Annotated in this window: 54 protein-coding genes and 1 other annotated feature (1 of these 55 cut by a window edge); of the genes, 33 read left to right on the plus strand and 21 right to left on the minus strand. The window is 50.0% G+C overall.

Translation table 11 applies throughout. From position 1 onward, the window contains the following. Both sltY and trpR read left to right on the plus strand, forming a co-directional pair. Positions 1-1,391, plus strand: the 3' portion of a protein-coding gene (sltY, locus tag ABVM99_RS09690; RefSeq protein ID WP_254170684.1) for a murein transglycosylase. The gene continues 580 nt to the left of window position 1, outside the view; only the last 1,391 of its 1,971 coding nucleotides appear in the window; its start codon lies beyond the left edge, outside the window; its stop codon occupies positions 1,389-1,391. A 57-nt stretch (positions 1,392-1,448) separates the two neighbouring features. After that, on the plus strand, positions 1,449-1,775 hold the full coding sequence (gene trpR / locus ABVM99_RS09695) for a trp operon repressor (RefSeq protein WP_000192005.1): 327 nt from the start codon (positions 1,449-1,451) through the stop codon (positions 1,773-1,775). Positions 1,776-1,876: 101 nt separating this feature from the next. Here the strand turns inward: trpR and yjjX are convergent, their stop codons facing one another. Continuing rightward, complete coding sequence (gene yjjX, locus ABVM99_RS09700) at positions 1,877-2,392, minus strand: inosine/xanthosine triphosphatase (protein WP_000554310.1); 516 nt, start codon at positions 2,390-2,392, stop codon at positions 1,877-1,879. A 48-nt stretch (positions 2,393-2,440) separates the two neighbouring features. Here yjjX and gpmB point away from each other — a divergent pair, with 48 nt between their 5' ends. Next, positions 2,441-3,088: a 2,3-diphosphoglycerate-dependent phosphoglycerate mutase GpmB gene (gpmB, locus tag ABVM99_RS09705; protein WP_000942363.1), complete on the plus strand. Its 648-nt coding sequence runs from the start codon at positions 2,441-2,443 to the stop codon at positions 3,086-3,088. Here the strand turns inward: gpmB and robA are convergent. Then, positions 3,085-3,954, minus strand: coding sequence for an MDR efflux pump AcrAB transcriptional activator RobA (gene robA / locus ABVM99_RS09710; protein ID WP_000371685.1), 870 nt, complete (start codon positions 3,952-3,954; stop codon positions 3,085-3,087). The genes gpmB and robA overlap by 4 nt on opposite strands. A gap of 211 nt (positions 3,955-4,165) precedes the next feature. On the opposite strand from robA, the gene creA reads away from it, so the two are divergent. Genes creA through creD form a run of 4 tightly spaced genes read left to right on the plus strand, consistent with a single transcriptional unit; the run spans position 4,166 to position 8,172 of the window. Beyond that, the gene (creA, locus tag ABVM99_RS09715; RefSeq protein ID WP_000875811.1) at positions 4,166-4,639 is read left to right on the plus strand and encodes a protein CreA; all 474 of its coding nucleotides are present in this window, start codon (positions 4,166-4,168) and stop codon (positions 4,637-4,639) included. A gap of 12 nt (positions 4,640-4,651) precedes the next feature. Then, complete coding sequence (gene creB / locus ABVM99_RS09720; protein ID WP_052938287.1) at positions 4,652-5,341, plus strand: two-component system response regulator CreB; 690 nt, start codon at positions 4,652-4,654, stop codon at positions 5,339-5,341. Further along, on the plus strand, positions 5,341-6,765 hold the full coding sequence (gene creC, locus ABVM99_RS09725; protein ID WP_023195066.1) for a two-component system sensor histidine kinase CreC: 1,425 nt from the start codon (positions 5,341-5,343) through the stop codon (positions 6,763-6,765). Before creB ends, creC begins: the two co-directional genes overlap by 1 nt. Positions 6,766-6,822: 57 nt before the next feature. Continuing rightward, positions 6,823-8,172, plus strand: coding sequence for a cell envelope integrity protein CreD (gene creD, locus ABVM99_RS09730; RefSeq protein ID WP_000920383.1), 1,350 nt, complete (start codon positions 6,823-6,825; stop codon positions 8,170-8,172). Between the two features lie 57 nt (positions 8,173-8,229). On the opposite strand, the gene sthE is transcribed toward creD, so the two are convergent. From sthE to arcA, 8 genes are all read right to left on the minus strand, one after another. Further along, positions 8,230-9,315 (minus strand): fimbrial major subunit SthE, encoded by a 1,086-nt coding sequence (gene sthE, locus ABVM99_RS09735; RefSeq protein ID WP_017441771.1) that lies wholly within the window; start codon positions 9,313-9,315, stop codon positions 8,230-8,232. Positions 9,316-9,355: 40 nt separating this feature from the next. Further along, a complete protein-coding gene (locus ABVM99_RS09740; RefSeq protein WP_023195067.1) occupies positions 9,356-9,913 on the minus strand; it encodes a fimbrial protein in 558 nt (185 codons plus the stop codon). A gap of 17 nt (positions 9,914-9,930) precedes the next feature. Beyond that, on the minus strand, positions 9,931-12,468 hold the full coding sequence (locus ABVM99_RS09745) for a fimbrial outer membrane usher protein (RefSeq protein WP_001160707.1): 2,538 nt from the start codon (positions 12,466-12,468) through the stop codon (positions 9,931-9,933). Between the two features lie 45 nt (positions 12,469-12,513). Continuing rightward, entirely contained in the window at positions 12,514-13,197 is a 684-nt protein-coding gene (gene sthA / locus ABVM99_RS09750; protein WP_000680522.1) for a fimbrial biogenesis chaperone SthA, read from the minus strand. Between the two features lie 70 nt (positions 13,198-13,267). Then, entirely contained in the window at positions 13,268-13,813 is a 546-nt protein-coding gene (locus ABVM99_RS09755; protein ID WP_000482235.1) for a fimbrial protein, read from the minus strand. Positions 13,814-14,151: 338 nt separating this feature from the next. After that, positions 14,152-14,823, minus strand: a complete 672-nt coding sequence (locus tag ABVM99_RS09760) for a winged helix-turn-helix transcriptional regulator (protein ID WP_000811635.1) — start codon at positions 14,821-14,823, stop codon at positions 14,152-14,154. 384 nt (positions 14,824-15,207) lie between these two features. Beyond that, positions 15,208-15,522 carry a hypothetical protein gene (locus tag ABVM99_RS09765; RefSeq protein ID WP_000749515.1) on the minus strand — a complete coding sequence of 105 codons (315 nt, stop codon included), beginning with the start codon at positions 15,520-15,522 and terminating at the stop codon, positions 15,208-15,210. A 267-nt stretch (positions 15,523-15,789) separates the two neighbouring features. After that, positions 15,790-16,506, minus strand: coding sequence for a two-component system response regulator ArcA (arcA, locus tag ABVM99_RS09770; RefSeq protein ID WP_001194359.1), 717 nt, complete (start codon positions 16,504-16,506; stop codon positions 15,790-15,792). 95 nt (positions 16,507-16,601) lie between these two features. On the opposite strand from arcA, the gene yjjY reads away from it, so the two are divergent. The 6 genes from yjjY (at position 16,602) to thrC (ending at position 22,872) form a co-directional block, all read left to right on the plus strand. Further along, the gene (yjjY, locus tag ABVM99_RS09775; RefSeq protein WP_001541509.1) at positions 16,602-16,742 is read left to right on the plus strand and encodes a protein YjjY; all 141 of its coding nucleotides are present in this window, start codon (positions 16,602-16,604) and stop codon (positions 16,740-16,742) included. A gap of 399 nt (positions 16,743-17,141) precedes the next feature. After that, positions 17,142-17,828, plus strand: a complete 687-nt coding sequence (locus ABVM99_RS09780; protein WP_023195068.1) for a tRNA/rRNA methyltransferase — start codon at positions 17,142-17,144, stop codon at positions 17,826-17,828. A 213-nt stretch (positions 17,829-18,041) separates the two neighbouring features. After that, positions 18,042-18,107 (plus strand): thr operon leader peptide, encoded by a 66-nt coding sequence (gene thrL / locus ABVM99_RS09785; RefSeq protein WP_001575544.1) that lies wholly within the window; start codon positions 18,042-18,044, stop codon positions 18,105-18,107. After that, positions 18,043-18,163: a sequence feature (Thr leader region), on the plus strand. Its footprint overlaps the gene before it by 65 nt. 25 nt (positions 18,164-18,188) lie before the next feature. Continuing rightward, positions 18,189-20,651 (plus strand): bifunctional aspartate kinase/homoserine dehydrogenase I, encoded by a 2,463-nt coding sequence (gene thrA / locus ABVM99_RS09790; RefSeq protein ID WP_001264679.1) that lies wholly within the window; start codon positions 18,189-18,191, stop codon positions 20,649-20,651. A 1-nt stretch (position 20,652) separates the two neighbouring features. Further along, positions 20,653-21,582: a homoserine kinase gene (gene thrB / locus ABVM99_RS09795; RefSeq protein ID WP_000241685.1), complete on the plus strand. Its 930-nt coding sequence runs from the start codon at positions 20,653-20,655 to the stop codon at positions 21,580-21,582. Positions 21,583-21,585: 3 nt separating this feature from the next. Next, positions 21,586-22,872 (plus strand): threonine synthase, encoded by a 1,287-nt coding sequence (thrC, locus tag ABVM99_RS09800; RefSeq protein ID WP_000781110.1) that lies wholly within the window; start codon positions 21,586-21,588, stop codon positions 22,870-22,872. Between the two features lie 93 nt (positions 22,873-22,965). Here the strand turns inward: thrC and yaaA are convergent, their stop codons facing one another. Continuing rightward, positions 22,966-23,739: a peroxide stress protein YaaA gene (yaaA, locus tag ABVM99_RS09805; protein ID WP_000906175.1), complete on the minus strand. Its 774-nt coding sequence runs from the start codon at positions 23,737-23,739 to the stop codon at positions 22,966-22,968. Positions 23,740-23,817: 78 nt separating this feature from the next. Beyond that, positions 23,818-25,248, minus strand: a complete 1,431-nt coding sequence (locus ABVM99_RS09810; RefSeq protein WP_023195069.1) for a sodium:alanine symporter family protein — start codon at positions 25,246-25,248, stop codon at positions 23,818-23,820. A gap of 268 nt (positions 25,249-25,516) precedes the next feature. Here ABVM99_RS09810 and tal point away from each other — a divergent pair, with 268 nt between their 5' ends. Next, complete coding sequence (tal, locus tag ABVM99_RS09815) at positions 25,517-26,470, plus strand: transaldolase (protein ID WP_000130175.1); 954 nt, start codon at positions 25,517-25,519, stop codon at positions 26,468-26,470. 110 nt (positions 26,471-26,580) lie between these two features. Further along, entirely contained in the window at positions 26,581-27,171 is a 591-nt protein-coding gene (gene mog, locus ABVM99_RS09820) for a molybdopterin adenylyltransferase (protein ID WP_000380373.1), read from the plus strand. Positions 27,172-27,227: 56 nt separating this feature from the next. Here the strand turns inward: mog and satP are convergent, their stop codons facing one another. The 3 genes from satP to ABVM99_RS09835 all read right to left on the minus strand — a co-directional run bounded on the left by satP (position 27,228) and on the right by ABVM99_RS09835 (position 29,097). Further along, a complete protein-coding gene (satP, locus tag ABVM99_RS09825) occupies positions 27,228-27,794 on the minus strand; it encodes an acetate uptake transporter (RefSeq protein ID WP_023195070.1) in 567 nt (188 codons plus the stop codon). Positions 27,795-27,943: 149 nt separating this feature from the next. Beyond that, positions 27,944-28,657, minus strand: a complete 714-nt coding sequence (gene msyB / locus ABVM99_RS09830; RefSeq protein ID WP_001103477.1) for an acidic protein MsyB — start codon at positions 28,655-28,657, stop codon at positions 27,944-27,946. Positions 28,658-28,692: 35 nt separating this feature from the next. Further along, positions 28,693-29,097 (minus strand): DUF2541 family protein, encoded by a 405-nt coding sequence (locus ABVM99_RS09835; protein ID WP_001258084.1) that lies wholly within the window; start codon positions 29,095-29,097, stop codon positions 28,693-28,695. Between the two features lie 348 nt (positions 29,098-29,445). Here ABVM99_RS09835 and dnaK point away from each other — a divergent pair, with 348 nt between their 5' ends. The 4 genes from dnaK to ABVM99_RS09855 all read left to right on the plus strand — a co-directional run bounded on the left by dnaK (position 29,446) and on the right by ABVM99_RS09855 (position 34,286). Then, on the plus strand, positions 29,446-31,362 hold the full coding sequence (gene dnaK, locus ABVM99_RS09840; protein WP_000516126.1) for a molecular chaperone DnaK: 1,917 nt from the start codon (positions 29,446-29,448) through the stop codon (positions 31,360-31,362). A gap of 85 nt (positions 31,363-31,447) precedes the next feature. Beyond that, the gene (gene dnaJ / locus ABVM99_RS09845; protein ID WP_001119009.1) at positions 31,448-32,587 is read left to right on the plus strand and encodes a molecular chaperone DnaJ; all 1,140 of its coding nucleotides are present in this window, start codon (positions 31,448-31,450) and stop codon (positions 32,585-32,587) included. 280 nt (positions 32,588-32,867) lie between these two features. Beyond that, entirely contained in the window at positions 32,868-33,815 is a 948-nt protein-coding gene (locus ABVM99_RS09850) for a LysR family transcriptional regulator (protein ID WP_000534911.1), read from the plus strand. A 126-nt stretch (positions 33,816-33,941) separates the two neighbouring features. Then, positions 33,942-34,286, plus strand: a complete 345-nt coding sequence (locus ABVM99_RS09855; RefSeq protein ID WP_000026889.1) for a phage holin family protein — start codon at positions 33,942-33,944, stop codon at positions 34,284-34,286. Between the two features lie 60 nt (positions 34,287-34,346). On the opposite strand, the gene ABVM99_RS09860 is transcribed toward ABVM99_RS09855, so the two are convergent. Further along, positions 34,347-34,880 carry a glycoside hydrolase family 108 protein gene (locus ABVM99_RS09860; protein WP_001068132.1) on the minus strand — a complete coding sequence of 178 codons (534 nt, stop codon included), beginning with the start codon at positions 34,878-34,880 and terminating at the stop codon, positions 34,347-34,349. Positions 34,881-34,896: 16 nt separating this feature from the next. Further along, positions 34,897-35,340: a transcriptional regulator gene (locus ABVM99_RS09865; RefSeq protein ID WP_000860681.1), complete on the minus strand. Its 444-nt coding sequence runs from the start codon at positions 35,338-35,340 to the stop codon at positions 34,897-34,899. Positions 35,341-35,720: 380 nt separating this feature from the next. On the opposite strand from ABVM99_RS09865, the gene ABVM99_RS09870 reads away from it, so the two are divergent. From ABVM99_RS09870 to ABVM99_RS09925, 12 genes are all read left to right on the plus strand, one after another. Next, entirely contained in the window at positions 35,721-37,826 is a 2,106-nt protein-coding gene (locus tag ABVM99_RS09870) for a glycosyl hydrolase family 18 protein (protein WP_023195071.1), read from the plus strand. 92 nt (positions 37,827-37,918) lie between these two features. Continuing rightward, complete coding sequence (locus ABVM99_RS09875; protein ID WP_023195072.1) at positions 37,919-40,915, plus strand: hypothetical protein; 2,997 nt, start codon at positions 37,919-37,921, stop codon at positions 40,913-40,915. Between the two features lie 280 nt (positions 40,916-41,195). Beyond that, positions 41,196-41,900, plus strand: coding sequence for a winged helix-turn-helix transcriptional regulator (locus ABVM99_RS09880; RefSeq protein ID WP_000738619.1), 705 nt, complete (start codon positions 41,196-41,198; stop codon positions 41,898-41,900). A gap of 429 nt (positions 41,901-42,329) precedes the next feature. Further along, the gene (locus ABVM99_RS09885; protein WP_000743357.1) at positions 42,330-42,872 is read left to right on the plus strand and encodes a fimbrial protein BcfA; all 543 of its coding nucleotides are present in this window, start codon (positions 42,330-42,332) and stop codon (positions 42,870-42,872) included. A gap of 100 nt (positions 42,873-42,972) precedes the next feature. Further along, entirely contained in the window at positions 42,973-43,659 is a 687-nt protein-coding gene (gene bcfB, locus ABVM99_RS09890) for a fimbrial biogenesis chaperone BcfB (RefSeq protein WP_000742551.1), read from the plus strand. Positions 43,660-43,663: 4 nt separating this feature from the next. Then, the gene (gene bcfC / locus ABVM99_RS09895) at positions 43,664-46,285 is read left to right on the plus strand and encodes a fimbrial usher BcfC (protein ID WP_023195073.1); all 2,622 of its coding nucleotides are present in this window, start codon (positions 43,664-43,666) and stop codon (positions 46,283-46,285) included. After that, positions 46,286-47,293 carry a fimbrial protein BcfD gene (locus tag ABVM99_RS09900; protein ID WP_000701245.1) on the plus strand — a complete coding sequence of 336 codons (1,008 nt, stop codon included), beginning with the start codon at positions 46,286-46,288 and terminating at the stop codon, positions 47,291-47,293. Continuing rightward, the gene (locus tag ABVM99_RS09905; protein WP_001082038.1) at positions 47,294-47,839 is read left to right on the plus strand and encodes a fimbrial protein BcfE; all 546 of its coding nucleotides are present in this window, start codon (positions 47,294-47,296) and stop codon (positions 47,837-47,839) included. Positions 47,840-47,854: 15 nt separating this feature from the next. Further along, the gene (locus tag ABVM99_RS09910; protein ID WP_001243232.1) at positions 47,855-48,373 is read left to right on the plus strand and encodes a fimbrial protein BcfF; all 519 of its coding nucleotides are present in this window, start codon (positions 47,855-47,857) and stop codon (positions 48,371-48,373) included. Beyond that, positions 48,339-49,070: a fimbrial chaperone BcfG gene (gene bcfG / locus ABVM99_RS09915; protein ID WP_001135045.1), complete on the plus strand. Its 732-nt coding sequence runs from the start codon at positions 48,339-48,341 to the stop codon at positions 49,068-49,070. The genes ABVM99_RS09910 and bcfG overlap by 35 nt, the downstream gene beginning before the upstream one ends. Positions 49,071-49,134: 64 nt before the next feature. Further along, positions 49,135-49,980 (plus strand): DsbA family protein, encoded by an 846-nt coding sequence (locus ABVM99_RS09920; protein ID WP_023195075.1) that lies wholly within the window; start codon positions 49,135-49,137, stop codon positions 49,978-49,980. Between the two features lie 38 nt (positions 49,981-50,018). Continuing rightward, a complete protein-coding gene (locus tag ABVM99_RS09925) occupies positions 50,019-50,306 on the plus strand; it encodes a hypothetical protein (protein ID WP_000839831.1) in 288 nt (95 codons plus the stop codon). Between the two features lie 99 nt (positions 50,307-50,405). Here the strand turns inward: ABVM99_RS09925 and ABVM99_RS09930 are convergent, their stop codons facing one another. Beyond that, positions 50,406-50,855: a transcriptional regulator gene (locus tag ABVM99_RS09930; RefSeq protein WP_058800516.1), complete on the minus strand. Its 450-nt coding sequence runs from the start codon at positions 50,853-50,855 to the stop codon at positions 50,406-50,408. A gap of 369 nt (positions 50,856-51,224) precedes the next feature. Here ABVM99_RS09930 and ABVM99_RS09935 point away from each other — a divergent pair, with 369 nt between their 5' ends. Next, positions 51,225-52,220 (plus strand): LysR family transcriptional regulator, encoded by a 996-nt coding sequence (locus tag ABVM99_RS09935; protein ID WP_001247397.1) that lies wholly within the window; start codon positions 51,225-51,227, stop codon positions 52,218-52,220. Positions 52,221-52,236: 16 nt separating this feature from the next. On the opposite strand, the gene ABVM99_RS09940 is transcribed toward ABVM99_RS09935, so the two are convergent. After that, a complete protein-coding gene (locus ABVM99_RS09940; protein WP_000158344.1) occupies positions 52,237-52,674 on the minus strand; it encodes a transcriptional regulator in 438 nt (145 codons plus the stop codon). A 522-nt stretch (positions 52,675-53,196) separates the two neighbouring features. Between ABVM99_RS09940 and ABVM99_RS09945 the strand changes: the two genes are divergently transcribed. Then, the gene (locus tag ABVM99_RS09945; protein ID WP_023224141.1) at positions 53,197-54,915 is read left to right on the plus strand and encodes an aryl-sulfate sulfotransferase; all 1,719 of its coding nucleotides are present in this window, start codon (positions 53,197-53,199) and stop codon (positions 54,913-54,915) included. Between the two features lie 45 nt (positions 54,916-54,960). Here ABVM99_RS09945 and ABVM99_RS09950 read toward each other — a convergent pair whose 3' ends face one another. Both ABVM99_RS09950 and ABVM99_RS09955 read right to left on the minus strand, forming a co-directional pair. Beyond that, positions 54,961-56,532, minus strand: a complete 1,572-nt coding sequence (locus ABVM99_RS09950; protein ID WP_000262866.1) for a bifunctional UDP-sugar hydrolase/5'-nucleotidase — start codon at positions 56,530-56,532, stop codon at positions 54,961-54,963. A 98-nt stretch (positions 56,533-56,630) separates the two neighbouring features. Then, a complete protein-coding gene (locus ABVM99_RS09955) occupies positions 56,631-57,392 on the minus strand; it encodes an outer membrane protein OmpK (protein WP_000791534.1) in 762 nt (253 codons plus the stop codon). Positions 57,393-57,671 lie beyond the last annotated feature (279 nt).

A 57,671-nucleotide genomic window follows, 5' to 3' on the forward strand; every position in this document is an offset into this window, starting at 1 on the left:
CGTACCTGGAACGTATTCGGCTGGCGATGAAAGCCGGGAATACGGGGTTGGTTACGGTGCTGGCCGGACAGATGCCGGCGGAATATCAAACGATCGCCTCAGCGATCATTACCCTGGCTAATGACCCTGATAACGTGTTGACCTTCGCACGCACCACCGGCGCCACCGATTTTACCCGCCAGATGGCGGAAGTCGCGTTTGCCAGCGTCGCCCGCCAGGACGCGGAAAATGCACGTCTGATGATCCCCTCGCTGGTACAGGCGCAGAAACTTAATGAGGAACAAACGCAGGCGCTGCGCGATATCGTTGCCTGGCGACTGATGGGCAACGATGTGACCGATGCGCAGGCGAAATGGCGCGATGACGCGATTATGCGCTCGCAATCGACGTCGCTTATTGAGCGGCGCGTGCGTATGGCGCTGGGGATGGGCGATCGTCGCGGTCTCAATACCTGGCTTGCCCGCCTGCCAATGGAGGCGAAAGAGAAAGACGAGTGGCGTTACTGGCAGGCGGATTTATTGCTGGAGCGCGGTCGTGACGCCGAAGCGAAAGAGATCCTTCATGCTTTAATGCAGAAGCGCGGTTTTTATCCGATGGTTGCGGCGCAGCGTTTAGGCGAAGAGTACACGCTTAAAATTGATAAAGCGCCCGCCAACGTAAACAGCGCGTTGACGCAGGGGCCGGAGATGGCGCGTGTACGGGAGCTGATGTACTGGAACCTGGATAACACGGCGCGCAGCGAATGGGCGAATCTGGTAAAAAGCCGTAGTAAATCTGAACAGGCGCAGCTGGCGCGCTATGCGTTTAACCAGCACTGGTGGGATCTGAGCGTACAGGCGACGATCGCTGGAAAACTGTGGGATCATCTGGAAGAGCGTTTCCCGCTGGCGTATAACGATCTTTTTACCCGCTATACCCGCGGAAAAGATATCTCACAAAGCTATGCCATGGCGATTGCCCGCCAGGAGAGCGCCTGGAACCCGAAAGTAAAATCGCCGGTAGGGGCCAGCGGCTTAATGCAGATTATGCCGGGAACGGCCACCCATACGGTGAAAATGTTTTCGATTCCGGACTACCGCGGCCCCGGCCAACTGCTGGAGCCGGAGACCAACATCAACATTGGCACCAGCTATTTGCAGTATGTCTATCAGCAGTTTGGTAATAACCGTATTTTCGCCTCGGCGGCGTATAACGCCGGGCCGGGGCGCGTGCGCACCTGGCTGGGCAATAGCGCCGGGCGTATCGATGCCGTAGCGTTTGTCGAAAGCATTCCCTTTTCGGAAACGCGCGGCTACGTGAAAAACGTTCTGGCCTATGACGCTTACTATCGCCACTTTATGGGGCAGAAAGCGGCCTTAATGAGCGACTCTGAGTGGCAGCGACGGTATTAATGCAGACGGGTTATGTTATCATTTGTACTCGTGTAACAGTACAAACGGCGGTATAACATGACCCAGCATTCCCCTTATTCATCGGCTATCGCCGAACAACGTAATCAGGAGTGGCTTCGTTTTGTGGAGTTACTCCGTCAGGCATATGCAGAGGATCTGCATCTGCCTTTATTACAACTGATGCTTACGCCGGACGAGCGTGAAGCGCTGGGAACGCGCGTGCGCATTATTGAGGAGTTGCTGCGTGGCGAAATGAGCCAGCGCGAGTTGAAAACCGAGCTGGGGGCGGGCATCGCCACCATCACGCGCGGGTCAAACAGCCTGAAATCCGCGCCGGTTGAACTGCGTCATTGGCTTGAGCAGATACTGCTGAAAAGCGCCTGATTTGCTCGTAGGCCGGATAAGGCGAAGCGGCCATCCGGCAACATCGCCGCGAAATGCCTGATGGCGCTGTGCTTATCAGGCCTACAACATAGCGCAAATAATTATCGATACACCGCGTTATGAAACGGGCTTAACGCCAGGATCACCGCCTGGTAGTAAACGCTGGAGCGCGTTAATTTTCCGGCGGTAAATACGCCAATGGCGCCCTCTTTGCGACCAATCTCGTCAATACCGGTATAGTGGGACATCACCGGGCCAAGCGCTTCTCCCTGGCGGACTCTGTCGAGAATGACGGCGGGCAGCGGCAGCGTGGCCGATCGCGCTTCACCGCGCTGAACGCCGTTATCAATCACCACCCAACTGAAGGTGGCGTCATCGTCAATTCCGGCTTCAATGGCTACCCAGAAATCAGCTTGTGGATGCAGGCGTCGCGCATTATCCACGCGATTTCGTGCGCCAGCACGCGTTTCCTCGCTTCCGAAGGGCTGCTCCGGTACGCCGCTCTCGACGGCGACGGGCGTAATATGGCACGATCCTTCGCCGAAAATCTCTTCAAATGCCTGTAGAATTGCCTGAATTTTGGCAGGATTGGTGGTCGCAGAGATAACCTGGTGCATAATTAAGCTCAGTTTTAAAAATTTATCGCAGTATAACGGAAAAAAAACATGTTACAGGTATACCTTGTTCGCCACGGTGAAACGCAGTGGAACGCCGAGCGACGTATTCAGGGCCAATCGGACAGTCCCCTGACAGCAAAAGGCGAGCAGCAGGCCATGCAGGTAGGAGAACGCGCCCGCAGCCTCGGCATCACCCATATCATCAGCAGCGATTTAGGCCGCACAAAACGCACGGCGGAGATTATCGCCCAGGCGTGCGGGTGTGATATCACCTTTGACTCCCGCCTGCGCGAGCTGGATATGGGCGTGCTGGAAAAGCGCCAGATCGATTCGCTGACGGAGGAAGAAGAGGGCTGGCGTCGTCAGCTGGTCAACGGCACGCAGGATGGCCGCATTCCTGGTGGGGAATCGATGCAGGAGTTGAGCGATCGCGTTCATGCCGCGCTGGCGTCCTGTCTGGAGCTACCGCAGGGCAGCCGACCTTTATTGGTCAGTCACGGTATCGCGTTGGGCTGTCTGGTCAGTACTATACTGGGACTACCCGCCTGGGCGGAACGCCGGTTACGTTTGCGCAACTGCTCTATTTCCCGCATCGATTACCAGGAAAGTCAGTGGCTGGCGTCTGGGTGGGTGGTAGAAACCGCAGGGGACGTTTCGCATCTGGACGCCCCTGCATTGGATGAGCTACAGCGTTAACGGCGAATCGGGATCAGAAATTCGCAGCGCAGGTTGATAGGGCGATCGCCGGTTTTGGTATCTTCTGACGGGTAGTATCGCTCTATATCCTGTCCTTTACGACGGGTCAGATTCAGCATTGGCATACAGGTGCCGTAAACGGTCAGGATAAAATCCTGCACGCCGGTTCCTAACCCTTCATAGGTGAACATGACGTATTCACCACCCTGCAACAGCACGGGATGCGCCGACTGAACATAGCCATCGGCCTGCTCTTGCGGCAGTGCGGTGGTATAGAATACTTCCTGCTCATCGTCTTTCTCCATGCTGGGGCGCGTTTCATTAAGCCCATAAAGCACTGGCGGAATAGTTGGCGAATGACCGAGGAAATCATGCCAGAATTGCACGCGCATTTCGTGGCGGAAGTCGGAAATCTGTTCCAGCGAGCAGGAATAGCTCTGCGTGACGCCAAGGAGCGGCGTATCTTCCAGCGTAACGAACTGATGTTCCGGCACGGTAAACTCGCCCAGCCGTAATGGCGGGCGAATGCCAAAGGCGCTCCATTCCGAGGAGCGACGATACAGCGCTGGCGTCTGGGAAAACTGTTTCTTAAAGGCGCGCGTAAAGGTTTGCTGAGAATCGAAGCGGTACTGAAGAGCAATATCCAGAATTGGACGCGCGGTCAAACGCAGCGCTACTGCTGATTTCGATAAACGACGGGCGCGGATGTAAGCGCCAATGGCGTGGCCCGTCACGTCCTTAAACATTCTCTGCAGGTGCCACTTGGAATAGCCTGCTTTTGCCGCCACATTGTCAAGTGACAGCGGCTGATCCAGATGACCTTCCAGCCAGATTAACAGGTCGCGAATTATGCCAGCCTGATCCATAAAATATCCCCATCCTTTCAACAACGAGCACCCGATATCAGGTAAGAGGATAATAGCATTTTTTGTTCTTTTAGCATTCAGTGTTTTTTTTGAGCTTAAATGCTTTTTTTAGGCAACGTGACAGGTAATTATTCTAATCCTGTGATCTATAACCATTTTATTTTAGAATGTCTAATAATTACGCAACGTAACTTTTATGAATGGTAACAATATGAAATACAAGAGCTTAGTACTTTTCTCAATTTTGTTGCTGCTGGGGCAGAGCGCCCGCGCGGAACAAATTGGTTCAGTCGATACGGTATTTAAAATGTTCGGTCCTGACCATAAAATCGTGGTGGAAGCTTTTGACGATCCTGATGTCAAAAACGTGACGTGCTATGTTAGCCGGGCGAAAACGGGCGGCATAAAAGGCGGATTGGGGCTGGCGGAAGATACGTCTGACGCCGCCATCTCTTGTCAGCAGGTCGGGCCTATTGAACTGAGCGACAAAATTAAGAACGGCAAGGCGCAGGGAGAGGTGGTTTTCAAAAAACGCACCTCATTGATATTTAAGTCATTGCAGGTCGTGCGTTTCTATGATGAGAAACGCAACACGCTGGCGTATCTGGCCTATTCCGACAAAGTAGTCGACGGGTCGCCGAAGAACGCCATCAGCGCGGTGCCGGTCATGCCGTGGCGACAATAACAGGGAAAGAGTATGCAGCAACCGCAGGTCTGGTTAGTCGAGGATGAACAGGGAATCGCCGATACGCTCATCTACACCCTGCAACTGGAAGGGTTTACCGTTGAGCTATTCGCTCGCGGGCTGCCCGCGCTGGAAAAAGCGCGTCAGCAACGGCCGGATGCGATGATTCTCGATGTGGGACTACCGGATATCAGCGGCTTTGAGCTGTGTCGGCAGTTGCTGGAACGCCATCCTGCGCTGCCGATTCTTTTCCTGACTGCCCGTAGCGATGAAGTGGATCGATTGCTTGGTCTGGAGATCGGCGCAGATGATTATGTCGCCAAGCCGTTCTCGCCGCGCGAAGTGAGCGCCCGCGTGCGCACGCTGCTGCGCCGGGTGAAAAAGTTTGCTGCGCCGTCGCCGGTGGTGCGTACCGGACATTTTGAACTCAATGAACCGGCGGCGCAGATCGCCTGGTTTGGTACGCCGCTCTCGCTGACGCGTTATGAATTTCTGCTCCTTAAAACCCTGCTACTGTCGCCGGAGCGCGTGTACTCGCGTCAGCAATTGATGGATATTGTCTGGTCTGATGCCCAGGAGACCTTCGATCGGACGGTCGATACACACATCAAAACCCTGCGCGCTAAGCTACGCGCGATCAATCCGGATCTCTCGCCAATTAACACGCATCGTGGAATGGGATACAGCCTGAGGAGCGTCTGATGCGCATCGGAATGCGTTTGCTACTGGGCTACTTTCTTATTGTCGCCGTCGCCGCCGTGTTTGTGCTGTCTATCTTCGTTCAGGAGATAAAGCCGGGCGTCCGCCGCGCGACGGAAGGGACGCTGATTGACACCGCGACGCTGCTGGCGGCGCTGGCCCGCGACGATCTCCTTTCCGGCAACCCGACTGACGGCCAGTTGGCGAAGGCATTCGCCCAGCTGCAACATCGCCCGTTTCGCGCCAATATCAGCGGGATCGTCAAAGTGCGCAATGAATACCATGTCTACATGACGGATGCGCAGGGGAAGGTGTTGTTTGATTCGGAAAACAAAGCGGTGGGGCAGGATTATTCTCGCTGGAATGACGTCTGGCTTACGCTGCGCGGACAGTATGGCGCCCGCAGCACGGCAAAAGATGCTGCCGATCCCAATAGCACCGTGATGTACGTAGCCGCGCCGATAATCAGCGATGGACGGATTATCGGCGTCCTGTCTGTCGGCAAACCGAATGCGGCAATGGCGCCGGTGATTAAGCGCAGCGAACGGCGCATTCTGTGGGCCAGCGCCGTTTTACTGGGAATTGCGCTGGCGATTGGCGCGGGGATGGTCTGGTGGATTAACCGCTCCATCGCCCGGTTGACGCGCTATGCGGATTCTGTCACCGAAAACCGCCCGCTTGCGTTACCTGCATTAGGCAGCAGCGAGCTGCGTAAACTGGCGCAGGCGCTGGAGAGTATGCGCATTAAGCTGGAAGGCAAGAATGAGATTGAGCAGTACGTGTATGCGTTGACTCATGAGCTGAAAAGTCCGCTGGCGGCGATACGCGGCGCGGCGGAGATTCTGCGTGAAGGACCGCCCGCGGATGTGGTTACCCGCTTTACAGAGAATATACTGGCGCAAAATACGCGAATGCAGGCGCTGGTAGAGACCCTGCTGCGCCAGGCGCGGCTGGAAAACCGGCAGGATATCCCTCTCGCGCCGGTTGCTGTTGATGAGCTATTTACGCAGCTTAGCGAGGCACGCAGTATTCAGTTGGCGGCAAAAAAGATCACCCTTACTCTACGGCCTTCCTCGCTGGTTGTCGTCGCCGACGCGGAGCTTCTGGCGCAGGCGCTGGGCAATGTGTTGGACAATGCCATCGACTTTACGCCTGAAAATGGCGTTATCACATTAAGCGCTCAGCCGATGGGGGAGAAAGCGATCCTGCAGGTGACGGATTCCGGCTGTGGTATTCCTGATTTTGCGCTGCCGCGCATTTTCGACCGATTCTATTCGTTGCCCCGTGATAACGGGCGTAAAAGCAGCGGGCTTGGGCTGGCGTTTGTCAGCGAGGCGGCGCGGCTCCTCAACGGTGAGGTGACGTTGTGCAATCGTCCCGAAGGCGGCGTGCTGGCCTCGTTGACACTTCACCGTCACTTCACATAACTTCAAATTCTCCCCACATCGCGTTCTTACACTGCTGGCATTGCAAAGGAGAACGCTATGTTGAAATCCCCCCTGTTGTGGAAAATGATTACGTTAGGCGGCGCCATGATCCTGCTGTTAATTCCCCTGATGATGGTACGGCACACCATCGTGGAGCGTGCTGATTATCGAAGCCATGTAGAAGCCGCTATTCGTCAGAGTACCAGCGGCCCGCAAAAGGTCGTCGGCCCGCTGGTGGCGGTTCCGGTGACAGAGCTCTATACCGTGCTGGAAGAGGAGAAAGAGGTCCAGTATAAGCGCAGCTATCTCTATTTTTGGCTGCCGGAGTCGCTATTGGTTGAAGGCAATCAAAACGTTGAAGCGCGAAAAATAGGTATTTATCAGGGGCAGGTGTGGCATACCGATATGGCGATAAAGGCGGAGTTTGATGTGGCCCGTCTGCATGAGCTGAACAGACCGAACATTACCCTTGGAAAGCCCTTTATCGTCGTGGGCGTCGGCGATGCGCGCGGTATCAGCGCAGTAAAAGCGCCGCAGGTGAATGGTGAAACGCTCACTGTAGAACCGGGGACCGGCTTACCGGAAAGTAGAGAGGGCATTCATATCCCGCTGCCGGACAGTCAGTGGGCGACGCGCAACCTGACGTTGGCGATGTCGTTAAATTTAAGCGGAACCGGCAGCTTTTCACTGGTTCCCGTCGGGCGTAGCAGTGAAATGACCCTGACCAGTAACTGGCCGCACCCAAATTTTGTGGGGGATTTTCTTCCCGGTAAACGCGAAATCAGCGGTTCAGGATTTCAGGCCCAGTGGCAAACCAGCCGGTTTGCCACGAATCTCGGCGAACAGTTTGCTGATGCGCAAAAGGTGGATTGGGACAACTTACCGGCGTTTAGCGTCGCTGTATCGACGCCAGCCGACCAGTATCAACTGACGGACAGAGCGACGAAATATGCCATTTTGTTGATTACGCTAACGTTTATGGCTTTCTTTGTCTTCGAAACCCTGACGGGGCAGCGGTTACACCCGATGCAGTATCTGCTGGTGGGGTTATCGCTGGTGATGTTCTACCTGCTGTTGCTGGCACTGTCGGAACATATCGGTTTCACGCCAGCCTGGATCGCCGCAAGCCTGGTGGGCGCGTTGATGAATAGCGTTTATTTGCAGGCGGTGCTGAAAGGATGGCGCAATAGCGTGCTGTTTACGTTAGCGTTATTGGCGCTGGATGGCGTGATGTGGGGATTGCTGCGTTCGGAAGATAGCTCGTTGCTTCTGGGTACCGGCGTTCTGCTACTGGCGCTTGGCGGCGTGATGTTCCTGACGCGCCATCTGGACTGGTATTCGCTCTCTTGTCAGCAACGTAAGTCATTACCGCCAGTAAAAGATGACGAATTACGTTTGTGGAAATAAATCTAACGGGCGCGCGCGTTAACGTTTTCCCGCGCAGCGCCAGAAACTGTGATGCCGTTAGTTATAGGTCAGGTTTAATGTTGCCGTGGCATTCGCCTGGCCGGCCGTTACCGTGGCGGCGGTTTTATAGTAGCGCGCGCTAATTTTCAGGGTGGTCGACATATTCATGGTTCCGCCGTTAACCGTCTGGCTGCCATCGGCATTGGTGGTAATCGTGTGAGTAAAGAGATCAATTTTTTGATTGATTGGCAAACTGTCGGTAAAGAAACCGGCGTCCGGCGCCTGAATACCCAACTGTACGCCAACGCCGGTTGCGCTGGTTGGCGCGCTTGCATTGCTCAACTGGATGACTGAATTATCAGGATTGTTTCCGCTGGCCGGTTGGGCGCTTAACGATGCGGAAATAGCGGTGCCTTGTTCGCAGGTCAATAAGATATCCTGCTCGCCTGTGCCCGCGGTTTGACTGTTAGCGAAACTGCCTAAATTGACGCTGCCTAAATCCACGGTGATGGCAGGTGTTTCTACCCGACATCCCATCGCTTTCATAATCAATTGCGTATTCCCCAAATACAGATGGGTCAGGATATCGCCGCCGGAGTCTTCCGTTGCGCTATCGCGAAAAGATACGCGCGCCAGTGGGCTTTGGAATGTCGCGGTACCGGAGGTGATCGGACCGCCTAAGGCGACCAGTTCAACATTGTAGGCGGGAGCCATCGCATGGTGTGTTTTATTGCCATCGCCATTATGGTAGGTATTATCGATTGGCATGACATTATCGTAAGGGCCAGCATTCGTTTGGGTTTTAATCGCAACGCCCACGCCGGAAATCCCGGTGCTAAATACCGGCGTGTTGTTCCCGTCATTCGCATTGATTGTCGCTGATGTATTTGACTGCGCGCTACCGGGTTCATATAAAAAACCGACCTTATAATCGCGACTACAGCCATCCATTGTGACTTCGGAGGTGGAAACCCAGCCCGATTGCCACAACACTTCGCCTGCGGTATAGGCGTGGCTATCCACCACAAGCTGCGACGGCGGGGTGATAGTGATCGCGCCTTCATTTCCGGAACGTTTACAGGAGGCGTAACCATAACTGGAGTACGCGAACAGCAGAATAAGCGCCAGATATAACCTTCTCATGAAAAATTCCTGCTTTTATACCAGGTGAAATAGAAAGATGTTATTGCCATGCGATAGTGAACGTCACAACGGACGTGAAATCCCCTGCCGTGACTTTTCCATACGGGGTATACATCCTTGCGGCGACAGGTAAATTGGCTTCATGGGTATTACTGTTGATATCCACCGTGTAAGTGACGTTGTTGGCCAGATTGACCAGACTTTTACCGTCCAGGTTAAAAAGCTGTAATCCTAAATCCTGCGCCGGATTGGCCGCGCTGTTTGCATAAATCGCAGAAGCATAATGCGGATCGGGATAAGGTACGCCGTTAAATGAAATCGCGGCTTTTGTGGTCGTTGCCGGGCAATTCGTCATTTTTATGGTAAAAGGAATGGTGGCGGTATTGCCACCGGCCACGGCGATATCCGCCCGGGCATATTGTCCAAGAGAGATCGTGTCAGGTACCGTCACGGTACACGGATCGGCATAAATTAATCCCGTAACGTTAATGTCTACGGCATCTGCGGTATTGTATGCCGCGCTGATCGAGGGCGACCATAATGCCAGACCCGTGAACGTTAACAGGGCGGCTAATGCAGCAAATCTGTTCATATTCATCTTTTATCCCACCAGAATCACTGGCATTGCTCGTGTAAGATTTCTACGCCAGAAGCGGAGGGGGAGCTCGGTATACGATAAGAGACCTGACACCGGTCTGCTGCTGTTGGCCCCCACTTCACTAATAACCGCCCTTGTTTTTCCAGTCCGGTTAACCAGGCTTGCCCCGCATCACCAACAAAACTGCTGTGATTGTCTGGTTTTGTTAAAGACGAGACGGTCGCGCCAAAAGGAACAGGCAGATTGTTTATGCGGGTTAATACCATCAATGCCTTGTAACCAATATTGGTTTTATATTCAGCCCTGACCACCGCGCCACGGGTAGGCACCAGCGTTTTACTGGTATCAATGAGCTCAATATTTTTTCTAATGCCCGTCGTATCTAAAGACACTTCATTACGATGGTAAGGCGAAGCATAAGGTACGACGGCATAGCCCCGAAAATCGGTGTCCACGCCCGTTTCGTTATTCACGGGGACACCCGCTGCGCCAGGGGCTTTAACCAATATGATGGTGTCGTCCATTGGCTGGGATAGTGTCAGGCCATTTCGATGTAGCAGTACGCCGCCCTGAACGCCATAATTCAGACGGCGCATATGATTATCGTAGCTATACCCGCCGTTAATATCCGCATACGTCCCGTTATAGGTTGCGCTCACATTACCGCTGGTGGCTTTCTCTTGAGAGGAATAACCTTCCTGAACGCTCCATGAGAGATTTTTCTGTGCCAGCGCTGTTCCGTTTAAACCGACAGTATGCGTGGTATCGCCGTCTTTCGCGGAATTCATATTGTAGGTGGCATACGTTGACGGCATAAAGGCATCTAACGGAATACTAATATTGATTGAAATTTGCTGGTCATTACTGTCTTCCGTATCGTCGTCTTCATCCTGAGAATTATCGGCGTTCAGCGTATAAGAATAGTTAATGCCATAGCTTACGTTATGCCATGTGTTGTTATAGCCAATACCTAATGATGTGGTATGAGTGTCATTCCAGTAATCTTCATTATATAAAGTGAGTGAAATGGAACCGTAGATAATGTCTTGCGATAACGACAGGTCGGTGCGATTACGTACATGATCATAGTGACTATTATCGCTATAGGTATCCAGCACATCCTCAAGAGCGTAGTAATCTTTGGTCGAATAACGGTAGCCGGCGACAGTGAAATTGGTGCCTGTTGACTGAATATCTTTGCTGTAACGAATACGCCAGGATTGTCCGGTAAGCGTATCGCTAACCACATCGCCTGCTTTAATTTTTGACCATGAGTTGGTGACGTCTAAAGACAATGCGCCCAGATCGCCAAGGTTTAAGCCTGTCCCGATGAGCGCCGCATGATAAACATCATTGCTCAGCGTACTCTCTATTCCGCCATAGGCGGTTATGCCGCCTGCTAATCCGTATAAGGCCGTCAGTTCAGCGAAGTTCTGTTGCGCGGAATGCGTATCTGATGAACGCGTGCGGCCTACCGTCAGGTCGTATTTCAGGTGGCCTTCACGCTGTAATACCGGAACGCTGGCGTAGGGCACAATGAAATGCTGTTCAGAACCATCGGATTCTTTGATGGTGACGTACAGGTCGCCCGAACCGCCGGTTGGATAAAGATCATTAATGGCGAATGGACCCGCCGGAACGTTAGTTTTGTAGATGGTATAACCGTTTTGTTCAACGGTTACCTGCGCGCTGCTTTTGGCCACCCCGCGAATGACCGGGGCGAACCCTTTCATACTGTCCGGCAACATATCGTCATCAGAAGAGATCTGTACGCCCTTAAATGAAATACTGTCAAAGACGTCCGCGGGCGTGTTATTTTCCCCGGCGATCAGCTGTCCTTTTAAAAATTCGATATCGCGAGAAACATAGGTGTAGGCAGAATCCCAGCTATTTTGCCCATCGCTGTCATGATTCCAGGTTGAGTAGTTACGAAAACGCCATGCGCCAATGTTAATACCAGGGCGCAGGTTAGCGTATTCGCTATTTTCCGTCCGATTTTCATCAATATCGTGATCCTGCGATCCGGTAAAACTGTAGTTCAGCAAAAAAGCATTAATGCCTTCATCCCATTCGCTGGTAGGGACGAATTCTCGCGGGTCGGCGATCAACGCGATTTGAGGGATCGCTAAATCCAGCCGGTTACCGATGACATTAAACTTTGCTACAGCGCCAGCCAGCAGACTAAGATCGGTACACCCGTTTGGGTCATTTTTAAGCTCGGGGAAGTTTTCTGTTTTTACGCCCCACTGCTTGAGTTGTTCAACGCTAAGACACGGCTGTAGGGAGAGCTTATTATCTGCTGATTTTTTATTTTTAAAGGCAATATTTTTTGTTTCAACACTGGTGTTATTAATATAAATATCAACATTATAGGTGCCTTCTGCCTGCCCCCCCTTTTCGAAAACCGATAGATCGACATTCTCCACGCCCGGTTCATCATTTTCCAACGATAATGGATTAAAATGATCATGCGCTAACGCTGGTTTTATGGAACAGCATATAAACAGAAACGATAACGCTAATTGAGAACGGGGCTCTACTCTGGAGAATTGCACAGTAAAAGTCCTGAAAGGGTAAAAGTAAAGTGAAGTCGTTAATGGCTAGAATGAACCGGAATGCGGCTCTAAACTCATCCCATAATCGCTGATTAATCGCCACGTTACCGTGCCATGAGGGGCGGCAGTAGAACCCAATTTAAATGACGCTGATGATTTTGGCGGAACGAAGGTCGCTGATTTCACTTCATGGCTGTTAAGCGTCACACTGGCAAAGTTCATATAATAGGGAGTGGGGTTATTTACGGTAATAACATCACCTGCCGTCTGCCATTTTAATTGTTGGCTCTGGCTATCAGGCGTTGATTTTGTTAATGCTGGCGGTCGATAAATAAGCTTTATTTGGGTATTAATTGAGATTTCCACGCGGTTCGCGGAGGCATTATCATCAATAGAAGGAATACCCTTAATATTGAGCCAGTACATAGACTCCCGATCTGCAGGTAGGGGGGCGCCAGAGCGAATAACCCGAATACTGTTCTTTTGCCCGGCATCAAGGCGAAAAAGAGGCGGGGTGATAATAAACGCCTGCTTATTTGTGACCTGGGGATCGGCAACCGATAACCATGACTGAACAAGATTCGCTTTGCTGTCTTTATTCTCTACATTGATTGACGACTCATCATTATTGCCGTCGAAAACCAGTCGGGTTCCGCCAACAACAATGCTGGCATGGGCAACATGGCTTGTCAGTAATACGACCAACACGGATTTCTTTATGTGTTTCATTTTTTACTCTGTAAAGATGTTTTGCGCTATGGACTGGCATCCTGCCTGTCCATATCAGGATGAGAATGCCTTACTGATACGAAACGGTATACGTAACCTGAGTGCTAACATCTCCACCGGTTACGGTTGCGGAACCATCGTTTGCCATGGCGGCGTAATAGGTAAAGTCTGCTTCCGAGCCGTCGGTTGGCAGGTTCACTGCGGCATCATCCGTGTTATCTGTCACATCGCTATGTGAAGCGTTCTGAATAGAAATACCGACACCCGCGGCGCCCGTTTCCGATCCTTCGTCCGCGTTTTTGAAGTACGTTGGGTTGGAATCATCTGTTGCGCCGTGGAAGCGGAACATGGCCTGGGTCGGTACGCCAGTCCCTGCTTCCGGGCAGCTAACCAGGCTTACGGTAAACGGCACGTAATCGGTTGTGGCGCCTTTTTCCGCGATGCGTTCTTTGCTGTAATTACCTAAATCAATGGTGGTATCCGTGGAGCCATTAACCTGAACCGTACACGCCTGATCGTAAATTTTGCCATTGAACGTAATCGTGTTCTGGGCAAATACCGGTGTGGATGCTACGGCAGTTAACATTGCCAGGATGATAATTTTCTTATTAAACATATTAATTGTTGCCTGATTCTATTCGCTGAAAAATAAAGATAGCTATATAAAATAAAATATTATATTTTACTCTGTATGCGCTTCTTTCTGTTCTGTAGATAAGCAGGCGGCTATTCTACGTATATCAACTATGAACTCAATAAAAATTCTGATGCAATATTGAACGGCAGTCCAGTTTCGGACCCGGTAACAAAGTTTAATAAAATACCACTAAAGAAGTATGGTTGATGACCGGATTTATAGAGCAAGATCTCTTTTTTGATAATAGTTATTATTTCCTGGAGGATTTATTTAACTCTATATTGCTTTATTTTTAAGAATATACGACGCTTGTCCGTTTAAAATGAAACCGGCAGGTTTCGAAGCTCTAACAGTCTTCCATGCAGTATTTTTATATAGTCCCCCGCTTTTAGTTCTGAAAGTACCTGCATGATACGGCTGCGTGAAAGCCCGGTTCTCTGCTGTATGAAGTTCTGTGCGTTGATCTCAAATCGTGAGCTTTCAGGATACGACCACAGTTCAAGTAACAGCGCTTTTATCTGGCTATAGGCGTCCTGCCCGATAAGGTTTCTGTCACGGTTAGTCATGAAAGCAATGCGGTACATCAGGATGTTCGAAATGTCACGCCAGAGATGCTTTTCATCAGCTATTTCCACAAAATCTTTTACTGGGACAGGATAATATTCACAGGTGGTTTCGGCGATAAAAAAGACGTCTGAATTCTCTTCTAACTGGTATAAGTCAGCATAGGCATCTACCAGGCCTAAAATCATTGGTGAGACACCGCAGCCCATTACAATGCTGTCGATACGCCGACATACTTTAATAGCGCCTTTAGTGATTAACAGGATGTGGGATTGATTATCAATCTTGATATCCAGTGTTTTACCGGCCGTAATAGTGACAGGGGAGATGTTTTGAATAACGTGCCGATGAATATTTAAAATGGCTTGCAGGTTTTTTTCTTTCCCTGTGGGACGATACACATTCCCGCCGTTTAACTGCTTCATATCTTCCCCATTATTATGGCTGATAAAGTGGTTGACTATTAAAAGGTAAACATAAATTTAATATTCACTTAAAATTATAATTAAGTAAATTAAAATAGCCAACAAGAATATTTAAGTCAATGTATTCACCTTATCAATGCATGAGCGACAACGCTGTTTGTAAGGTTAACCATAGTAAATGTGATGATTTTATTTGCAATCATTTTATGACAGCTATCATAGGTACCGTGCTTAACGAGCGCGTAGAGCGTACAGGATAGCGAAGCGATGAACATCGCTGTTGGAGGATACGAATGAGAGAAAAGTACAAAATGCAGGCGGGCGGCGTTTTACTGAGCGAAATCGCCGCCTGCCGGAACTCCTCCCGGCGGGAGCCATAAGCGGTTAGCGGTACTGGACGATCAGGCTTTGAATCTCCGGATGATCTTTTAACGACACGTGCCGTACCGTGGCGATTCCATTCATCAACGAAATAGCGTTTCCAGACGGTGTGGCGACTGTCTGCAAATGGGGGATATTATTCCGCAAACATGATACCTCGATATTGCGATCGTGAGGCGCAAGATTACAACCATATTCGACAATCTGGCCTTTGAAATGAATAACGCCTGCGGAGACCGGCGCGGTAGCAGCCAGCGCGGCTGATGAAGCTGACATCGCTGCACAAAACAGGTAGCAGCATAATGGTGATTTTTTCATCCTTTGAAACCTCACGTCCTGTGAGCATCCCCTTATTTTTTGGGGACTAACAAATCCCGTGTATTACTCTTTAATGTAAATACACAAACTACCTTAACTTTCGCAAGCTGAGATAAACAGCGCTATACGACAATTTTTATGTAAAAGAGTACGTCATAACGGCAGGTCAGGAGGGAAAGCGAGGCCGCTTAGCGGAAGGGGGGGCATAAGAAACAGCCAGTAAGAATAACTTACCGGCTGTTTTTACGGTTTGGCGCCTGGGCCGAATTAATCCTGCAGGTCGCCGCAGAAGCGATAACCTTCGCCGTGAATGGTGGCGATGATTTCCGGCGTATCCGGCGTGGATTCGAAATGCTTACGAATACGACGAATGGTAACGTCAACAGTACGGTCATGCGGCTTCAGCTCGCGCCCGGTCATTTTCTTCAACAGCTCTGCGCGTGACTGAATTTTGCCAGGGTTTTCGCAGAAGTGAAGCATCGCGCGGAACTCGCTGCGCGGTAGTTTATACTGCTCGCCGTCCGGGCCGATCAGTGAACGACTGTTGATATCCAGTTCCCAACCGTTGAACTTGTAGCTTTCAACGCTACGACGCTCTTCGCTGACGGTACCCAGGTTCATGGTACGGGACAGCAGGTTGCGGGCACGGATGGTCAATTCGCGTGGGTTAAACGGTTTGGTGATGTAATCATCCGCGCCGATTTCGAGGCCGAGAATTTTGTCGACTTCGTTATCGCGGCCCGTCAGGAACATCAGCGCAACGTTAGCCTGTTCACGCAGTTCACGCGCTAAGAGGAGACCGTTTTTCCCTGGCAGATTGATATCCATGATCACCAGGTTGATGTCATATTCAGAGAGGATCTGATGCATTTCCGCGCCATCTGTCGCTTCGAATACATCATAGCCTTCCGCTTCGAAAATACTTTTCAACGTGTTGCGTGTTACCAACTCGTCTTCAACGATAAGAATGTGCGGGGTCTGCATGTTTGCTACCTAAATTGCCAACTAAATCGAAACAGGAAGTACAAAAGTCCCTGACCTGCCTGATGCATGTCGCAAATTAACATGATCGGCGTAACATGACTAAAGTACGTAATTGCGTTCTTGATGCACTTTCCATCAACGTCAACAACATCATTAGCTTGGTCGTGGGTACTTTCCCTCTGGACCCGACAGTGTCAAAAACGGCTGTCATCCTAACCATTTTAACAGCAACATAACAGGCTAAGACGTACCGGACACCTAATAAAACTACGCTTCGTTGACATATATCAAGTTCAATTGTAGCACGTTAACAGTTTGATGAAATCATCGTAGCTAAATGCTAGCTTTCATCACAAATTTGCAATATTCCAACTAGTTACGTAAGCCAACTAATAAATGTGATGAATCCAAAGAACAGGATCTATTTTAAATTAAATTATCCTAAATAAACAGCAGGATAACGATGTTCTGTTAACATAAACAGCAATAGTACAGATACGCAATAGTGTAGCGTCTTTTACGAAATCAAAAATGCTTTTTCAGTGATATCCGTTAAAATTTTGTAAATTTGCGAAGCGTAATATGCTTACAAACGCCAGCTAATTTCCTGTAAATTAGTCAAAAAGAGTAATGAAATGCGTGTAACAATCGTTCTTGTCGCTCCCGCCAGAGCGGAAAATATCGGCGCAGCCGCCCGGGCTATGAAGACCATGGGATTTACTGACCTGCGTATTGTCGACAGCCAGGCGCACCTGGAGCCCACCACCCGTTGGGTCGCACATGGATCTGGAGATATTATTGATAATATTGAGGTTTTCCGCACCCTTGCCGACGCGCTCCACGATGTGGATTTTACCATCGCGACGACAGCCCGCAGCCGGGCAAAATTTCATTACTACGCTTCGCCCGCTGAACTGGTTCCCTTATTACAGGAAAAATCACGCTGGATGCGTCATGCCGCGCTGGTTTTTGGCCGTGAGGATTCCGGTTTGACCAATGACGAGCTGGCGCTGGCGGATGTATTGACCGGCGTGCCGATGGCGGCGGATTACCCTTCGCTCAATCTGGGTCAGGCGGTCATGGTGTATTGCTATCAATTAGCAGGTTTAATGCAACAGACCACAGAATCCGTTGATATTGCTGATGAATCGCAGTTACAGGCGTTACGCGCGCGCCTTTTACGCCTGCTAACGACTCTGGAGGCGGCCGATGACCACAAATTAACCGACTGGCTACAACAGCGAATCGGCCTGCTGGGACAGCGAGATACGGTAATGTTGCACCGTTTGGTCCATGATATTGAAAAAAAACTAACAAAATAACGTGCTGTAATTTTTAAAATAATAAGAGATTACGTCTGGTTGCAAGAGATCATAACAGGGGGAATTGGTTGAAAATAAATATATCGCCAGCAGCACATGAACAAGTTTCGGAATGTGATCAATTTAAAAATTTATTGACTTAGGCGGGCAGATACTTTAACCAATATAGGAATACAAGACAGACAAATAAAAATGACAGAGTACACAACATCCATGAACCGCATCAGCACCACCACCATTACCACCATCACCATTACCACAGGTAACGGTGCGGGCTGACGCGTACAGGAAACACAGAAAAAAGCCCGCACCTGAACAGTGCGGGCTTTTTTTTCGACCAGAGATCACGAGGTAACAACCATGCGAGTGTTGAAGTTCGGCGGTACATCAGTGGCAAATGCAGAACGTTTTCTGCGTGTTGCCGATATTCTGGAAAGCAATGCCAGGCAAGGGCAGGTAGCGACCGTACTTTCCGCCCCCGCGAAAATTACCAACCATCTGGTGGCGATGATTGAAAAAACTATCGGCGGTCAGGATGCTTTGCCGAATATCAGCGATGCCGAACGTATTTTTTCTGACCTGCTCGCAGGACTTGCCAGCGCGCAGCCGGGATTCCCGCTTGCACGGTTGAAAATGGTTGTCGAACAAGAATTCGCTCAGATCAAACATGTTCTGCATGGTATCAGCCTGCTGGGTCAGTGCCCGGATAGCATCAACGCCGCGCTGATTTGCCGTGGCGAAAAAATGTCGATCGCGATTATGGCGGGACTCCTGGAGGCGCGTGGGCATCGCGTCACGGTGATCGATCCGGTAGAAAAACTGCTGGCGGTGGGTCATTATCTTGAATCTACCGTCGATATCGCGGAGTCGACTCGCCGTATCGCCGCCAGCCAGATCCCGGCCGATCACATGATCCTGATGGCGGGCTTTACCGCCGGTAATGAAAAGGGTGAACTGGTGGTGCTGGGCCGTAATGGTTCCGACTATTCCGCCGCCGTGCTGGCCGCCTGTTTACGCGCTGACTGCTGTGAAATCTGGACTGACGTCGATGGCGTGTATACCTGTGACCCGCGTCAGGTGCCGGACGCCAGGCTGCTGAAATCGATGTCCTACCAGGAAGCGATGGAACTCTCTTACTTCGGCGCCAAAGTCCTTCACCCTCGCACCATAACGCCTATCGCCCAGTTCCAGATCCCCTGTCTGATTAAAAATACCGGCAATCCGCAGGCACCAGGAACGCTGATCGGCGCGTCCAGCGACGATGATAATCTGCCGGTTAAAGGGATCTCTAACCTTAACAACATGGCGATGTTTAGCGTCTCCGGCCCTGGAATGAAAGGGATGATTGGGATGGCGGCGCGTGTTTTCGCCGCCATGTCTCGCGCCGGGATCTCGGTGGTGCTCATTACCCAGTCCTCCTCTGAGTACAGCATCAGCTTCTGTGTGCCGCAGAGTGACTGCGCGCGTGCCCGCCGTGCGATGCAGGATGAGTTCTATCTGGAGCTGAAAGAGGGGCTGCTGGAGCCGCTGGCGGTTACTGAGCGGTTGGCGATTATCTCTGTTGTCGGCGACGGTATGCGCACGTTACGCGGCATTTCAGCGAAATTCTTCGCCGCGCTGGCGCGGGCCAATATCAATATCGTGGCGATCGCTCAGGGATCTTCTGAGCGTTCCATTTCTGTGGTGGTGAATAACGACGATGCCACCACCGGCGTGCGGGTAACGCACCAGATGCTGTTCAATACCGATCAGGTGATTGAAGTGTTTGTCATTGGCGTCGGCGGCGTCGGCGGCGCGCTACTGGAACAGCTTAAACGTCAACAAACCTGGCTGAAGAACAAGCACATCGATCTACGCGTGTGCGGCGTGGCGAACTCAAAGGCGTTGCTAACCAATGTGCATGGCCTGAATCTGGACAACTGGCAGGCGGAACTGGCGCAAGCGAACGCGCCGTTCAATCTGGGACGCTTAATTCGCCTGGTGAAAGAATATCATCTACTCAATCCGGTGATTGTTGATTGTACCTCCAGTCAGGCGGTGGCCGACCAGTATGCCGACTTCCTGCGTGAAGGATTCCATGTGGTGACGCCAAACAAGAAAGCGAACACCTCGTCGATGGACTACTACCATCAGCTACGTTTCGCCGCCGCGCAATCACGGCGCAAATTCTTGTATGACACCAACGTCGGCGCCGGTTTGCCGGTAATCGAAAACCTGCAAAACCTGCTGAATGCGGGTGATGAACTGCAAAAGTTTTCCGGCATTCTTTCCGGGTCGCTCTCTTTTATTTTCGGTAAACTGGAAGAGGGGATGAGTCTCTCACAGGCGACCGCCCTGGCGCGCGAGATGGGCTATACCGAACCCGATCCGCGCGACGATCTTTCCGGTATGGATGTGGCGCGGAAACTGTTGATCCTCGCCCGCGAGACGGGCCGCGAGCTGGAGCTTTCCGATATCGTGATTGAACCGGTGTTGCCGGACGGGTTTGACGCCTCCGGCGATGTGACCGCCTTTATGGCGCATCTGCCGCAGCTTGACGACGCGTTTGCCGCCCGTGTGGCTAAAGCTCGTGATGAAGGTAAGGTATTGCGCTATGTGGGCAATATCGAAGAGGATGGCGTGTGCCGCGTGAAGATTGCCGAAGTTGATGGTAACGATCCGCTCTTCAAAGTGAAAAACGGTGAAAACGCGCTGGCGTTCTACAGCCACTATTATCAGCCCTTGCCGTTGGTGCTGCGCGGCTACGGCGCAGGCAATGATGTGACGGCGGCGGGCGTGTTTGCCGATCTGTTACGGACCCTCTCATGGAAGTTAGGAGTTTAACATGGTGAAAGTGTATGCCCCGGCTTCCAGCGCGAACATGAGCGTCGGTTTCGACGTGTTGGGCGCAGCCGTCACACCCGTTGACGGCACGTTGCTGGGCGATGTGGTATCCGTTGAAGCAGCGGACCATTTCCGTCTGCATAACCTGGGGCGATTTGCCGATAAACTGCCGCCGGAGCCGCGTGAAAATATTGTTTATCAGTGCTGGGAACGTTTTTGCCAGGCATTGGGGAAAACCATCCCGGTGGCGATGACGCTGGAAAAAAATATGCCGATTGGTTCCGGGTTAGGGTCCAGCGCCTGTTCCGTCGTCGCTGCGCTGGTCGCGATGAATGAGCACTGCGGCAAACCGTTAAACGACACGCGTCTGTTGGCGCTGATGGGCGAGCTGGAAGGCCGTATCTCCGGCAGCATCCATTACGATAACGTCGCGCCGTGCTTTCTTGGCGGTATGCAGTTGATGATTGAAGAAAACGGCATTATTAGTCAGCAGGTGCCGGGCTTTGATGAGTGGCTATGGGTACTGGCTTATCCGGGCATTAAAGTTTCCACCGCAGAAGCACGGGCCATTTTGCCTGCGCAGTATCGCCGTCAGGATTGCATTGCGCATGGACGGCATCTGGCCGGTTTTATTCACGCCTGTTACTCGCGGCAGCCGCAGCTTGCCGCCGCGCTGATGAAAGATGTTATTGCCGAACCATACCGCGCGCGTTTACTGCCGGGCTTTAGCCAGGCGCGGCAGGCGGTGTCGGAGATCGGCGCGCTGGCGAGCGGGATTTCAGGATCGGGGCCGACGCTGTTTGCGCTATGCGATAAACCGGAGACGGCGCAGCGCGTCGCGGACTGGCTGAGCAAACATTATCTGCAAAATCAGGAAGGCTTCGTTCATATTTGCCGGCTGGATACGGCGGGCGCACGAGTAGTGGGATAATCAATGAAACTCTATAATCTGAAAGACCATAATGAGCAGGTCAGCTTTGCGCAGGCCGTCACGCAAGGACTGGGCAAACAGCAGGGACTTTTTTTTCCGCACGAACTGCCGGAGTTTAGCCTGACGGAAATTGATGAGATGCTCAACCAGGACTTTGTCAGCCGTAGCGCAAAGATCCTCTCGGCATTTATTGGCGATGAAATACCGCAGCAAATTCTGGAAGAGCGCGTCCGCGCGGCGTTTGCGTTCCCGGCGCCGGTAGCGCAGGTAGAAAGCGATGTCGGCTGCCTGGAGCTGTTCCATGGTCCGACGCTGGCCTTTAAAGACTTCGGCGGGCGTTTTATGGCGCAAATGCTGACGCATATCAGCGGCGACAAACCGGTGACGATTCTGACCGCAACGTCAGGCGATACCGGCGCGGCGGTGGCTCACGCGTTCTATGGCCTGGAAAATGTGCGGGTCGTCATTCTCTACCCGCGCGGTAAAATCAGTCCGTTGCAGGAAAAACTGTTCTGTACGCTGGGCGGCAACATTGAAACCGTGGCGATCGACGGCGATTTCGACGCTTGCCAGGCGCTGGTGAAACAGGCATTTGATGACGAAGAACTGAAAACGGCGCTGGGGCTGAATTCGGCTAATTCGATTAATATCAGCCGCCTGTTGGCGCAAATTTGCTACTACTTTGAAGCCGTGGCGCAACTGCCGCAGGGGGCGCGTAACCAACTGGTGATCTCCGTACCCAGCGGCAACTTTGGCGATTTGACGGCAGGACTGCTGGCGAAGTCGTTAGGCCTACCGGTGAAACGCTTTATCGCCGCCACCAACGTCAACGACACGGTGCCGCGTTTTCTGCATGACGGAAAGTGGGCGCCGAAAGCGACGCAGGCGACCCTGTCGAATGCGATGGATGTCAGCCAGCCGAATAACTGGCCGCGCGTGGAGGAGCTATTCCGCCGTAAAATCTGGCGTCTGACTGAGCTGGGCTATGCGGCGGTGGATGACACTACGACACAACAGACGATGCGCGAGCTGAAAGCGAAAGGTTATATCTCGGAACCTCATGCGGCGGTAGCGTATCGGGCATTACGCGACCAGTTAAACCCTGGCGAGTATGGCTTGTTTCTCGGAACGGCGCATCCGGCGAAGTTTAAAGAAAGCGTGGAGTCCATTCTGGGAGAAACGCTGGCCTTGCCTGAAGCGCTCGCCGAACGCGCCGATCTGCCGCTGCTTTCACATCATCTGCCTGCGGATTTTGCCGCCCTGCGTAAGCTGATGATGACCCGCCAGTAACCATTGCGCCCGGTGGCGCTGTCGCTTACCGGGCCTATGGGGTGGTGTCGATTTGTAGGCCGGATAAGGCGTAACCGCCATCCGGCGATGTCGTTACTGCTCGTAGCGTTTAAAGACCAGCTCGTCTTGTGTGGAGGTTTCTTCATCAAAGAAATACCCTTCACGGTCAAACGCGGTAAGCTGTTCCGGCTTCGTTAAGCGGTTTTCAATAATAAAACGGCTCATCAGTCCGCGCGCTTTTTTGGCGTAGAAGCTTACCACCTTAAACTTGCCGTTTTTCTCATCAAGGAACACGGGCTTAATCAGTTCGGCATTCAGTTTCTTCGGCTTCACCGATTTAAAATATTCCTCAGAGGCCAGATTCACCACCACCCGATCGCCCTGCGCCTCAAGCGCTTCGTTGAGCTTATCGGTAATGATATCGCCCCAGAATTGATAAAGATCTTTGCCGCGCGGATTCTCCAGGCGAATCCCCATCTCCAGACGATAAGGCTGCATTAAATCCAGCGGGCGCAATACGCCATACAAGCCAGAGAGCATACGCAGATGTTGTTGAGCAAAATCAAAATCCGCGTCGTTGAACGTTTCCGCCTGTAGGCCGGTATAAACATCGCCTTTGAACGCCAGAATCGCCTGGCGTGCATTATCCGGCGTAAAATGAGGCTGCCAGTCATGAAAACGCGTGGCGTTGAGATCCGCCAGTTTGTCGCTAATTCCCATCAGCCTGGAAATTTGCGGCGCCGAAAGCTGGCGGGCCTGTTGAATAAGCTGCTGGCTGTGATCCAACAGCTCCGGCTGGGTATAGCGGGTCGTGGCCAGCGGGCTTTGATAATCAAGCGTTTTTGCAGGTGAAATCAGAATCAGCATATCCAGTCCTTGCAGGGAATTTTCTGCGACTTTAGCAAAAAAACGCCGCAGAGTTGACCGATGGTTGCGATTGTCGGCTTAATCGCGCGATGCCGCATCCCAGGTATCTGGCGCCAGTTGTGGTTCGATATCCGGGAAGCGCCGCGGATCGAACTGCGGTCTTACGCCCAGTTTCCGTTGTCGCAGATAATCGCCGGCGAGGGTATACACCACCGGTGAGAGCAACAAAATCGCCGTCAGATTGGTAATGGCCATACAGGCCATGATCATGTCAGCGAGCTGCCATATCAGCGGAAAACTGATAAGCGTACCGGCGATAACCATGCCAAGTGTCGCAAGGCGTAATAGCCAGATAGCCTTTGCGTTATGTAACCGCAGAAAAAACAGATTGTTTTCGGCGTAAATATAGTTGGCGACGATAGAACTGAACGCGAACAGAATGACGATAAGCGCGACAAAACTGGCGCCCCATTCACCGGTCAACGAAACCATTGCATGTTGGAGAAGCTGAATGCCTTCTGTTGACGAGTGGGACGCGTGATTCCCCGCCAGCAGGATAATCATCGCGCTGGCGGTACAGATGATAATGGTGTCGCTGAATACGCCAATCATTTGCACAATCCCCTGCGCGACAGGGTGAGGGGGATACGACGTTGCCGCCGCGGCCGCATTAGGCGTTGACCCCATACCCGCTTCATTAGAGAACATCCCACGCTGAAAACCGCTGGTAATAGCCTGAGTGAGCGTATATCCGGCTGCGCCTGCCGCGGCTTCCTGCCAGCCAAATGCGCTTTTGACTATCGAGGCGATAACGCCAGGCATTTGCTCAATATGCCAGAGGCAAATGAACACGCTGCCGGCGACCCACAATAACGCGATGAGGGGAATCAGCCATTGCATCAGGCGGGCGACGCCTTTTATGCCGCGAATGATAATTAACAGGGCACAGAACGCCAGAGCAATGCCGGAGATAAGTGGCGGAATGTTGAAGGCGAAATGGAGCGCGCGTGAGACGGCATTCGCCTGCACGCTATTAAAAATCAACCCGTAGGCGACGAGCAGAAAGAGGGCGAAAACCACGCCCATCCAGCGCATTCCCAGCCCGCGCGCCATATACCACGCCGGGCCGCCGCGGAACTGGCCTGTCGGGTCACGTTCTTTATAAAGCTGGGCAAGCGAACACTCGGCGAAGGAGGTCGCCATGCCAATGATGGCCGAGACCCACATCCAGAATACCGCGCCGGGACCGCCTGCGGCGATAGCCAGCGCCACGCCGGCCAGATTACCGCTGCCAATCCGCGCCGCGAGGCTGGTACACAGCGCCTGAAATGACGTCAGGCCGCCTGGCTGCGGGCTAAGGCTGCCTTTCAGACTGCGGCCAAATTGGCGAATATAACGAAACTGAATGAATCCGGTACGCCAGGTAAACCAACATCCTGCGCCGAGCAGCAGGTAAATCATTACCGAGCCCCAGAGTATTTCGTTAATAAAACTGAAAAACTCAGGCATTAACGTCCCTCTTGTTGATGCCGGCACGCTTTGATAATCCTGTATAAGCGTGACCCATGATGTAGATGACCTTGTCAGACTAATATTAACGGCAGTTTACCATAAATACGGCGGTATCCTTTAATTGCGCATCAACCGTCGGCAGATACGCAAACAGTGCACAAGGGCAGCCAGGTGCATGTAGGCGGTTGCGCTGTGAGTGCGTCGTGTTATCATCAGGGTAGACCGGTTACATCCCCTAACAAGCTGTTTAAAGAGAAACTCTATCATGACGGACAAATTGACCTCCCTTCGTCAGTTCACCACCGTAGTGGCTGATACCGGAGATATCGCGGCAATGAAGCTGTACCAGCCGCAGGATGCTACAACTAACCCTTCTCTCATTCTTAACGCAGCGCAAATCCCGGAATATCGTAAGCTGATTGACGATGCTGTCGCCTGGGCGAAGCAGCAGAGCAGCGACCGCGCGCAGCAGGTTGTTGACGCGACCGATAAGCTGGCGGTGAATATTGGCCTGGAAATCCTGAAGCTGGTGCCGGGGCGTATTTCTACCGAAGTTGACGCGCGTCTGTCTTATGACACTGAAGCGTCTATCGCCAAAGCAAAACGTATCATTAAACTCTACAATGATGCGGGTATCAGCAACGATCGTATCCTGATCAAGCTGGCGTCCACCTGGCAGGGCATTCGCGCAGCCGAACAGCTGGAAAAAGAAGGCATCAACTGTAACCTGACGCTGCTGTTCTCCTTCGCGCAGGCGCGTGCGTGCGCCGAAGCGGGCGTCTACCTGATCTCGCCGTTCGTAGGTCGTATTCTTGACTGGTATAAAGCCAATACCGACAAGAAAGACTATGCGCCAGCTGAAGATCCGGGCGTGGTTTCCGTAACGGAAATCTACGAGTACTACAAACAGCATGGTTACGAAACCGTCGTTATGGGCGCAAGCTTCCGTAACGTAGGCGAAATTCTGGAACTGGCGGGCTGCGACCGTCTGACTATCGCGCCGGCATTGCTGAAAGAACTGGCGGAAAGCGAAGGGGCGATTGAGCGTAAGCTCTCTTTCTCCGGCGAAGTCAAAGCGCGCCCGGAACGCATTACCGAAGCCGAGTTCCTGTGGCAGCATCACCAGGACCCCATGGCGGTTGACAAACTGGCGGATGGTATCCGTAAGTTTGCGGTAGACCAGGAAAAACTGGAAAAAATGATCGGCGATCTGCTGTAATCATTAACGCGTGGCCCTGATATGGGTCACGCTACCTCTTCTGAAACCTGTCTGTCCTTCCCTTCGCAGTGTATCATTCTGTTTAACGAGACTGTTTAAACGGAATAATCATGGATACCTTACGTATTGGCTTAGTTTCTATCTCCGACCGCGCTTCAAGCGGCGTTTACCAGGATAAAGGCATTCCTGCGCTTGAGGAGTGGCTCGCTTCTGCGCTGACCACGCCTTTCGAGGTCCAACGGCGCTTAATTCCTGATGAACAGGAAATTATCGAGCAAACGTTGTGTGAACTGGTTGATGAGATGAGCTGTCATCTGGTGCTGACCACTGGCGGTACCGGTCCGGCGCGTCGCGACGTCACGCCGGACGCGACCCTTGCCATCGCCGACCGTGAAATGCCAGGTTTTGGCGAGCAGATGCGCCAGATCAGCCTGCGCTTTGTGCCGACCGCCATTCTTTCCCGCCAGGTGGGCGTTATCCGTAAACAGGCGTTAATTCTTAATTTGCCTGGACAGCCAAAATCGATCAAAGAAACGCTGGAAGGCGTAAAAGCGGACGATGGCAGCGTTAGCGTGCCGGGCATTTTTGCGAGCGTGCCGTATTGCATACAGCTGCTTGACGGGCCGTATGTCGAAACCGCGCCGGAAGTGGTTGCCGCTTTCCGTCCGAAGAGCGCCAGACGTGAGAATATGTCGTCCTGACCGGAGGATACTGATAGTAGGGTTATTCCTCCCGGTGCGGGAGGAATAAAAGAGATTTAGTGCGCCTCGCCGATTGGCAGAATAGTGCGGCCAAATTGCTCGTTTAGCACTTCACCCATCGCCAGATAAATAGCGCTGGCGCCGCAAACCAGACCAACCCAGCCTGCGATATGGATAATGGCTCCGTTACCGGTGATATTGCCGACCGCCAGCAGAGCGAACAGTACGGTCAGGCTCAGGAAAACAAATTGCAGCGCGCGGGCGGCTTTCAGCGTACCGAAGAACATAAACAGCGTGAACACGCCCCACAGACCTAAATAAGCGCCGAGTAGCTGAGCGTCAGGCGCATCCGTCAGGCCCATTTTCGGCATCAGCAGGATAGCGACCAGCGTCAGCCAGAACGAACCGTAAGAGGTAAAGGCCGTTAAACCAAAGGTATTGCCTTTTTTGTACTCCAGCAGACCGGCAAAAATTTGCGCGATACCGCCGTAGAAAATCCCCATCGCCAGAATAATACCGTCCAGGGCGAAAAAACCGGCATTGTGCAGGTTAAGCAGAATGGTGGTCATGCCGAAGCCCATCAGGCCCAGCGGTGCCGGATTAGCCAACTTAGTGTTGCCCATAATTCCTCAAAATCATCATAATTGAATGGTGAAATAGTTTCCCAGAATAACGAGTTCCGTATTCGGGGCGCGGCATAATAATCAGGGGGAAGAGGACTGTCTATGATCTAATAAGGGGGAAAAGAAAATATTTCCCCCAGTGAGGGCATTCACGCCTGAACGGCTGCCATCATTCGTCGCAGGCAGGCTATTTGCAACACCGCCGGAATAGTCACGCGATACGCGCTGCCGCTCATCGCTTTGACGCCGTTTAACGCCGCGCCGACCGGGCCGCCAAGACCTGCGCCGCGCAGTAATCCGTGACCCAGGATGCTCATTGCGGCATGGGTACGCAAAATGCGGGTAAGCTGGGTGGAGAGCAGGTGGGAGACCCCTTTTGCCAGACTGCGATCTTTCATGAGCAGCGGCAGCAGTTCTTCCAGTTCAGAAACTTTGGCGTCTACGGCTTGCAGAAATTCCTGCTTATGCGCCGCGTCCATCTTCTGCCAGGTATGACGTAAAAAATGCTCCAGCAGTTGCTGTTCTATTTCAAACGTCGACATGCTTTTATCTGCTTTGAGTTTTAGCCGTTTTGCGACATCCAGCAGAATCGCGCGGTACTGTTTTCCGTGTCCGCGCAATTTGTTGGCGATACTGTCGCCGCCGTAATGCTGAAACTCGCCGGCAATGAGCTGCCAGTTACGGCGGTGTTGCTCCGGGTGACCTTCCATCGCTTTGAACAGCTCGTTATGACTAAGGACGCTCGACAAGCGAGCCTTGCCCTTTTCGTTATGCGTCAGCAAACGGGCGAAATCGGCGAGTTGTTCTTCGCTACAATGCTGAAGAAAGTCTAAATCCTCGTCGTGTAAATAGGTGACGTTCATTTTCAGTCTGGCTTTTGGAATAGAAATAACAGCGATTAATCGTCGCCAATGACTTTAAGTCTCGCCATATCGGAAGAATTTACCGTATGGCCTGAGAAGGTAATCTTTGATACGCAGCGTTTGTTGTCGTTATCGCTATTAATATTGATCCAGCCTGTCGTCTGGCCCTCTTTGATTGAGGAAGGGACGTTCAGGCTTTGGCTGGCGCTACGCGCAGTTTTAAAATAGACGGATGCTCCGCTAAGTTCGATGTCGCCGTGATCCGCCGTGAGTTGAATGCGCTTCACGATGCGGCAGACGGGAATTTTCAGCGCGAGATCGTTCGTTTCATTTCTGGGCATGGCAATAACACCCAGTATTTTATGGTCGTTCGCGTGCGCGACGCTACTTAACGCCAGGCCGAAAAGCAGGCCGGCGGAAATCGTTAACACAGATCGCATGGAATTTCTCTTTGACGGGTTCAATAAGCAATTACCGTCTATCATACTCTGCTCATGACAACGATTCAGTTTTGTAATCTTTTCTTTTTATTACAATTTTTCTGTGAATGGTATTCGTTTTTTAATTTATTTCATGAATATTTATCTGTCTGGTTTTCCATCGCGCCCTCTCGTCACTAAAAAATTTTTTCATCTCCCCCTTGATGACGTGGGTTACGACCCCATCTTGTAGTCAACCGCAGTGGTGAGTCTGAAAAAAAACGATTCAGGGTAGTTGAAACCGCACGTTTCGCCCTTATTACAGATTCACAACCACATGATGACCGAATTTTTAGTGGAGACGTTTAGATGGGTAAAATTATTGGTATCGACCTGGGTACTACCAACTCTTGTGTAGCGATTATGGATGGAACGCAGGCACGCGTGCTGGAGAACGCCGAGGGCGATCGCACTACGCCTTCTATCATTGCTTATACCCAGGATGGTGAAACTCTGGTTGGTCAGCCGGCTAAACGTCAGGCAGTGACAAACCCGCAAAACACCCTGTTTGCGATTAAACGCCTGATTGGCCGCCGCTTCCAGGACGAAGAAGTTCAACGTGACGTTTCTATCATGCCGTACAAAATCATCGGCGCCGACAACGGCGACGCATGGCTTGATGTGAAAGGTCAGAAAATGGCGCCGCCGCAGATTTCTGCCGAAGTGCTGAAGAAAATGAAGAAAACGGCTGAAGATTATCTGGGCGAACCGGTAACTGAAGCGGTTATCACCGTACCGGCTTACTTTAACGATGCGCAGCGTCAGGCTACCAAAGACGCTGGTCGTATCGCGGGGCTGGAAGTTAAACGTATCATCAACGAACCGACTGCCGCAGCGCTGGCTTACGGTCTGGATAAAGAAGTCGGCAACCGTACTATCGCGGTTTACGACCTCGGTGGTGGTACTTTCGATATCTCTATTATCGAAATCGACGAAGTTGATGGCGAAAAAACCTTTGAAGTTCTGGCAACCAACGGTGATACCCACCTGGGTGGTGAAGACTTCGATACCCGCCTGATCAACTACCTCGTTGACGAGTTTAAGAAAGATCAGGGCATTGACCTGCGTAACGATCCGCTGGCAATGCAGCGCCTGAAAGAAGCCGCAGAAAAAGCCAAAATCGAGCTGTCTTCTGCGCAGCAGACCGACGTGAACCTGCCGTACATTACCGCAGATGCCACCGGTCCGAAACACATGAACATCAAAGTGACTCGTGCGAAACTGGAAAGCCTGGTTGAAGATCTGGTGAACCGTTCTATCGAGCCGCTGAAAGTCGCACTGCAGGACGCTGGCCTGTCCGTGTCTGATATCAACGACGTGATCCTCGTCGGCGGTCAGACCCGTATGCCAATGGTGCAGAAAAAAGTGGCTGAGTTCTTTGGTAAAGAGCCGCGTAAAGACGTTAACCCGGACGAAGCTGTGGCTATCGGCGCAGCGGTACAGGGCGGCGTATTGACCGGTGATGTGAAAGACGTACTGCTGCTGGACGTTACCCCGCTGTCTCTGGGTATCGAAACGATGGGTGGCGTGATGACTCCGCTTATCACCAAAAACACCACCATCCCGACCAAGCACAGCCAGGTGTTCTCTACTGCGGAAGACAACCAGTCTGCGGTAACCATCCATGTGCTGCAGGGTGAGCGTAAACGTGCGTCTGATAACAAATCTCTGGGTCAGTTCAACCTGGATGGCATCAACCCGGCGCCGCGCGGTATGCCGCAGATCGAAGTCACCTTCGATATCGATGCTGATGGTATCCTGCACGTTTCCGCGAAAGACAAAAATAGCGGTAAAGAGCAGAAGATCACTATCAAGGCGTCTTCTGGTCTGAACGAGGAAGAAATTCAGAAAATGGTTCGCGATGCAGAAGCGAACGCTGAATCCGACCGTAAGTTCGAAGAGCTGGTTCAGACTCGTAACCAGGGCGACCATCTGCTGCACAGTACTCGTAAGCAGGTTGAAGAAGCAGGCGATAAACTGCCGGCTGATGACAAAACCGCTATCGAGTCTGCCCTGAGCGCGCTGGAAACTGCCCTGAAAGGCGAAGATAAAGCCGCTATCGAAGCGAAAATGCAGGAACTGGCGCAGGTTTCCCAGAAACTGATGGAAATCGCTCAGCAGCAACATGCGCAGCAGCAGGCTGGCTCCGCTGACGCTTCTGCAAACAACGCGAAAGATGACGACGTTGTCGACGCTGAGTTTGAAGAAGTAAAAGATAAAAAATAATCGCCCTTTGAACGGGTAATTACTGGCACGGGCGAAGAGGTTTCCTCTCCGCCCGTGTATGCATGTTAAGGGCAGATGAAAAGAGATGGCGAAAAGAGATTACTACGAGATTTTAGGCGTTTCCAAAACAGCGGAAGAGCGTGAAATCAAAAAGGCGTATAAGCGCCTGGCCATGAAATATCATCCGGACCGCAATCAGGGTGATAAAGAGGCCGAAGCTAAATTTAAAGAGATTAAAGAAGCCTATGAAGTGCTGACCGATGCGCAAAAACGCGCAGCCTACGATCAGTATGGTCACGCCGCGTTTGAACAAGGCGGTATGGGCGGCGGATTTGGCGGCGGCTTTAATGGCGGCGCTGATTTCAGTGATATCTTTGGTGACGTTTTTGGCGATATCTTTGGCGGCGGGCGTGGTCGCCAACGTGCGGCGCGTGGGGCTGATTTGCGTTATAACATGGATCTCACCCTGGAAGAAGCGGTGCGTGGCGTGACCAAAGAGATCCGTATTCCGACGCTGGAGGAGTGCGACGTTTGCCACGGCAGCGGGGCGAAAGCTGGCACGCAACCGCAAACCTGTCCGACCTGTCATGGTTCTGGTCAGGTACAGATGCGCCAGGGATTCTTTGCTGTACAGCAGACCTGCCCACACTGTCAGGGACGCGGTACGCTGATCAAAGATCCGTGCCATAAATGCCACGGTCATGGGCGTGTTGAAAAGAGTAAAACTCTGTCCGTTAAAATCCCGGCGGGCGTGGATACCGGCGATCGTATTCGTCTGGCAGGCGAGGGCGAAGCGGGCGAGCATGGCGCACCGGCAGGCGACTTGTATGTTCAGGTCCAGGTGAAACAACACCCTATTTTCGAGCGTGAAGGCAATAATCTTTATTGCGAAGTGCCGATCAACTTTGCGATGGCGGCGCTGGGCGGTGAAATTGAAGTGCCGACGTTAGATGGTCGCGTGATGCTGAAAGTACCGAGCGAAACACAAACGGGCAAGCTGTTCCGTATGCGCGGCAAAGGCGTGAAGTCCGTACGCGGTGGCGCGCAGGGCGATTTGCTGTGCCGTGTGGTGGTTGAAACGCCGGTCGGTCTGAGCGAAAAACAGAAGCAATTGCTAAAAGATCTTCAGGAAAGTTTTGGCGGCCCGACGGGAGAGAAAAACAGCCCGCGTTCAAAAAGCTTCTTTGACGGCGTGAAAAAATTCTTTGACGATTTGACTCGCTAATCTTTTTCCCGTTGTATTTTTCTTCAGCCCGGGTGTATATCCGGGCTTTTTTCTGCCTGTACGCGCCCAGGCTTCTGTTAAACGCATCGTATCCTCTCATTTGTTGATATTTTGTTTTTACTGATAAACAAATTGATGTTAATCAGCAGTTTTGTATACGCTTATTCTTTAAAAAAACGTGATGTGATGACATTAATGATTGCTTTTTTAGATGCTGTGAATTGATTTATCTTGAGTATTATCTATATTGCTTTTTTTAGTTTCCGGAGGCAGACAGCGAATGGGATCGAAAGGTGCCAACAAGAGCTTTGATTATAATTTAATCAAAATTCTTGACGCTGTTATTTTGTCAGGAAATGCGGCTATGGCGGCAAAAAAGTTAGGCATTACACCGGCTGCCGTTTCTCTGGCGTTAAAGCGCCTGCAGAGTTATTACCCGGAAGAACTGTTTAGCAGAGGGAAAGGCGGGCTCATCCCCACAGCTAAGGCTGTCGACATTCACCAAAATTTCAGTCAGGTGATGAAACTGGTGGATGACACATTTCTCTGTAATAGCAAAAAAGATGAAGCGTTCCAGATAACGTTATTAGGCAGTGATATTGTTGAAAGCTATTATCTTTCTCAGCTCTATAACAGCGATATATTTGACCGTATTTTGATAAATCATTTCACTGTCAGAAATATGAGTCGGGAGCATATCAGCGAACTTCTGTTTACTGCGCAAGGCGATCTGTTGATTAGTGCCGAACCTTTGCTGGAGTCCGGCATAGAGAATCAAATTATTGATAGTTTTAAATCATTTGTTTGTATCTGTAGCAGTAAACACATGCTGAGTACCCTCTCACAGCTATCGCTACATCATTTTTATTCTTCGCGTCATGCGTTATATCAGCCGGGGATGGGGGCTTCAGTGATATATCATGATAGCGAGTTATTTAAGGATGAGCTTTACTATACTGGCAGGCGTATTGTCGGCTATCGCAGTGATTCGCTTAACGGTTTGATGAGCATGATCGAACGAACCTCATTGATTGCATTGATGCCTTTGAAATTAGCGCTTTTTTATAAAAATCATCGTAAATATGACATTAAATTTATTCAGCCTCCGCCCGAACTGGCTTTGAAGTCAGTTCAGGTCTATGCATCCTGGAATAAAAATAGTAGAAATATATCGACGATTAATGAGATGGTAAGTATGTTACAAACGCTTTCCTCCTTCCGTCGCTAATACACCTCATTTTTACGCTTTGATTTAATATGGTTTTAAATGATGTGCTTTGATTTTTACCCTTCTGACAGGGCGCTTACACTCCTTGTGTTAATTATTCATTTATAATGATTTCGGAGTGTTAAAATGTCTATTCCCAACCATGTGTCGACAACGGAAGTTGTGCTATTGGAGCTAGAGATCTTACTCACTATTATTTCGATTGGCGCGTGGGGAGGCTTTGTCAGCTATCTTTTACGCAAAGATAAGACAGAATATAATAGTTCTCATGAAAGTATAAAATATTGCTTAACGCAGATCGTGATTTCTTGCTTCACCAGCTTCTTGTTAAGCGCGATTGCGATCGAAAAAGAGTGCAGTTTCAACATTGTTCTGTTGGCGGCAGGCTTAGGCGGTGTTTTCGCGAGTCCGATCTTAAAAATTCTTGGGCGGCGGATTAAAAAAATTATCGAAGGAAATAATTCAGATTAATTATCATTCGCGGTATCAGGCTCATCCGTGAGCCTTTTACGCGTTTTTTTTCAGCCGGGTCTAGGTCACTCTATTCTTGATCCAGCCATAAATAAATTGTTCGTTATTGTGGTTTTTCTCAGCAACGTTTAAGTAGTACGTGCCCTGACTGCAATTGAGGGCTTTCACCAAAACGGCTTCCCCTTCCTGGCCTCGCCAGGCCAAATAATGTTCGAGAGCGGCAAGCGTCCGCGGGCCAATATTGCCATCCACATGAATATCCGGGTAGCGTTTACCTTCGTGATTAAAGACGTTCAACCAGCGTTGCAGCCACGCGCTGGGGTGGTAAGCGCCTATGTTGACTGCCGCATCGCACAGCTCGAAGGAGACTGGCCACGATAGCGTCGAGATGACGTCAAAGCCTGGTTTTATCCAGTAATCCTCTTCGAGAATCGCGTAGGCTTCAGCGTGGGTCAGATCCCGCATATCGCCAGCATAGCCATGCGCTCGCGCCGTGGCTTCGGTAATGCCCCAATGGGTGGCGCCGCCTTTATCTTTAGGGTTAAATACGTAACCGCCTTCAAGCGCAATAATTCCATCTATAATTGGATTCATCTTCCCTTTCCTTCGCTTAGTGAATATGCAGATACATGAGAGAACCTAACGTTACTGAAAATACGGTCGTCAGGGCGGCGATGGTTTGCCGTACAATCTGTTTTTTTCTTCCCTTTGTTTCGCTATCCGTCGCGATAATGGCGATATCACTATTCACTTTGAGACCTTGTCTTGGAATGGTAATAAAAAGATCGTTAATACCAAGCGCTTTAAGGTCACGTCTGATTAAATAGAGAATCTGCGTTAGATTTGCATCATTAACATAGTGGCTTCGACTTCCCCATAACGCAGTGGTTATTTTTTGTCGCTCGATAATCTCCAGATGAGCATTCTCGATGATGAAACTGAGACATTTGGCTCTCATCGCAGTCATTTTAATAACCTGTGAATTTGAGACCGTCCTCAGTTCATATTTACCTTCATTGTAAATGCAGTTGCTATTAATGATATAAGTTTTCATAACGTCTTCCTTTAGAAATGTACATCCTGGTTGTCTGTGGTGACTATATTGTATGAGAAATGTCTTAATCCAATAAATGTCACTGGTTTTATTGTATTGTCATTGTCTATAGCGAGTGTAATCACATTATTTCATTGAAATTAAATGATATTTAATTACATGATAAATGATATTTACTATGCTCTCACCAGAACGGAGTAAGCGGGCGCTGAAAGGTGTTGTTTTCTCTTCGACAGACGGTGTTGTTAACCTCATTTTTATGATTTTTATATCATCTAAAAAGATGATGTTTTGTGATTAGCTATTTTTTATGCCTGTAACGATTATGGACCCCGCAGAACGAGCTGCGACAATTTTGAAACGTAAAAGGAAATTTGAAAATGGCTACAAGCAAACTGATTCAAGGCGATACAATTACTGAAACTACTCATGCAGCGAATGGTTTTGACCCTGCAACAAGCGATGATAAAATAAGCTATACTTCCGCTCGTGTTGCGAAACCGGTATACAATAAATATAAAAATTCCACGACTAAACCGAAGGTATTCGGTTATTACACCGACTGGTCACAGTATGACAGCCGTCTGCAAGGCAATATGTCCGAACCAGGCCGTGGTTATGATTTAACCAACGTTTCACCGACGGCTTATGACAAACTGATTTTTGGCTTTGTTGGCATCACCGGTTTCAGAAAAATTGATAAAGAAGACCGCGACGTCGTAGCAGAAGCGGCAGCACAGTGCGGCAAAGTGAAATATGAGCCGACCTTCCTCGATCCGTGGGGTGATTTCCAGTCTTATATCAACCTGGGTTTTGAAACCAGCGGCTGGGATGTTGATCCGAAAACCGTGACCCAGGCTAACGCCAAAGGTATGCTGGGCGCGCTGCGTGATATGCAGGCAAAAGCGAAAGCCGCAGGTCACACGCTGGCGCTCTCCATGAGTATCGGCGGCTGGAGCATGAGTAACGGGTTCCACGAAACCGCCGCTTCTGACTCTTCTCGTAAAATCTTCGCCAAAGGCGTGGTGAAACTGTTCAAACAATTCCCGATGTTCAGCGAAGTGGATATTGACTGGGAATACCCGAACGATGAAGGGGCGGGCAACCCGTTTGGTCCGGAAGATGGCGCTAACTACGCGCTGCTGATTGCCGAACTGCGTAAACAGCTGGATTCCGCGGGTCTGAGCAATGTGAAAATCTCTATTGCCGCTTCTGCTGTCACTACTATTTTTGACTATGCGAAAGTAAAAGATCTGATGGCTGCCGGCCTGTATGGCATCAACCTGATGACCTATGACTTCTTCGGTACGCCGTGGGCGGAAACGCTGGGCCACCACACTAACCGCAAAGCGCTGGAAGAGGGCGGCTGGGCTGTCGAAACTATCGTTGATCACCTGCTGGCGGAAGGTTTCTCCGCTGACCGTATCAACATCGGTTATGCCGGCTATACCCGTAACGCTCGTCAGGTAGAAATTGAATCCCTGTCGCCGCTGAAAGGTTCTTACAACCCAGGTTCTGGCGTTACTACCGGTTCCTTCGAATCCGGCACCAGCGAATGGTATGACGTCATTTATAGCTACCTGGATCTGGAAAACCAGAAAGGCCGTAACGGTTTCAACGTTTACACCGACCATGTCGCTGATGCTGACTACCTGTATAGCCCGGAATCCAAACTGTTTTTATCCCTGGATACGCCGCGTACCGTCAAAGCAAAAGGCGAATATGCAGCGAAACTGGGCCTGGGCGGCGTGTTTACCTGGACTATCGATCAGGACAACGGCGTGCTGGTTAACGCCGTGCGTGAAGGTCTGGGTTATGAAATCGAATCTGAAGTTATCGATATGGAACCGTTCTACTTTGAAGGTATCAATGTAGAAAAAGATGAAGAGCAGAGCGACAGCGACGACGCGCAGAAGGTCAACCACGCGCCGAAAGCGGCGATTGAACTGCTGGTCGTAGGCGGATCTACGGTACAGCTGTCTGGCGCAGGTTCTTCTGATGAAGATAACGATGAGCTGTCCTTTAGCTGGGGCGTGCCTTCTCAAATCACTGTGGCAGACAAAACGGCTGAAATCATTGAGGTTGTGGTACCGGAAGTTAGCGAAAAAACAGCCTTCCAGTTCACCCTGTTTGTACGCGACTGCTACAACGAACCGTCCTCTCAACAGCGCTTTGTTCTGACGGCTGTGCCTGCGCTATCTCCGGTTCAACCGGAACCGGAACCGGAAGAGGAAGAAGAGATTATCGTTCCTGTACCGGACGAGGAAGAAGATACCACGCCGGCTGAGGATGATACGTCAGCAGATGACAAAACGTCACCTTACGCGCAGTGGGATGCTTCTACCGTTTATGGCGCAAACTGGGGTTCTTTCGAAATCGTTAGCTGGAAAGGCCATAACTATCAGGTGAAATGGTGGTCTATGGGCGACCAGCCTGACCTGAACTGCGGAGTCGGCGGTGCATGGACCGATCTTGGCGCTTACTAATACACGGCATTAAGCACGATGTATTGGGCTTCATGATTCAAGCCCCGGTTTACCGGGGCTTTTCTCCACCAGGGACAGAGGAAGAGCAGACCATGACCATTTCCATCCATGCCAGCGCATTTGACGTCAACAGCTGGTATCAAAAAATCACCTTAACCTTCATCAATGAGAGCGGTAATGCGGTCGATATGAACCATGCCGCAATATCATTCACGGCTTCCGGGCACATCGATCCATGGGGAAATAGCGGCGGTACGCTCAAAGGGAACCTGCCGCTTACGCTGAATGAGAGTTCGTATGGCACGCTGGAAACTAACAACATCATCATTAATAACAACGATGCATTACTTCTTCAGCCGGGCGAACGCGGGACGCTCTCTTTCAGCCTCGCGGCGACGCAGGTGCCGGTAAAAATGTCCGCCATCACCTTGACGCTGGCGTCATCGTCATCCGAAGACGCAGAGTCTGAAACCCCATCCGATCAGGAGACGCCAGCGATACCCGCCGCAGACGAACAACCCGCCGAACCCGATGTGCCGGAAAAGGACAATGACCTTCAGGAACGCGGCCTTACGCTTAACGTTAGCGAGTTGAATGCCGCGAGTTGGTATCAACGCGTCACCTTTACGCTGACCAACCTCTACGCCCAGGCGATAGATCTCAATCAGCTTCAACTGAATTTTACGGCCAGCGCGCACCCCGACCCCTACAGTCCGTTTCAGGGAACAATGCTGGGAAATCAGGCCGTGACGCTGGCCAGCGATGGGGGATGGCCCATCGAGAAGAATACCATCACCATTAATCATGACGGCGCGCTGATGCTGGCGGCGGGGGATACCGCCGAATTACAGTGCTATCTGGCTGCCACGCAGATGCCAGTTGCCATCAGCGATTTGAGCGCGACGTTGGCCCATGACCCTGCCCGTCAGGGAAAAATTTGCGTTCATTTTCCTGCCATGACGCAGACCGTGGCGCTCAAACCGGCAATTGAGCTGCTGTTTCCTGCCGGCGAAACCCGGCGCTTTGTCGGTGAGTGGGGCGAGGTTCTGACAATAGGCGATCTTAGCGCAGGAACGTATCGGCTTACCGTACCGGTACTGGCGAATAATGAGATGCAAATCGCGCCAGTCGAGTCCTCTTTTACCGTTACGCTGCAATCCGGCGATGCCGCCGCGCAGGTCCAGGTATCCTGTCTGCCAATTGTCCGTTATGCCAGCGCGCGTCTGATGATTGACGCCCCTGCGCTTGGTAATGCGAAATTGACCGTTGATATCGCCGATACTACGCAAGCGGATGAGCGTACCGTCACGCTGATCGCCAACCAACCGCAGTTAATCACCCGGCTACTGGCGGGGCATCATTATACGGTCAATCTGCAGCCTGCGATGATTAATAACCGCTTTATATCGGCACCCATACAGCTTACGGGTTTTATCCCTGCTGCGGCGCAGGTTGCCGAGGTTGCTGTCGCTTACCAACAGTCAGCGCTCGACACGGCGAGTTTCGTGACGGTGGATGCCACTATACTGGGTCTGCCCGATGGCGTCGCGCCGCAGCGTTATCTGTTCAGCAGCGGTAAATATCAGTACTCATTAATGCTGGAGAGCGGCAGCGATCGGCAGACGTTGGCATTACGCTTTGCGCCCGGGCTGTATGATGTTCAGACGGACGATATTTTCATCGACAGTGTGCCGTGGCGTTGTGAACAGGCCGGGCCGCTACGGTTGTTGCAAAAGGTCAACCATGTGGCGCTGGAGTTTCTGCCCGGCGTGACGCTACAGGTAAAAGGTTGGCCTGATTACCTTGCACATGGCGGCGTGACGGTTAACGCGCCAGAGACGGTTTCTCTTTATCGCGATATACCGTTTAGCGCGTTGTTTAAATACGATGGTTTTGACGGCGGCGGCGATCCGGTTCCGGCCGCGGAGGTTGACGTGAACGGGGATGGTTTTCTGGATTACGCGACGTTACCGATCCATAAAACCGTTGCGCTGGTGCGCCAGATAGAAAAAGAAGCCGGGCGTAGCATCATGCCGGTAATGGTCATTTATACCGCGAATGCCAGCGGCGGTAGCGCGCTGGCGGATTTACAGGATGCGCAAAAGCTACGTAACCATTTTGGTAACTTTATTACCCAGTGTCTGGCGGCGCAGTCATACAAAGATGAGACGCATCCTGTCCCGGCCACCTTTGTGCTTAACCCGGATTTTCTCGGGGCGCTACAGCAAGGACCGTATGGCTATACCGTAGTACGGCAAAAAAACAGTGTGCCGGTGAATGCCCAACTGGCGGCGGCGATACAAGCCTTACCGGCGATGGCTGGCTTTATCGCGCCTTCGTTGCCGACGTTTAGCGACGATCTCTACGGCTATATTCAGGCGGTGAACTATCTTGTTCGTCAGTTTGCCCCGGATGTGGCTTTTGGCTGGCAGACGAATGTCTGGGCGACAGGAACGGCGGACTGGGTGCTGCGCGATACCGCTGATCCGGTAGCTGAAGGGCAGGCGATCGCCGGATTTATTCATGAACTGGGCGTTTACAGCGGAGAATATGCGCCGGACTTTATTGCGTTTGATAAATTTGAGCGTGACTGTTTCAGTCCTGATGCGCTTGCCCACTATGGCTGGAATGCGACATGCTGGCTTAATTACCTGGCGATGGTCAAACAGGTGACGAAAGCGCTGCTGACGCCCGCCATGCTGTGGCAAATCCCTGGCGGCCATATGCCTACAGTAGAAGAGGGCGTCAGTAAAGTCAGCGCTGCGCACTTTGCATCCGGCGGAACCTTTTTTATGGGTGACGCCCGTATTGGCAGCGATCCTGACACGCTCTCTTTGCAGCTACTCAATACGGCCTTAAATAGCGCGACTTACGGCGTCCCGACCGTCGGCGACTTTTTACGTAAAGATAAAGGGTATGACTGGGGCCAGATGCAGGCGCTGAACCTACCGGACTTTAACGTCTTTTCGATCTTATGGGGCGGTGGTTCTACTATCAGTATTACGACAATCCATTCTAACGGTGAAGACGGCGGCTGGCTGGCGGATAAAATGGTAGAGTATTATGCTGCTCCACGCTATTTCAGATAATATCACTGTTTATTTGCATTAATCTGGACTATTAGTTTGAGATTCGAAGGCGCGTGCTTTCGAATCTCTTTTCCTGCGCCCCCTGACCTCTCATTCTTTATGCGTAATTCGTTATTAATTTTCTGTAATCATTTTGTATTAAGAATTGTCTTAATCTTAAAAATATTGCGTATTAGTGCGTTGTGAATACAGAAATACTGCATAGTGATGTTATTTATTATTAATTTAAGTACTTTTTGAGAGGTTATACTGTGGCGCTACATTGAGTAGACAACCGTTAATGAAAAAAATGATGAACGACGCTTTTGCTAAAGATAATAATGAGAATTCATTACACTCTTTTCTTTTTTCTCAGCAGGCTAAACCTCACGCGGCGATTGATGCCTTATTTTCGGCCTTGTTGCCATTTGGTCAACCGTTTACGCTGGGTATCGGCGATGAGTTTTATTTACAGGCAAACGATGAACACTACATTGTATTACTGGAGTCAGGCGTTGTTTCTTTCTGTCATAATGACAAACGACTCCATATATCTTCATCGTTTGCGCCATCGGTCGTGGGTATGGTTGACAGCTATGGCGCTACCTATAATGTCCCCGCGCGACCGGAACACTTTTTGCTCGCAGAAACGGTTTGTACCGGTAGATTTGTTCGCCTGCCGGATTTTATAAAAATCGCCGATGAATGCGATTTGTGGCACGACGTGGCCCGTTGTCTGGCTTACCGTCTGATGGTGATGAGCGCGCGCGATCGTGAATTAGTCGGCGTTGATTCTTATCTGAAAGTTCGGGCGCTGCTGACTGAAATCTGGGCTTATCCACAGGCCTACCGGGAAAGCATTATCGTGTTGAATTTTATTCAACGGCGTACCGGGATATCGCGCAGTCGGACCATGAAGATTCTGTCTGAACTAAAAAAAGGTGGGTATATCCATATTGATAATGGGCGGCTGACGGCGCTCGGAAAACTGCCAGTGGCGTATTAATGTACCATACGCAACGATATATTTACATATCTCGACTGAATTTGCCTGTTATCGTTAATAAAATGTTTTATTGAAGGTTGTTATGAAGGCTATTTTTAAAAAGTCAATACGGCTAAAGGAGATAGGCCGAACGACTGGTGTAAAGTTAATATAAAACAATAAGTTATGCCTGGTCCTATAAAACCAAATGTCGATGATTGCAACTTGCCGTTGGCTTGCTAATAATTAATAACATCGTTATCTCATTATAACGTAAAGATTAACTCACGACGTTGAGTGGCTGTTTTATTGCTTCTGACATTTATATCAGAACAAGAAGACACTTTTTTTCGCATAAGAAAAAGTCGTGATATTGCTGTGAAGAAATATCAGCAGCCGTTTCGTTAAAAAATCTGATTACCCTCATTTTTATATTTAAAAGGAGCTTGAATGAAAAAGCCTGTACTAGCATTAATGGTCTCTGCAATTGCCTTTGGCGGAATGTTGTCCACCGCGCAAGCGGATACTACAACCGTCACTGGCGGTACGGTAAATTTTGTCGGACAGGTCGTTGACGCCGCCTGTTCTGTTTCCGCTGACTCTGTCGATCAGACCGTGACATTAGGCCAGGTTCGCGCCAGTAAATTAACCGAGGCCGGTATGGTGGCGAATCAAAAAGAAGATTTCACCATCAAACTGGAAGACTGCGATACTCAGACCAGCCAGAATGCGGCGGTGATTTTTAATGGCCAACAGGACGCAAACCAGCCGGGGTCGCTGGCGAATACCGCTGGGGCAGGTTCGGCGACGAATGTGGCATTACAACTTTATGGACCAGATGGCCAGGCGCTGAATATCGGTGAATCGTCCAGTACTGTTACCTTGAACGATGGCGAAAACGTTATTCCGCTTAGCGTAGATTATATCGCTACCGGTACGGCGACTGCCGGTAATGTTACCGCGACGGCGACATTTAGCATGGTTTATTCCTGATTCCTTATCGGGATTTTTTTCTCGTCTGTTGGGAGGCGAGAAAGGGGCGTTACGCGCGTCACTGCGCGTAACAAACCGACGGCATCAGGATATTACGCAGATGAAAAAAAACGTACCGATTTTCCTTCGATTATTGCTACTGCTGTCGGCGGCCGGCCTGTCGTTTGCCGCGCAGGCGGGAGGCATTGCGCTGGGCGCGACCAGAGTGATTTATCCGCAGGGAAGTAAGCAAACCTCCTTGCCGATTATTAATTCTTCTGCTAGCAATGTTTTTTTAATTCAGTCATGGGTCGCCAATGCCGATGGTTCACGCTCGACGGACTTTATCATTACGCCGCCTCTCTTTGTGATCCAGCCTAAAAAAGAAAATATATTACGTATTATGTATGTCGGGCCGTCATTACCGACCGATCGCGAAAGCGTATTTTATTTAAACAGTAAAGCGATACCCTCTGTCGATAAAAATAAATTGACCGGCAACTCCCTGCAAATTGCGACGCAAAGCGTGATTAAGCTATTTATCCGCCCGAAAAATCTGGCGGAGGCGCCAGCTCATGCCCCGTCGACGCTTCGCTGCCGTAACGAGCGCGGCCAGCTAACGATTACTAACCCTTCGCCGTACTACGTTTCGATGGTTGAACTGTACAGCGCGGGGAAAAAACTGCCGAATACTATGGTACCGCCGAAAGGCGCGATCACTCTCCCGGCGACGCCCGGCCAGGTATCTTTGCGCACGGTAAACGATTTTGGCGCAACGACGCCAGCACGCGTTTGTCCAGCTTCATGATGTTATGCGTAATCAGCTTTTCATGACGCGATATTACTCCAGCGTAGCTAAACCCGTATTAACCCCGCTGGCGTTGGCTATCGCACTGGTGCCTGCGCCGGGGTGGGCGGAAAACTATTTCAACCTGGCGTTTCTGTCTGACGACCCGTCTGCGGTGGCCGACTTATCGACCTTTTCCCGTAATGCCCAGGCGGCGGGGATGTATCGCGTTGACGTTTACCTGAACAATACGTTTCTCGCGACCAGAGACATTGCCTTCCAGGCGGTGAAGACGGCGGGAAAAAGCGCGCCCACCGATGACAGCGGATTACGCGCCTGCCTGACGCCTGAAATGCTTAAAAATATGGGGGTAAACACCGGGGCGTTTCCACTGTTGGCGAAGGCGGCGGCGGGAAGTTGCCCGGATCTCGCCAGTGCGATACCGGCCGCCCGGACCCGCTTTGATTTTGCGCAGCAACGTCTCGACATTAGCATCCCGCAGGCGGCGATGGTTGCCAGCGCGAGAGGCTATATCCCACCGCAATACTGGGATGAAGGTATTAACGCGTTGCTATTGAATTACACCTTTACCGGCGCGAATAGTCAGGATCGGAGCCCCGGCGGCAGTGCGGAGAACAGCTATTTTCTTGGATTGAATAGCGGCCTTAATCTGGGGGCCTGGCGGTTACGCGACTACTCCACATGGAACGCGAATAGCGGCGATCAGAATAGCGACAGCGACTGGCAGCACATCAGTACTTATCTGGAACGTGATGTGGTCTTTTTGCAGGGAGAACTGACGGCAGGCGATAGTTACACCCCCTCCGCATTATTCGACAGCCTTCCTTTTCGCGGGCTACAACTGGCGTCTGACGACAATATGTTGCCAGACAGCATGAAGGGCTTCGCGCCGACCATTCACGGCATTGCCAGAAGCAACGCGCAAGTGACCATTCGGCAAAACGGCTACATCATCAATCAGCGCTATGTGCCGCCCGGGGCATTTACTATTAATGATCTCTATCCTACCGCCGCCAGCGGCGATTTGACTGTGGAAGTCAAAGAATCCGACGGTTCTATTAATCGCTATAACGTGCCCTATTCCGCCGTACCGATTCTACAACGAGAAGGGCGGTTGAAGTATGCGGCGACGGTGGCGGAGTATCGCAGCGATAGTAGTCAAAAAGAGAAGGTGAAATTCAGTCAGGCGACCTTGATATGGGGGTTACCGCATGGTTTTACGCTGTATGGCGGAACACAACTTTCCAGTCATTATCACGCGCTGGCGATCGGCAGCGGCGCAAATCTGGGCGACTGGGGCGCGGTGTCGCTGGATGTCACCCAGGCTACCAGTACGCTGGCGGATAATAACACCTACCAGGGGCAATCGCTGCGTTTCCTGTATGCCAAATCGCTTGCACAGTCAGGAACCAATTTACAGCTTATGGGTTATCGCTATTCAACCTCGGGCTTTTACACGCTGGATGATACCACGTGGAAACGGATGAGCGGCTATGACGATGACAGTCGGACTGACAGCGATAAAAGCAGGCCGGAATGGGCGGATTATTACAATCTTTATTATACCCGGAGGGGCAAAGTACAACTCGATATCAATCAACAGTTAGGCGGGTTGGGATCGCTTTTTATTACCGGCAGTCAGCAAAGTTACTGGCACACTGATGAAAAGGATTCTTTGTTGCAGGTGGGATACAGCGATACGCTGGCGGGTATTGCATGGAGCGTTTCTTACAACAATAACAAATCCGCAGGCGATGCGGAGCGCGATCAAATTTTCGCGCTGAATATCTCGGTGCCGCTAAGTCAATGGCTGCAACACGATGATGAGGTCACGCGCCATCACAATGTTTACGCTACCTTTAGCACCAGTACGGACAAACAGCATAACGTTACGCAGAATGCGGGCCTTAGCGGCACACTGTTGGACGAAAACAATCTTAGTTACAACATACAGCAAGGCTATCAGAATCACGGTATTGGCGAAAGCGGCGCCGCTAGCCTGGAATACGATGGCGCGAAAGGTAACGCCAATATTGGCTATAACGTTAGCGATAACGGCGATTACCAGCAGGTGAACTATGGCCTGAGCGGCGGCCTGGTGGCGCACGCGCATGGAGTGACGCTAAGCCAGCCGTTAGGCAATACCAATATTTTGATTGCCGCGCCGGGCGCAGCCAACGTCGGCGTTGTCGACCAGCCGGGTATTCATACGGACGCGCGTGGCTATGCGGTGGTGCCGTATGCGACGACATATCGCCAAAACCGTATGGCGCTGGACGTTAACGCCATGGCTGATGATGTCGATATTGATGACGCGGTGACTCGCGTTGTGCCGACCGAAGGCGCGCTGGTTCTGGCCCGCTTTAAAGCGCGAGTCGGCGCGCGTGCCCTGGTAACGCTGAATCATAACGGTAAGCCTGTACCCTTTGGCGCAACGGTGACGGTGAATGATCGCCATGCGGAGGCGATTGTTGACGAAGCCGGGGAGGTCTATCTTTCCGGGTTGTCAGCGCAAGGCGTTCTGCACGTTCGCTGGGGGAACCTGCCGGATCAACAGTGCGTCGCGTCCTATCATCTCTCTTCCTCCCGTCAGATTCTGAGTCGACAACATGCGGAGTGTCATTAAATGAAAATACCTCTTTTATTTGCTCTGCTGGCGGGAAGTGTCGTATCGCAGTACGCCTTCGCAGACGTGTGTAAAAACGTTAACGGTGTACCTTCCAGTATTAATTACGATTTAACGACCACTCTGACGGCAGAACAAAACCAGGTGGGAAAGACGGTTCAACTGGAAAAAAGCCAGGAAGTTAATGTACAGGCGGTGTGTCCCGCCGGCGCGTCGACCTATAGCCAGACTTATCGCTCCTATGTGTCGCCATATCCGGTCGTAGAAACGAGCGGTAACTGGAAATATTTAAAGCTGGACCCGGACTACCTGGAAGGCGGAATGCGAATTGAGGATTCTTCGGCGGGCGATATCTATCCGCCAATGAACAACGTTCTGATGGGATATGATGAAAATGTGAAAGCGGGTCAACCGTTTTACGTTCGTGACTCAAATCTGGAGTTTCAGCTCAAAATTGTTAAACCGTTCGTCGGCACGGTGAATATTAGTCCTAAGACTATGTTCAATGTTTATGTCATGACCGCCGCAGGCGATCCGCTGACAGATGTCGTATACAGCATTCTTTATAGTGGAACGGTGACCGTACCGCAAAGCTGTGAAATCAACGCCGGACAAACGATTCTGGTAAATTTCGGCGCATTATACAGCGGCAATTTCAACCATGCAGGCCAAAAGCCGGAGGGGGTACGGGCGAAAAAATTCAGTGTACCGGTAAAGTGCAGCGGTCTGGATTCGCAGGTCAATTTAACAATGCGTCTTATCGCTACGCCGGATAGCCACTTTCCCCAGGCTATCGCTTCGGATAATGCCGATGTCGGCGTAGTGGTCGAAACCGATGAAGGAAACGCGCTTATCCCCAATGATGTACAGAGCGTCGCGCCTTTTATCACCGATAGCGCCGGACGCGCTAACATCACATTGCAAGCCTACCCGGTAAGTACAACAGGCGAAACGCCTGCGGAAGGGGCATTTACCGCACTGGCCAGCCTGCGAGTGGACTTTGACTAAATGAACAGATCACACTGCGCTCTTTTTGCCATGGGACTAATGCTGTGTCCGCAAATCAATGCCAGCGCTGACGACCTCGCTTATAACCTCGAATTTACCGGCACTATTGTGGCGCAAACCTGCGACATAGATATCTCCAGCCTCAGTCAAAGTATTGATTTAGGACAGTTTGCGGTTGGCGATTTTCCTTCGACAGGAACAACGACAAAATTTAAGCCCTTTAATATCAACCTCAAAAATTGTTCCCGAGGAATTGCCGGGGCGAAGATCTGGTTTACCGGCGAACCCGATCCGGACAATCCCGCGCTACTGGCGATAACCGATACCGGGATGGGAAGCGGAAACATGTTAGCAAGCGGGGTTGGGGTGGAAATTCTGAATGATGATCAGGATACCATCAGTATCAATAATGCCGACTCGGTGGTCTATCCGTTGAAAGCCGGACGCAACACGCTGTCTTTTTATATTCGCTATAAATCGACCCGGCCGACGGTCACGTCCGGGAACGCGACGGCGGTCATGTATTTCGATATGCAGTATGAATGAGGAGCCATCGTAATTATGCGTAACGATATCCTGTACGGCATCGGGATGCTGCTGGCGGCATCCGGCGTCCAGGCGCACGATGGCCGGGTCTATGTCTCCGGAACCATCACGGACAATACGTGTTCGCTCTCTCCTGGCTCGGAAAATATTAACGTGGCGATGGGCGCGGTTTCTCAACGGCAGTTTTATCGCGCAGGCGACGGTTCCGCATGGCAACCTTTTGCTATCGATTTACAGAACTGCGGCAGCACTGCCAGCGGCGTAACGGTCAGTTTTAGCGGTGCGGCGGACAGTCGTAATACGGATTTATTGGCGCTTACCGCAGGGGAAAGCGACGCTTCAGGCATTGGGATTGCGCTTTATGATCAAAATAAAACCTTAATCCCACTGGGGCAGGAGAGTGATGTGGTGACGCTCAGTCCGGGCCAGGCGTCGGCACATCTGCAATTTTATGCGCGTTATCTTGCCGATGGCGGCGCGGTAACGCCCGGGGACGCCAATGCCTCCGCAACCTTCATTCTTGCCTATGAATAAGCTCTTTTTACGCTGCGCGATATATTGGTGCTTGCTTCCCATATCATGGGCGCAGGCTGGCGTGGTAATTGGCGGTACTCGCTTTATCTATCATGCGGGCGCCCCGGCATTAAGCGTACCGGTAAGTAACCATTCAGAAGCGTCCTGGTTAATTGATACGCATATTTTACCTGGTGGCCGCTGGCCTGGAACCAAAAACGAAGGGAATATCACGCCCTTCGTGGTCACGCCGCCATTATTTATGCTTTCAGCGCGCCAGGAAAACTCAATGCGGGTGGTTTATACCGGCGGACCGCTACCCGCCGACAGGGAAAGTCTGTTTACCTTGAGTATCGCCGCTATTCCCTCCGGTAAACCGGAAGCGAACCGTGTACAAATGGCGTTTCGTTCGGCTTTAAAATTGCTCTATCGCCCTGAGGGACTCGCCGGCAATCCGCAGCAGGCCTACCGGCATCTGATCTGGTCGCTTACCCCCGATGGCGCGACGGTACGCAATCCGACACCCTATTACGTTACGCTCTTTTTATTACGCGCTAACGAGCGCGCCCAGGACAACGCCGGGGTTGTGGCTCCCTTTGCAACGCGTCAAACGGACTGGTGCCGGCACACGGTTCGCTGCACTGTGCGCTGGCAAAGTATTAATGACTATGGGCGGGTAATGCCAGCGCAAACCGTGGATCTGACGCGTATTCATTAACCTTTTTTTCAGGCGTCTCCCGATAGCGGGAGGCTTTCCGATCTTATCGAACGAGACTTTTATTATGTATTATCACGCGTTAAAACTTTCCCGACTGGCGATGTTGACGTTGGCAGGCGTTGCCGTATCCGCCTCGGCAATCGCCGCCGATTCTGCCCCGACGTCGCAAATTGGCCCGACGGCGGAAGCCTACATCGTCAGTCATCCGGATAAAGTGGGAGAGGTGGTGGCAACGTATTTGGCCGAACATCCGGAATTTTTGGTCGCCGCCAGCGAGACGTTGCATCAGCGTCAGCAGATTGCGCAACAACAGGCGTATGTTCAACTGGCATTACAGTATCGTGCTGAGTTGCTCAGTAGCAGCAGTCCTTCCGTTGGGCCCAACGAGGCAAAAGCGGCGGTGGTGATGTTCTTTGATTACCAGTGCTCGTGGTGCAGCAAAATGGCGCCTGTGGTCGAAAACCTGATTAAGGCGAACCCGGATACCCGGTTTATTTTCAAAGAGTTTCCTATTTTTTCCTCCCGCTGGCCGGTATCCGGACTGGCGGCCAGAGTTGGCGAGCAGGTATGGCTTACCCAGGGCGGGGCGAAATATCTCGACTGGCATAATGCGCTTTATGCCACAGGGAAGGTGGAAGGCGCGTTAACGGAACACGATGTCTACACCCTGGCGCAACATTATCTAACGCCGACGCAGTTGGCCGCCGTAAAAGAAGTGCAAAGCAGTGGTGCAGTACATGATGCGCTCCTCACTAACCAGGCACTGGCGCAGCATATGGATTTTAGCGGCACGCCTGCTTTTGTCGTCATGCCTCAGACGCAAAACGGTGATGTAAAACGGGTGACCGTGATCCCGGGAAGCACGACTCAGGATATGTTGCAAATGGCGATTCAGAAAGCGAAGGGGTGATATTCGCTCAGAGGAGAACGCACAGGAGTGAAAGTAAAATGAAGTCTATGCGTTGCGTCATACCGGTGATTTTACTTTCCTTTATCGTTCATGAAGGGACAGCGAAACCGACCGCTCAGATTCATTTTATGGGATCGGTTGTTGAAGCAGGCTGCTGGAATGACGTGGGAACCTTAGAGATTCAATGCCATAATAAAGAGGGAATTGAACGTTATATTATTGTCGAGAATATTATCACGCCGATATCGTCTCCTCATGCAACGGTAAAACGAGATTATTTGGATGAAGATAAGCAATTAACAGTGCTACGCATTGTCTATGACTGAACCGCGTAGCAGACCGCAGATGGTGTCCCGTCAGTGTCGTGTGAGGATATTATGAAAAATGTTCTCACCTTCCCGGGACGCGGTCTACAGACTTTATCTTCAGATAAACGGCGCTAAAAAGAAAAGCACGATCAATAAAAAAAGAGTGGGAATACCAATGGATATAATTTTATTACATCGGTGAGTATGATGTTGAATAGCTTGTGGCGGTATGTCAGCAGCGTCAATGATAAATCTTTCATCGATTTTTATCCCCTGCCTGGGGAGTGTAACAAACAGTTCGAAAAGCCCGATTTGTTGTAAATCTCGTCGCAGCAGATAAAGAAGTTGCGTCAAATTAGCATCGCTAACAAATTGACTTCGCTCTCCCCAAACTGCGTGTGAAATCATCTCCCGCGTAATCAGTTTCTTGTAGGCATTTTCAAAAAGATAGCTTAAACAACGCGCACGCATTAGCGTCACCTTTAGCACTTTTTTATCATGTAATGTTATTATTTCTCTTAACGACTCATTATAAATAAATTCGTTATTAATAGTATATTGTCTCATGAATTCACTCCGTTTTGATATTCATAAGGTACGTTTCACACTGTCAGTGTGTTCACTGGCGGTAAAGTACTCCTTACATCAGTGCGGATAAGCGTAGAGAACCGCAAAGAAATAAGAGAATCATTTGTGATTAAACTGAATAATATTATGCTTTTTTGCTTTTTTATAAAGTGTGCCAGATATTTTTGATGTTTTTTATAAAATAGCATCATGTGTTTTTATTTTACACAGGCTGAAATGATATCAATAAAATTATAATTTAATAACAAACAGATAGAGGAAATGATTTACTTATTGAAATAAGTGTGGTGCAAGGTTAATCTGCGCCTTAAATGATGGTGCCAGATTATACCAGCCAGGATAACCTATATGCGGCCAATAAAAAATGCTAAAAAAATTGACTACAATCTGATCAAAGTGTTCGATACGGTTATTACTGAAGGAAATGCAACCAGGGCTGCGAGGAAACTGGATGTCACGCCTGCGGCGATCTCTCAGGCTCTTCTTCGTTTACAAAATCTTTATGGCGAAGAGTTATTTATCAGAACCCGCAAAGGATTAGTCCCGTCCAGCAAAGGTAAATCGCTCCACCAGGTATTTCGCCAGGCAATTGAATCTATAGAAAGCACACTGTGCGATAAAACAGATGCTCAGGAGAGTAATGAACTCATTGTTCTGGGAAGTGATATCACTGAAAATTACTATTTTCCGGCATTGCTGGATACTGTGTTGATGAATCGATATATTATTAAACACTATGCGATTAAAAAAACAGGGGAATACTCGCCAGCCTCCATGCTGACGCATGGCTATGCGGATATCATCATGGGAATTCTGGAAATTAAGAATGAGATGATCGAAAGTTTTCTTATTGATAATTTATCTGATTTTGTTTGTGTTTGTGGTGAAAAAAGTCCATTGGTTGGGCTTGAAAAAATGTCTTTATATAATTTTTATGCTGCCAGACATGCTGTCTATCATTCAGATATGTTCTCTTCTTTCAATGCTGATAGCATTGATTTATTCAAGAGCAGTACGCCTTATGCGGGGCGCAGGGAAATAGGTTATTATAGTGATTCACTATTTGGCGTTATCGGTGTTGTTGAAAAAAGCGATATGGTTGCGATTTTGCCAGGAAAGATTGCTACTTATTTTAGAGATGTGCGGCGTTATAATATAAAAATACTACGTATGCCTGATGAAATAATTTTTCGTACATTACCCGTTTATGCTTATCTGGCTACAAATAGCACCCATTATAAAAATGCCAAAAAACTGATATCAACATTTCAGTCGACCTTTCTTTTTAGCCAGGAAAAACAGCCTGACGCTTTGGTTGAAGGAAGCACATCCTTATGCGATTGATCAGTTTAATATCAAATTACTGTATTAAATAAATAACCATTATGACCATGGTCAGTAAAGCAAAAAATAATGCTATATATTTATCCCCTTCTTTTTTTAAAGAAGAGGGGAGGTTTTTGTTTTCATTGCTGATAATAATGTTAGCATCTACTTTAATACCCGTTCGAGGCACCGTGGAAAAAAACTGGCTCAAGCCAAAGCCTTTAAGGTCGCGCCGCAGTAGATATAAAATCTGGGTCAGGTTGGCGTCGCTGATAAATTGACTTCTTTCCCCCCAAAGTTCATTAGTGAGTTGTTTTTTATAAATAATCTCTTGTTGTGCATGATTCAGCATATATTCCAGACACTTTATGCGCATTGCGGCAATTTTTATCATCTTTCCCGTTTTTATGTTTTTTAGCTCATTGGTCTTATCATTGTAAGTGTGCGTGCTGTTAATTAAATAAATAGTCATGATGTTATTTAATGGGTTTAATTGGGGTAGCGATAATAATATGCATATTAAATTTGTGGATCAACTGGTGTGATTGTAATAGCGTCTTTTTTCCAGAGAAAATCGTATCGTGTCACAAAAATGATGGTTTTTTAGAAAAACTAAAATTTTATTTTTAGTCGCTCTAAAAATAAAATGATAGTAGTGTTAATTTTTATCAGTATATTGATATGCTTTGATTGATTTATTGTTGACATAAAATAATTTGAATTATGGCGCAAGGCCTATGCCAACCATAAAAAAGGTATAGGCTATTGGTCACAATGCATTAATGCTACATAATTGTTATGCTTTTATAGTAGCGCCAGGGAAATAAAATCTTCGGACGATAAAGAATAGTTTTAGTCTGGGTGTTATTTTATGGATGTTTTATTTTAAATTATTAAACCGATTTCTCTTGTTGACGTAGGGTTATTTGCTAAGCAACGGGCTGGCATGTTGTAGCTGCTCGTTGCCTATATCCCAATTAATCAGGAGAAACGTATGAATAAGAAAAGTTCGTCAATGGTTAACATGCCCGCACCGCGTGAGCCGATTAACCAGAAAATCGATACCAATAACGCACTGGTTTTAAACCATAACGCCATATATGAACAACGATTAGCGGAGATCACGCAATCTAATACCAGTGACAAGGCCATTGTCACCGTAAATCCCTACGGGACCGCCCCGTTGAGTCTCTATCTGGGGGTTTGGATGGATGAAGCTGCCGCGCTTGAGATCAATGTTGTTGATAGCGAAGCGACGACAGAGGCAGTGCGTTATCAATATGATGTACATCCGGGCGCTAACCTTATTCCTGTGTGTGGGATGGTATCCGCGGTGAATAATCAGATTACCCTACGCCTTGCCTCGCAAATTGTCGGGCAATATACAGTAATGACAGACGCATTACCGCCCACGGATTCGGCTAACGTGAGCCTCGGCTTCCCTATTATTAGCGTCTCCTGTCCTGCGCAGCAGGCCTCGCTGATGGAGGAAGGACTTTATTTCTCCACTTATTTTGATCGGTATAATCTGGCTTTTGATCATAACGGGATTGTCCGGTGGTATGTCAGTCAGGAAATCCCTTCTTATAATTTTGTCAGAATGGATAACGGCCATTTCCTGGCGACGTCACAGGGAATAAACCATTGTCTGAATATGTATGAATTTGACATTATGGGACGGGTTTATACGGTTTATCTTCTCGACAATGAGTTCCATCACTCCATTCTTCCCATTGAGAACAATCTGGCGATTGCGCCTTCAGAATATAGCAATGGACGGCCAGATGGTTACTCAACCGGGAAAGATGGCGTTTCTATTATTAACTTATCTACCGGACTTGAAGTCGCCTATTACGATATGCTGTATGTGATGGATTATTCCAGATCGCCGCGTCCTTCCGGAAGCGCGCCAGGTCAGGATGTATCAATGGATGACTGGCTGCATATCAACCAAAGCTATATTAATGAACCCAACAATTTGCTGATCTGTTCCGGTCGACATCAGAGCGCGATTTTTGGCGTAAATGTGGATTCCGGCGAACTGCGCTTTATTATGGCGAACCATGAGGATTGGTCTGACGAATTCAAGCAATACTTATTAACCCCTGTCGATGATGATGGTGTCCCGCTGTACGATCTTACCTCGCCGGGAGGGATTGATGCGGCAGATAAGAATTTCTGGACCTGGGGGCAGCATAACATTGTTGAAATTCCAAACGATGAGCCTGGTATCCTGGAGTTTATGGTCTTTGATAATGGTAACTATCGTTCACGCGAAGATGCGAAAAGTCTGTTGCCGCTCGATAACTTCAGCCGGGTGGTGCAGTTTAAAATAAACCTAAACACGATGACCGTAACGCGTCCGTATGAATATGGTAAAACGGAAGTCGGGAACCGGGGCTATAGCAGTTTTGTGAGCGCTAAGCATTTATTGACTAATGGTCACCTGGTTATTCACTTCGGCGCGACGACGGTTGATGAGTTTGAACATACCATTACCGCGCAACCAGGTTCCAGCGATCTTGTCGATCCGGATGAAGGGCAACAGGCGTTAGGCCGACTGGTATTACAAGAAATCAATAAAGAGACGAAAGAGGTTTTATTCGAAGCGATGGTGACGTCGGGCTATTTCAAGAACGAAGAGACGAATGGCACGAATTATCGTTATGATATTTCTGCATTTCGGGTATACAAAATGCCGCTGTTTGCATAACTAAGTATGTTATGCGGCCGGTTATCGACCGCATAACATTATGGCTTATTTGCTAATATCATCCACGCGCATGGTGTGGTCAGGTTGAATATTGTTAACCTGCTTCATATAGTTAACCAACGCTGGTGCGGTTTGTATCCCTATATATTTGATATTTTTACCTTTAGTGAAGGTAAATCCGCCACCACCTTTACCGATAAAGGAATCCAGCGCGACGGTATAGAGTTTATTGTCTTCTACCGGTTTGCCTTTGATATCAAATTCAACAATACGCTGGCCCAGCGGTTTGGTGCTGTCATATTTAAACTGGACGGTTTTCGATACGTGCAGCATACCGTTTTTCAGATCGGCAGCGTGTGACATGATGGATTTCAGGTCCTTACCGCTGATTTCCATGCTCATGACATCGTTGGTGAACGGATACATACTCAGCACATCACCATAGGTGATATTACCTTTAGGCAATTCGGTACGGATGCCGCCAGCATTATAGAAGGATGCGTCGGCGCCAGGAACGGTAGCCATCAGGGCATCGGTGATTAAGTTGCCGGTTGGCGCGGATTCACCGTAAGAACGGGTCAGCACTTCCGGAGAGTGCGCGACCACCTCATCGGTAATTTTCTTAACCTTGTTATCCCATTCGTCAATTTTGGCCTGCGTGACCGGATCTGGCTTATAAGTATCCGCATACATGGTGATCAACTTACCATTGTAGCTGTCCACTTTTTTGGTTTCCGGGTTCCAGTCAAGCACCAGTTTACCTAATTCGATGGTGTACGCATCCGTGGAAACGACAAGAGTATCGCCCACTTTAATCGGTTCTGGCGTACCTTTATGCGCATGGCCGGTAATCAGGACGTTAAGTCCATAGCCTTCCAGCGATTTCGCCATATCAACGTCGGTTTTCAGTGCGCGTGCGACATCAGCCTCGCCCGCGCTGGACTGCATACCCGGCACGCCTTCGTGGGCGAGCAGCACGGTCAGGTCAACTTTCCCTTTTAACTCTTCCAGCTGTTTTTTCACATAAGGAATCGGATCGCGGCAGTCAACGCCTTCACGCACGCCTGCGGCAATCGCTTCATAGAATGCGGAAACGCCGTGCATACCGATGACGCCGATCTTGAATCCATCTTTTTCCACGATGGTATACGGTTCTTTAATTAATGGCGTATCTGTGCCGCTGTAAAAAACATTATCCAACAATACCGGGAATTGCAATTTGCTGAGCTGTTTAACCAGATTCTCATGGCCATGGTCAAATTCATGGTTACCGACAGAGACGGCGTCGTAAGGCATGGTATTTAAAATATCAATAATAGCCTCGCCTTTGGTCAGCGTACTGATAAAAGGTCCGGTGAAATAGTCGCCAGCATCAAAGAAAAAGACATCTTTCTCTTTCGCTTTTGCATCTTTGACAATTTTCGAGATGGGCGCAAAGCCCCCTACCGGACGTGTCTTGGATACATAGGGGATAATTTCTGGGGTTACATGGGCATGTAAATCGTTTGTATAATAAATTGTGATGTCACGCGCATCGGCTGAAAAGGAAATGGCTGAAGACAAACCAATGCACAGCGACAGTAGGGATATCGAAAACTTTTTGTTCATATAAACCATCCATTTACGCTACATTAAAGAAAAACAATGTCTGTAGTCGTGTCATTCACGACTACAAACCGGGGAAATTAAGTAATATTCATCAAGTTTATTAATTATTAAAACTCGAAGCCGATCAGGTAATTCATACGGTCGCCGTAGCCGTCATACCCCAATTTATTATTGAAGTAACGGTAAGAGACGGAGGCGGTCCATCGCGGCATAAACTTCCATGTAAACGTTACCGCGCCGTTCAGGCCGGTCGTCCCACCCTGTTGTTCGGCGTAGGCATCATTACGATCCATTTCAACTTCGTTCCAGTTTGAAATGACGAACTTTTCATTAAACATATCGAAGTTATAAGCCGCGACCCAACCGAGAACATAACCGTTAAAGCCTGTCGCCTGTCCATACTTTTTAGAGGTATAATCGTTCGATAAGTTATGAACAGCGAAATAGGGCTTAATAAAGCCTGATGGGCTGGTTAAACCCAGATAACCTACCCCGTACATCATGTTTAATTCATCACCGAATTTATTCTCCATCGACATATAGAGTTTCATCATTGCGGTAAAGTTAGAGCCTTCTACCACCCTATAATGTCCCAGAAATTGGGTAACATGGTTACGGCCTTCTACCGGATGGTTGAGCACGTTCATTTCATAAAATGATGCAAATTCGCCCCTGTCAAACACGGCGCCGAAATCGGCTACCGCTTTCCACACTTCGCCGCGATCGACATTGACAAAGCCTTTATTCCAGTCGCCATATCCGAAGCTAAGTTTACCGTATACGCGTTTCAATTCCGCTGCCTGGCCATTAAAGCAAGAGAAAAGAACACATGCGGCGAGTAGACTATTAATATATTTCTTATTTTTCATGCTCAACTCCATGAGGTAAAAACACAGTGAAATGTTGTGTAAAGAAGCGAATTCTAAGGAGTGTCTTTTTATACGTAGGTGATAGATGTCTCAAAAATATCAGCGACATATAATCGTCAAATATTCGTGTCAGATAATGTTGTTTATTACGAGATAACTATTTGATTTATAGTTTATGTCTCTGTTGTAAAAGTCACACCGGATAGCATGAAATTAATGAAACTTCGAATGGGAATAATCTCTCGTAAAGACAACTTACTGCCAGTAAATGAGGGTGTT

The sequence above is a fragment of the Salmonella sp. SJTUF15591 genome (assembly GCF_043356435.1).
Lineage (GTDB): Bacteria > Pseudomonadota > Gammaproteobacteria > Enterobacterales > Enterobacteriaceae > Salmonella > Salmonella enterica.

What these genes read in the sequence shown, in the direction of transcription:
- trpR (WP_000192005.1), top strand. Translation starts at nt 1,449, where the DNA reads ATGACCCAGCATTCCCCTTATTCATCGGCTATCGCCGAACAACGTAAT.
- yjjX (WP_000554310.1), bottom strand. Translation starts at nt 2,392, where the DNA reads ATGCACCAGGTTATCTCTGCGACCACCAATCCTGCCAAAATTCAGGCA.
- gpmB (WP_000942363.1), top strand. Translation starts at nt 2,441, where the DNA reads ATGTTACAGGTATACCTTGTTCGCCACGGTGAAACGCAGTGGAACGCC.
- robA (WP_000371685.1), bottom strand. Translation starts at nt 3,954, where the DNA reads ATGGATCAGGCTGGCATAATTCGCGACCTGTTAATCTGGCTGGAAGGT.
- creA (WP_000875811.1), top strand. Translation starts at nt 4,166, where the DNA reads ATGAAATACAAGAGCTTAGTACTTTTCTCAATTTTGTTGCTGCTGGGG.
- creB (WP_052938287.1), top strand. Translation starts at nt 4,652, where the DNA reads ATGCAGCAACCGCAGGTCTGGTTAGTCGAGGATGAACAGGGAATCGCC.
- creC (WP_023195066.1), top strand. Translation starts at nt 5,341, where the DNA reads ATGCGCATCGGAATGCGTTTGCTACTGGGCTACTTTCTTATTGTCGCC.
- creD (WP_000920383.1), top strand. Translation starts at nt 6,823, where the DNA reads ATGTTGAAATCCCCCCTGTTGTGGAAAATGATTACGTTAGGCGGCGCC.
- sthE (WP_017441771.1), bottom strand. Translation starts at nt 9,315, where the DNA reads ATGAGAAGGTTATATCTGGCGCTTATTCTGCTGTTCGCGTACTCCAGT.
- ABVM99_RS09740 (WP_023195067.1), bottom strand. Translation starts at nt 9,913, where the DNA reads ATGAATATGAACAGATTTGCTGCATTAGCCGCCCTGTTAACGTTCACG.
- sthA (WP_000680522.1), bottom strand. Translation starts at nt 13,197, where the DNA reads ATGAAACACATAAAGAAATCCGTGTTGGTCGTATTACTGACAAGCCAT.
- ABVM99_RS09755 (WP_000482235.1), bottom strand. Translation starts at nt 13,813, where the DNA reads ATGTTTAATAAGAAAATTATCATCCTGGCAATGTTAACTGCCGTAGCA.
- ABVM99_RS09760 (WP_000811635.1), bottom strand. Translation starts at nt 14,823, where the DNA reads ATGAAGCAGTTAAACGGCGGGAATGTGTATCGTCCCACAGGGAAAGAA.
- ABVM99_RS09765 (WP_000749515.1), bottom strand. Translation starts at nt 15,522, where the DNA reads ATGAAAAAATCACCATTATGCTGCTACCTGTTTTGTGCAGCGATGTCA.
- arcA (WP_001194359.1), bottom strand. Translation starts at nt 16,506, where the DNA reads ATGCAGACCCCGCACATTCTTATCGTTGAAGACGAGTTGGTAACACGC.
- yjjY (WP_001541509.1), top strand. Translation starts at nt 16,602, where the DNA reads ATGACTAAAGTACGTAATTGCGTTCTTGATGCACTTTCCATCAACGTC.
- ABVM99_RS09780 (WP_023195068.1), top strand. Translation starts at nt 17,142, where the DNA reads ATGCGTGTAACAATCGTTCTTGTCGCTCCCGCCAGAGCGGAAAATATC.
- thrA (WP_001264679.1), top strand. Translation starts at nt 18,189, where the DNA reads ATGCGAGTGTTGAAGTTCGGCGGTACATCAGTGGCAAATGCAGAACGT.
- thrB (WP_000241685.1), top strand. Translation starts at nt 20,653, where the DNA reads ATGGTGAAAGTGTATGCCCCGGCTTCCAGCGCGAACATGAGCGTCGGT.
- thrC (WP_000781110.1), top strand. Translation starts at nt 21,586, where the DNA reads ATGAAACTCTATAATCTGAAAGACCATAATGAGCAGGTCAGCTTTGCG.
- yaaA (WP_000906175.1), bottom strand. Translation starts at nt 23,739, where the DNA reads ATGCTGATTCTGATTTCACCTGCAAAAACGCTTGATTATCAAAGCCCG.
- ABVM99_RS09810 (WP_023195069.1), bottom strand. Translation starts at nt 25,248, where the DNA reads ATGCCTGAGTTTTTCAGTTTTATTAACGAAATACTCTGGGGCTCGGTA.
- tal (WP_000130175.1), top strand. Translation starts at nt 25,517, where the DNA reads ATGACGGACAAATTGACCTCCCTTCGTCAGTTCACCACCGTAGTGGCT.
- mog (WP_000380373.1), top strand. Translation starts at nt 26,581, where the DNA reads ATGGATACCTTACGTATTGGCTTAGTTTCTATCTCCGACCGCGCTTCA.
- satP (WP_023195070.1), bottom strand. Translation starts at nt 27,794, where the DNA reads ATGGGCAACACTAAGTTGGCTAATCCGGCACCGCTGGGCCTGATGGGC.
- msyB (WP_001103477.1), bottom strand. Translation starts at nt 28,657, where the DNA reads ATGAACGTCACCTATTTACACGACGAGGATTTAGACTTTCTTCAGCAT.
- ABVM99_RS09835 (WP_001258084.1), bottom strand. Translation starts at nt 29,097, where the DNA reads ATGCGATCTGTGTTAACGATTTCCGCCGGCCTGCTTTTCGGCCTGGCG.
- dnaK (WP_000516126.1), top strand. Translation starts at nt 29,446, where the DNA reads ATGGGTAAAATTATTGGTATCGACCTGGGTACTACCAACTCTTGTGTA.
- dnaJ (WP_001119009.1), top strand. Translation starts at nt 31,448, where the DNA reads ATGGCGAAAAGAGATTACTACGAGATTTTAGGCGTTTCCAAAACAGCG.
- ABVM99_RS09850 (WP_000534911.1), top strand. Translation starts at nt 32,868, where the DNA reads ATGGGATCGAAAGGTGCCAACAAGAGCTTTGATTATAATTTAATCAAA.
- ABVM99_RS09855 (WP_000026889.1), top strand. Translation starts at nt 33,942, where the DNA reads ATGTCTATTCCCAACCATGTGTCGACAACGGAAGTTGTGCTATTGGAG.
- ABVM99_RS09860 (WP_001068132.1), bottom strand. Translation starts at nt 34,880, where the DNA reads ATGAATCCAATTATAGATGGAATTATTGCGCTTGAAGGCGGTTACGTA.
- ABVM99_RS09865 (WP_000860681.1), bottom strand. Translation starts at nt 35,340, where the DNA reads ATGAAAACTTATATCATTAATAGCAACTGCATTTACAATGAAGGTAAA.
- ABVM99_RS09870 (WP_023195071.1), top strand. Translation starts at nt 35,721, where the DNA reads ATGGCTACAAGCAAACTGATTCAAGGCGATACAATTACTGAAACTACT.
- ABVM99_RS09875 (WP_023195072.1), top strand. Translation starts at nt 37,919, where the DNA reads ATGACCATTTCCATCCATGCCAGCGCATTTGACGTCAACAGCTGGTAT.
- ABVM99_RS09880 (WP_000738619.1), top strand. Translation starts at nt 41,196, where the DNA reads ATGAAAAAAATGATGAACGACGCTTTTGCTAAAGATAATAATGAGAAT.
- ABVM99_RS09885 (WP_000743357.1), top strand. Translation starts at nt 42,330, where the DNA reads ATGAAAAAGCCTGTACTAGCATTAATGGTCTCTGCAATTGCCTTTGGC.
- bcfB (WP_000742551.1), top strand. Translation starts at nt 42,973, where the DNA reads ATGAAAAAAAACGTACCGATTTTCCTTCGATTATTGCTACTGCTGTCG.
- bcfC (WP_023195073.1), top strand. Translation starts at nt 43,664, where the DNA reads ATGCGTAATCAGCTTTTCATGACGCGATATTACTCCAGCGTAGCTAAA.
- ABVM99_RS09900 (WP_000701245.1), top strand. Translation starts at nt 46,286, where the DNA reads ATGAAAATACCTCTTTTATTTGCTCTGCTGGCGGGAAGTGTCGTATCG.
- ABVM99_RS09905 (WP_001082038.1), top strand. Translation starts at nt 47,294, where the DNA reads ATGAACAGATCACACTGCGCTCTTTTTGCCATGGGACTAATGCTGTGT.
- ABVM99_RS09910 (WP_001243232.1), top strand. Translation starts at nt 47,855, where the DNA reads ATGCGTAACGATATCCTGTACGGCATCGGGATGCTGCTGGCGGCATCC.
- bcfG (WP_001135045.1), top strand. Translation starts at nt 48,339, where the DNA reads ATGCCTCCGCAACCTTCATTCTTGCCTATGAATAAGCTCTTTTTACGC.
- ABVM99_RS09920 (WP_023195075.1), top strand. Translation starts at nt 49,135, where the DNA reads ATGTATTATCACGCGTTAAAACTTTCCCGACTGGCGATGTTGACGTTG.
- ABVM99_RS09925 (WP_000839831.1), top strand. Translation starts at nt 50,019, where the DNA reads ATGAAGTCTATGCGTTGCGTCATACCGGTGATTTTACTTTCCTTTATC.
- ABVM99_RS09930 (WP_058800516.1), bottom strand. Translation starts at nt 50,855, where the DNA reads ATGAGACAATATACTATTAATAACGAATTTATTTATAATGAGTCGTTA.
- ABVM99_RS09935 (WP_001247397.1), top strand. Translation starts at nt 51,225, where the DNA reads ATGCGGCCAATAAAAAATGCTAAAAAAATTGACTACAATCTGATCAAA.
- ABVM99_RS09940 (WP_000158344.1), bottom strand. Translation starts at nt 52,674, where the DNA reads ATGACTATTTATTTAATTAACAGCACGCACACTTACAATGATAAGACC.
- ABVM99_RS09945 (WP_023224141.1), top strand. Translation starts at nt 53,197, where the DNA reads ATGAATAAGAAAAGTTCGTCAATGGTTAACATGCCCGCACCGCGTGAG.
- ABVM99_RS09950 (WP_000262866.1), bottom strand. Translation starts at nt 56,532, where the DNA reads ATGGTTTATATGAACAAAAAGTTTTCGATATCCCTACTGTCGCTGTGC.
- ABVM99_RS09955 (WP_000791534.1), bottom strand. Translation starts at nt 57,392, where the DNA reads ATGAAAAATAAGAAATATATTAATAGTCTACTCGCCGCATGTGTTCTT.